The organism is Streptomyces sp. NPDC034037, from assembly GCF_055575715.1.
This window is the reverse complement of sequence record NZ_JBVISC010000003.1, coordinates 1-57,671: the sequence shown is the minus strand read 5'-3', so window position 1 is coordinate 57,671 and position 57,671 is coordinate 1. Positions and strand designations below refer to the sequence as shown.

44 protein-coding genes and 6 pseudogenes (1 of these 50 running past the window's edge) are annotated in these 57,671 nt (G+C 68.8%); 27 read left to right on the top strand and 23 right to left on the bottom strand.

The genetic code is table 11. From position 1 onward, the window contains the following. The 8 genes from ACZ516_RS10875 to ACZ516_RS10840 all read right to left on the bottom strand — a co-directional run. Positions 1-40 carry the 5' portion of an amino acid adenylation domain-containing protein gene (locus tag ACZ516_RS10875; RefSeq protein ID WP_469010444.1) on the bottom strand. The gene continues 3,086 nt to the left of window position 1, outside the view, so 40 of the gene's 3,126 nt are visible here — the first part of the coding sequence; it begins with the start codon at positions 38-40; its stop codon lies beyond the left edge, outside the window. Between the two features lie 239 nt (positions 41-279). Further along, positions 280-1,200, bottom strand: coding sequence for an SAM-dependent methyltransferase (locus tag ACZ516_RS10870; protein ID WP_469009700.1), 921 nt, complete (start codon positions 1,198-1,200; stop codon positions 280-282). Positions 1,201-1,283: 83 nt separating this feature from the next. Beyond that, positions 1,284-1,952, bottom strand: coding sequence for a hypothetical protein (locus ACZ516_RS10865; protein ID WP_358913411.1), 669 nt, complete (start codon positions 1,950-1,952; stop codon positions 1,284-1,286). 59 nt (positions 1,953-2,011) lie between these two features. Further along, entirely contained in the window at positions 2,012-5,128 is a 3,117-nt protein-coding gene (locus tag ACZ516_RS10860) for an amino acid adenylation domain-containing protein (RefSeq protein WP_469009698.1), read from the bottom strand. Between the two features lie 52 nt (positions 5,129-5,180). After that, positions 5,181-6,149: a zinc-dependent alcohol dehydrogenase family protein gene (locus tag ACZ516_RS10855; protein WP_469009697.1), complete on the bottom strand. Its 969-nt coding sequence runs from the start codon at positions 6,147-6,149 to the stop codon at positions 5,181-5,183. Between the two features lie 44 nt (positions 6,150-6,193). Beyond that, positions 6,194-6,970: a HisA/HisF-related TIM barrel protein gene (locus ACZ516_RS10850; RefSeq protein WP_469009696.1), complete on the bottom strand. Its 777-nt coding sequence runs from the start codon at positions 6,968-6,970 to the stop codon at positions 6,194-6,196. Positions 6,971-7,006: 36 nt separating this feature from the next. Beyond that, on the bottom strand, positions 7,007-8,269 hold the full coding sequence (locus ACZ516_RS10845; RefSeq protein ID WP_469009694.1) for an NAD(P)-binding protein: 1,263 nt from the start codon (positions 8,267-8,269) through the stop codon (positions 7,007-7,009). 2 nt (positions 8,270-8,271) lie between these two features. Continuing rightward, positions 8,272-8,964, bottom strand: coding sequence for a hypothetical protein (locus ACZ516_RS10840; RefSeq protein ID WP_469009693.1), 693 nt, complete (start codon positions 8,962-8,964; stop codon positions 8,272-8,274). Positions 8,965-9,367: 403 nt separating this feature from the next. On the opposite strand from ACZ516_RS10840, the gene ACZ516_RS10835 reads away from it, so the two are divergent. Together ACZ516_RS10835 and ACZ516_RS10830 are read left to right on the top strand one after the other, a co-directional pair. Beyond that, complete coding sequence (locus tag ACZ516_RS10835) at positions 9,368-9,742, top strand: helix-turn-helix domain-containing protein (RefSeq protein ID WP_469009692.1); 375 nt, start codon at positions 9,368-9,370, stop codon at positions 9,740-9,742. Between the two features lie 146 nt (positions 9,743-9,888). Next, positions 9,889-10,206: pseudogene (locus tag ACZ516_RS10830) on the top strand (IS5/IS1182 family transposase); the annotation flags it as partial. A 728-nt stretch (positions 10,207-10,934) separates the two neighbouring features. Here the strand turns inward: ACZ516_RS10830 and ACZ516_RS10825 are convergent. Both ACZ516_RS10825 and ACZ516_RS10820 read right to left on the bottom strand, forming a co-directional pair. Then, entirely contained in the window at positions 10,935-12,461 is a 1,527-nt protein-coding gene (locus ACZ516_RS10825) for a S8 family serine peptidase (protein WP_469010443.1), read from the bottom strand. Positions 12,462-13,111: 650 nt separating this feature from the next. Further along, positions 13,112-15,922 (bottom strand): helix-turn-helix transcriptional regulator, encoded by a 2,811-nt coding sequence (locus ACZ516_RS10820; RefSeq protein ID WP_469009690.1) that lies wholly within the window; start codon positions 15,920-15,922, stop codon positions 13,112-13,114. A gap of 1,275 nt (positions 15,923-17,197) precedes the next feature. Here ACZ516_RS10820 and ACZ516_RS10815 point away from each other — a divergent pair. Further along, the gene (locus ACZ516_RS10815) at positions 17,198-18,583 is read left to right on the top strand and encodes an L-serine ammonia-lyase (protein WP_469009689.1); all 1,386 of its coding nucleotides are present in this window, start codon (positions 17,198-17,200) and stop codon (positions 18,581-18,583) included. 179 nt (positions 18,584-18,762) lie between these two features. Here ACZ516_RS10815 and ACZ516_RS10810 read toward each other — a convergent pair. From ACZ516_RS10810 to ACZ516_RS10790, 5 genes and pseudogenes are all read right to left on the bottom strand, one after another. After that, a pseudogene (locus ACZ516_RS10810) lies at positions 18,763-19,181 on the bottom strand (IS5 family transposase); the annotation flags it as partial. A gap of 285 nt (positions 19,182-19,466) precedes the next feature. After that, positions 19,467-20,001 (bottom strand): annotated as a pseudogene (locus ACZ516_RS10805) (GNAT family N-acetyltransferase). A gap of 34 nt (positions 20,002-20,035) precedes the next feature. After that, positions 20,036-20,578, bottom strand: coding sequence for an ATP-binding protein (locus ACZ516_RS10800; protein ID WP_467466152.1), 543 nt, complete (start codon positions 20,576-20,578; stop codon positions 20,036-20,038). Then, positions 20,518-21,012 (bottom strand): hypothetical protein, encoded by a 495-nt coding sequence (locus ACZ516_RS10795; protein WP_361085579.1) that lies wholly within the window; start codon positions 21,010-21,012, stop codon positions 20,518-20,520. The genes ACZ516_RS10800 and ACZ516_RS10795 overlap by 61 nt, the downstream gene beginning before the upstream one ends. Before the next feature lie 164 nt (positions 21,013-21,176). Beyond that, positions 21,177-21,476 carry a hypothetical protein gene (locus ACZ516_RS10790; RefSeq protein WP_361085582.1) on the bottom strand — a complete coding sequence of 100 codons (300 nt, stop codon included), beginning with the start codon at positions 21,474-21,476 and terminating at the stop codon, positions 21,177-21,179. A 259-nt stretch (positions 21,477-21,735) separates the two neighbouring features. Between ACZ516_RS10790 and ACZ516_RS10785 the strand changes: the two are divergent. The 4 genes and pseudogenes from ACZ516_RS10785 to ACZ516_RS10770 all read left to right on the top strand — a co-directional run. After that, positions 21,736-21,888 (top strand): annotated as a pseudogene (locus tag ACZ516_RS10785) (IS256 family transposase); the annotation flags it as partial. Continuing rightward, complete coding sequence (locus ACZ516_RS10780) at positions 21,885-22,400, top strand: GNAT family N-acetyltransferase (RefSeq protein WP_361085584.1); 516 nt, start codon at positions 21,885-21,887, stop codon at positions 22,398-22,400. The pseudogene ACZ516_RS10785 and the gene ACZ516_RS10780, both read left to right, overlap by 4 nt. A 59-nt stretch (positions 22,401-22,459) precedes the next feature. Further along, positions 22,460-23,413: pseudogene (locus ACZ516_RS10775) on the top strand (MobF family relaxase); the annotation flags it as partial. Continuing rightward, positions 23,410-23,754: a hypothetical protein gene (locus tag ACZ516_RS10770; RefSeq protein ID WP_469009688.1), complete on the top strand. Its 345-nt coding sequence runs from the start codon at positions 23,410-23,412 to the stop codon at positions 23,752-23,754. The pseudogene ACZ516_RS10775 and the gene ACZ516_RS10770, both read left to right, overlap by 4 nt. Positions 23,755-23,926: 172 nt before the next feature. Here ACZ516_RS10770 and ACZ516_RS10765 read toward each other — a convergent pair whose 3' ends face one another. Then, complete coding sequence (locus tag ACZ516_RS10765; protein ID WP_469009686.1) at positions 23,927-26,542, bottom strand: SpoIIE family protein phosphatase; 2,616 nt, start codon at positions 26,540-26,542, stop codon at positions 23,927-23,929. A 205-nt stretch (positions 26,543-26,747) separates the two neighbouring features. Between ACZ516_RS10765 and ACZ516_RS10760 the strand changes: the two are divergent. Further along, positions 26,748-27,011, top strand: a pseudogene (locus ACZ516_RS10760) (hypothetical protein); the annotation flags it as partial. On the opposite strand, the gene ACZ516_RS10755 reads toward ACZ516_RS10760, so the two are convergent. Next, on the bottom strand, positions 26,963-27,640 hold the full coding sequence (locus ACZ516_RS10755; RefSeq protein WP_469009685.1) for a hypothetical protein: 678 nt from the start codon (positions 27,638-27,640) through the stop codon (positions 26,963-26,965). The pseudogene ACZ516_RS10760 and the gene ACZ516_RS10755 overlap by 49 nt on opposite strands. 422 nt (positions 27,641-28,062) lie before the next feature. Here ACZ516_RS10755 and ACZ516_RS10750 point away from each other — a divergent pair, with 422 nt between their 5' ends. Next, positions 28,063-28,644 carry a snapalysin family zinc-dependent metalloprotease gene (locus ACZ516_RS10750; RefSeq protein ID WP_469009684.1) on the top strand — a complete coding sequence of 194 codons (582 nt, stop codon included), beginning with the start codon at positions 28,063-28,065 and terminating at the stop codon, positions 28,642-28,644. Positions 28,645-28,965: 321 nt separating this feature from the next. Here the strand turns inward: ACZ516_RS10750 and ACZ516_RS10745 are convergent, their stop codons facing one another. Next, the gene (locus tag ACZ516_RS10745) at positions 28,966-29,148 is read right to left on the bottom strand and encodes a hypothetical protein (RefSeq protein WP_469009683.1); all 183 of its coding nucleotides are present in this window, start codon (positions 29,146-29,148) and stop codon (positions 28,966-28,968) included. Between the two features lie 338 nt (positions 29,149-29,486). Between ACZ516_RS10745 and mobF the strand changes: the two genes are divergently transcribed. The 3 genes from mobF to ACZ516_RS10730 all read left to right on the top strand — a co-directional run bounded on the left by mobF (position 29,487) and on the right by ACZ516_RS10730 (position 32,150). Further along, positions 29,487-30,263 carry a MobF family relaxase gene (mobF, locus tag ACZ516_RS10740; protein WP_469009681.1) on the top strand — a complete coding sequence of 259 codons (777 nt, stop codon included), beginning with the start codon at positions 29,487-29,489 and terminating at the stop codon, positions 30,261-30,263. Continuing rightward, positions 30,214-31,401: a relaxase domain-containing protein gene (locus ACZ516_RS10735; RefSeq protein WP_469009680.1), complete on the top strand. Its 1,188-nt coding sequence runs from the start codon at positions 30,214-30,216 to the stop codon at positions 31,399-31,401. Before mobF ends, ACZ516_RS10735 begins: the two co-directional genes overlap by 50 nt. Before the next feature lie 224 nt (positions 31,402-31,625). Continuing rightward, complete coding sequence (locus tag ACZ516_RS10730) at positions 31,626-32,150, top strand: hypothetical protein (protein WP_469009678.1); 525 nt, start codon at positions 31,626-31,628, stop codon at positions 32,148-32,150. 35 nt (positions 32,151-32,185) lie between these two features. Here the strand turns inward: ACZ516_RS10730 and ACZ516_RS10725 are convergent, their stop codons facing one another. Then, the gene (locus ACZ516_RS10725; protein ID WP_469009677.1) at positions 32,186-32,308 is read right to left on the bottom strand and encodes a hypothetical protein; all 123 of its coding nucleotides are present in this window, start codon (positions 32,306-32,308) and stop codon (positions 32,186-32,188) included. Positions 32,309-32,471: 163 nt separating this feature from the next. Here ACZ516_RS10725 and ACZ516_RS10720 point away from each other — a divergent pair, with 163 nt between their 5' ends. The 15 genes from ACZ516_RS10720 to ACZ516_RS10650 all read left to right on the top strand — a co-directional run bounded on the left by ACZ516_RS10720 (position 32,472) and on the right by ACZ516_RS10650 (position 44,339). Next, entirely contained in the window at positions 32,472-33,422 is a 951-nt protein-coding gene (locus ACZ516_RS10720) for a MerR family transcriptional regulator (RefSeq protein WP_469009675.1), read from the top strand. Further along, positions 33,419-34,636 carry an MFS transporter gene (locus tag ACZ516_RS10715; RefSeq protein WP_469009674.1) on the top strand — a complete coding sequence of 406 codons (1,218 nt, stop codon included), beginning with the start codon at positions 33,419-33,421 and terminating at the stop codon, positions 34,634-34,636. Before ACZ516_RS10720 ends, ACZ516_RS10715 begins: the two co-directional genes overlap by 4 nt. A gap of 368 nt (positions 34,637-35,004) precedes the next feature. Then, positions 35,005-35,592 (top strand): DUF2975 domain-containing protein, encoded by a 588-nt coding sequence (locus ACZ516_RS10710; RefSeq protein ID WP_469009673.1) that lies wholly within the window; start codon positions 35,005-35,007, stop codon positions 35,590-35,592. After that, positions 35,592-35,831 carry a helix-turn-helix domain-containing protein gene (locus ACZ516_RS10705; RefSeq protein ID WP_469009671.1) on the top strand — a complete coding sequence of 80 codons (240 nt, stop codon included), beginning with the start codon at positions 35,592-35,594 and terminating at the stop codon, positions 35,829-35,831. The genes ACZ516_RS10710 and ACZ516_RS10705 overlap by 1 nt, the downstream gene beginning before the upstream one ends. 777 nt (positions 35,832-36,608) lie before the next feature. Beyond that, entirely contained in the window at positions 36,609-37,673 is a 1,065-nt protein-coding gene (locus ACZ516_RS10700) for a DUF6461 domain-containing protein (protein ID WP_469009670.1), read from the top strand. A 555-nt stretch (positions 37,674-38,228) separates the two neighbouring features. Further along, positions 38,229-39,317 carry a replication-relaxation family protein gene (locus ACZ516_RS10695; protein WP_469009669.1) on the top strand — a complete coding sequence of 363 codons (1,089 nt, stop codon included), beginning with the start codon at positions 38,229-38,231 and terminating at the stop codon, positions 39,315-39,317. Between the two features lie 77 nt (positions 39,318-39,394). Continuing rightward, on the top strand, positions 39,395-39,721 hold the full coding sequence (locus ACZ516_RS10690) for a hypothetical protein (protein WP_469009667.1): 327 nt from the start codon (positions 39,395-39,397) through the stop codon (positions 39,719-39,721). A 64-nt stretch (positions 39,722-39,785) separates the two neighbouring features. After that, complete coding sequence (locus ACZ516_RS10685; protein WP_469009666.1) at positions 39,786-40,400, top strand: 2'-5' RNA ligase family protein; 615 nt, start codon at positions 39,786-39,788, stop codon at positions 40,398-40,400. 35 nt (positions 40,401-40,435) lie between these two features. Continuing rightward, positions 40,436-40,642 carry a hypothetical protein gene (locus tag ACZ516_RS10680; protein ID WP_469009665.1) on the top strand — a complete coding sequence of 69 codons (207 nt, stop codon included), beginning with the start codon at positions 40,436-40,438 and terminating at the stop codon, positions 40,640-40,642. Positions 40,643-41,088: 446 nt separating this feature from the next. Further along, positions 41,089-41,673, top strand: a complete 585-nt coding sequence (locus ACZ516_RS10675; protein WP_469009663.1) for an RNA polymerase sigma factor — start codon at positions 41,089-41,091, stop codon at positions 41,671-41,673. A gap of 230 nt (positions 41,674-41,903) precedes the next feature. Continuing rightward, complete coding sequence (locus ACZ516_RS10670) at positions 41,904-42,095, top strand: helix-turn-helix domain-containing protein (protein ID WP_469010441.1); 192 nt, start codon at positions 41,904-41,906, stop codon at positions 42,093-42,095. Between the two features lie 270 nt (positions 42,096-42,365). Then, complete coding sequence (locus ACZ516_RS10665) at positions 42,366-42,794, top strand: DUF6300 family protein (RefSeq protein WP_469009662.1); 429 nt, start codon at positions 42,366-42,368, stop codon at positions 42,792-42,794. Positions 42,795-42,839: 45 nt separating this feature from the next. After that, positions 42,840-43,700, top strand: coding sequence for a hypothetical protein (locus tag ACZ516_RS10660; RefSeq protein ID WP_469009661.1), 861 nt, complete (start codon positions 42,840-42,842; stop codon positions 43,698-43,700). A gap of 58 nt (positions 43,701-43,758) precedes the next feature. Then, positions 43,759-44,109 carry a hypothetical protein gene (locus ACZ516_RS10655; protein ID WP_469009659.1) on the top strand — a complete coding sequence of 117 codons (351 nt, stop codon included), beginning with the start codon at positions 43,759-43,761 and terminating at the stop codon, positions 44,107-44,109. Between the two features lie 2 nt (positions 44,110-44,111). Then, positions 44,112-44,339 (top strand): hypothetical protein, encoded by a 228-nt coding sequence (locus tag ACZ516_RS10650; protein ID WP_469009658.1) that lies wholly within the window; start codon positions 44,112-44,114, stop codon positions 44,337-44,339. A gap of 60 nt (positions 44,340-44,399) precedes the next feature. Here ACZ516_RS10650 and ACZ516_RS10645 read toward each other — a convergent pair whose 3' ends face one another. The 4 genes from ACZ516_RS10645 to ACZ516_RS10630 form a co-directional block, all read right to left on the bottom strand. Beyond that, a complete protein-coding gene (locus ACZ516_RS10645) occupies positions 44,400-44,756 on the bottom strand; it encodes a hypothetical protein (protein ID WP_469009657.1) in 357 nt (118 codons plus the stop codon). 303 nt (positions 44,757-45,059) lie between these two features. Then, a complete protein-coding gene (locus ACZ516_RS10640) occupies positions 45,060-52,331 on the bottom strand; it encodes a LamG domain-containing protein (protein ID WP_469009656.1) in 7,272 nt (2,423 codons plus the stop codon). Positions 52,332-52,673: 342 nt separating this feature from the next. Beyond that, positions 52,674-55,196, bottom strand: a complete 2,523-nt coding sequence (locus ACZ516_RS10635; RefSeq protein ID WP_469009654.1) for a helicase associated domain-containing protein — start codon at positions 55,194-55,196, stop codon at positions 52,674-52,676. Between the two features lie 40 nt (positions 55,197-55,236). Then, on the bottom strand, positions 55,237-55,794 hold the full coding sequence (locus tag ACZ516_RS10630) for a hypothetical protein (protein ID WP_469009652.1): 558 nt from the start codon (positions 55,792-55,794) through the stop codon (positions 55,237-55,239). Positions 55,795-57,671 lie beyond the last annotated feature (1,877 nt).

Sequence of the window (57,671 nt, the reverse complement as noted above, 5' to 3'; positions counted from 1 at the left end):
CATACTGGGGTAGGGGGGTGGGGGTGATGTCGTTCGGCATTGCCACGCCGACTCCTCTGGTTCGTTTGGGTGGTCAGGTCGTTGTCCTGGGGCGTCACCCCGACGGAGGCCGGCGTGGTGACGGGGATGGTGTGCGTGCCGGCCCGGCGGGGGCCCGCGCGGAAACGTCGGGAGCGAAACACCGGACCGCGCACGGCGTCGCCGTGCCGACGGGAGTCCCACTCCGCCGCCCGGGCGGGCCCCTGAGCGCGGTGCTAAGGGACACCGGTACCGGCTGTCCTACGCGGGGCTCCTCTCGGCGACGATGCTGTGGGCCGAGGCGTCCTGGCGCAGCAGGGCGACGGCCAGATCCGTGGCCATGCCCCGGATCGCCTCCAGAGGCGGGCTCGCCTTCTCGGGGAAGTGGACGTCGATGTTGCTCTTCAGCTCCAGCACCCACCGGGCGGCGTCCTCCGGGCAGGGCAGCACCCGGTCGTCCCGGATCCGGAATCCGCCGTCCCGCAGGACCTCGGTGACGTAGCGCAGCGACTTGCGGTGCCGCAGCGCCAGATGGTCCGCGTTCGCGGGCAGATCCGGCTCACGGTCCAGGAACTCCTCGGTGTAGAGCGTCTCGGAGACGACGAACAGGGACCCTGGCCGCATGCGGCGGGCCAGCGCCTCGACTGCGGTTTCGTACACCTGTGGGGGGAGGTGCGTGATGACTCCCCGGGCGATCACGAGGTCGTAGGGCTGCTCCCGGTCGGGCAGCTCGGCGATGTCGGCGGCGTCGCACAGATACAGGTGGACACGGTCCGGCCGGGGCACGTCGCGCACGAAGCCGGCACAGTGGGCGAGCTGCTGGGCGCTGATGTTCATGCCGTCCAGGCGCGGGCAGTCGGGATAGACCTGCGCGAGGTGTCTGAGCGTCGCCCCCCATCCGCACCCGATGTCCAGGATGCGTCGCGGGGTGGTGTGGCCGGAGCCGTCACCTGTGGCGAGGGCGAGTTGCCGTTCCAAGTGCCTGCGTCCCGCCTCGTCGAGGGACACGGGGCGAGGGGAGTCCGGGTGGCCGAAGACGCCCCACTGGAAGTGCAGTTGCTCGCCCAGGACTTTCTGCCAGTCGCCCGGGGAGTCCTCATAGGCCCGGACCACGTGAGCGCGGAACGGGTCGCTGCGGTGGCTCGGCAGTACCTCATACGCCGGTTCGTCGATGCCGTTCATCGGTTGCCTCCTTGTCGGACAGGCGGTGTTGGACAGGTGACGCGGTGCCGGGGCGGCGGCCCCGGCACCGGGGTGTCACGGGCTCAGACCGTGTCGGCCGCCGCGGCCTTCCAGACGTCCAGCAGTGCGTCTGCGATGCGGTGGGCGTGGAACAGCGCTTCCTGCGGATCGTCGCCCCGGTCGAGGCCGTCCTGGGCGACGGTCAGGGCGAGTTCTGCCAGGGCGGCGTCGCCGGGGTCGTCGTAGTAGTCGAGGAACTCTCGCGGCACCGGTGCACCCGTCTCCCGCAGGCGTCGTGCGACGGCGGTGGCGCCGGAGTAGTAGACGTGCATGTCGGTGTGGGCAGCCAGGGCTGCCGCGGTCTGGCTCCCGCATGCGGCGATCCAGGACATGGCGCCGTGGAAGGAGTAGGCGCCGCTCTTCGTCGGCCGGCCCACCAGATCGGTCTCGGTCATCTCCAGGGCCCGGGCCACTTCCCGCAACTTGGGAGTGGCCTCGTGGACGATGTGTGCCAGGGTCACCCAGAGTTCGGCGGCGGGCCGGTGCGGATACCGGGTCAGCAGGGTCCCGTACGCGACGAGTTCCACCGCGTGTGCCCGGTACTCGACCGCCACCAGACGACGCAGCGGTTCCAGGACGCCGGGCTCGGTGACGGGCGCCAGGGTGAGCGGACTGCCGGGGGCCTCGCTCGTGAGGCTCTGTCGGACGTCGTCGGCCAGGGCCTTGGCGTCCATGTGGCTTCGGGTGGTCATGTGATTCCCTTCGGTTGGTCGGCGACGGATGGCCGTCGCCGGTGCGGGTGGTGAGCGGTTCAGGCGGCGGGGCCATCGGTGGCCCGCGGTGGCGGGAGGTATCCGCTCTCCCGGAGGCGGCCGAGGTAGAGGTCGATCAGCCGGGCGTCGACCGGCGGGCAGTTCAGGCCGGCATCCGTCGAGACACGGTCGGTGTTGTCGCGGCCGAAACGGGGAAGCGTGCTCGTCAGATACGCCGGCTCGACGGCGGGGTCCGTGTCGGTCGCGGGCGCGGCGATCAGCGGGAGGTATGGCGTCATCGGGTGCCGGGGGTCCGCGTCGACCGCCCGGACGACTCCGGCCACCCATTGCCGGTATCCGACCGTGCGCACCCGGTAGTCCATGGCACGCAGACGGTCCACGAGGAGGGACAGCTGTGCCACGTCGGGGTTGGTGATGTGGTAGACGCGGCCGTCGGGCTTCTCGTGGGTGATCACCCTGGTGATCACGTCGGCCGTGTGGTCGACGGGGACGAAGTCGAGCGCCAGCGGCACGTCGGGGGCCGTGCCGGTCTGCGCGATCGTACGGAACAGCGCGCACATCAGGGTGTCGGTGTTCCACACGCCCCGGTCACCGGTACCCGTGACCTCGGAGGGACGGTGGATCGAGGTGGGAAGCCCTTGGCGCGCGGCCTGGGCCAGCAGTTTCTCGGCGACCCATTTCGTCTGGGTGTAACCGGTCGGGAGTCGGCCGGGACGGCCGAGCGGGGTGGACTCCGTCACGTGCCGGACCCCGGCGAGGCCGAGGCCGGTGAGGACTCCGACGGTGGAGATGTGATGCACGGGCTTGAGCCGGTGCATGCCCGCCAGTTCGATGACTGTGCGGGTACCGCCGACGTTGGTCGGAGCCAGTGTTTCGTAGGGGTAGGCGAAGTTGACCTGCGCGCCGCAGTGCACGATGACGTCGCTCTCCCGTGTCAAACGCCTCCAGGTTGCCCTGTCCACTCCCAACCGTTCGGCTGACAGGTCACCCGTGACCACCGTGACCCGGCCGTCCAGGCGTCGTGGATCCAGGCCGTAACGCCGCATCCGGGCGGCGACGCGCGCGGAGCCCTGCGTGTCGTCCCGTGCGCGGACGAGGCAGTAGAGATGTTCCGCACCGGCTGACAAGAACCGATCGATGAGGTGGACGCCGACGAAACCGGTACCGCCGGTGACGAATACCCTTCCCAAGCGGCCGAATTCGGACAGCGGTCCGGTGAACGGCAGCATCCGGTCCAGTCGCGCCTCGGCGTGTAAGTCCGGCTTCGTGGGTGCGGCCCGCGCCGTCCCTTGCCCGGCGAGTCGCCGTGCCCGCTCTGCGAAACCACCGAAGGTCGGACTGCCCAGCAGCTCGCGGACAAGGGCGCTGCCCCTCCCCGGGTCGATGCCGAAGTGGCGGCGGGTTGCCGCGGCGACGTGTGTAGCCGTCAACGACGTTCCGCCCAGGGCGAAGAAGTCGTCCCCCCGCCCCACGGCGTCCGTGCCCAGGACCTCGCACCAGATTCGCTCGAGTGCCCTCTCATCCGCGCCGTATGGCGGTGGGCCCTCGCGTCGACCGGCCTCCGGCTGGGCGAGCAGGGTCAGGAGGCGGGCGTGATCCGCCTTGCCGCTCGCCGTCAGGGGCAGGTCGGGGGCGCAGACGATCCTGCTGGGCACCATATGCGCCGACAACCGGTCCCGCGCGTGGTCGTACAGGTGGGTGGTCAGCGCGGTGGCATCAGCGCCCGGGATGGCGACCACGACGGCACCGAGGTGTTTCCCCAGTCCTTCGCCCAGTATGCCGACGGCGGCCTCCCGGACGTCTGGATGGGTGCACAGCACGGCCTCGACCTCGTCCAGTTCGATCCGGAAGCCCCGCAGCTTCACCTGCCTGTCCCTGCGCCCCAGAAACTCCAGCACGCCGTCCTCCCGGCGGCGCACGATGTCGCCCGTCCGGTAGAGGCGGCCCTGCGGATCTTCACCGAAGCAGTCGGGAACGAAGCGCTCCGCAGTCAGTTCAGGGTCGTTGAGGTAACCGATCGCCACACCGTCCCCGCCCGTCCACAGTTCCCCCTCCTCCCCGGCCGGGGCCAGGCTGCCGTCGCACCGGACCACGTGAACGGTGGTGGCGGGCACCGGTGTGCCGATGGGGACGAGTTCCGCGTCGTCGGATAGGTCGCGGACCGTGTACGACGTGGTGATGACGCCGTTCTCCGTCGGCCCGTAGCCGTTGATCAAGGTGGTGGGCGCGCCGTGGGCCAGTACGGCGCGGACGGCGCCGGGGCTGACCGAGTCACCGCCCACCATCAGACAGCGCAGTCCGGAGAACATGCGGGGTGCCGACTGGGCGTGTACGTGGAACAGTCCGGCGGCCAGCCACAGGGTGGTGATGCGGTGCTGGCGCAGGCACTGCTGCAAGGTCTCGGTGTCGAGCAGGACTTCGGGTTCCGGGAGGACCAGGCAGGCACCGTTGAGCAAGGTGCAGAAGATCTCGTAGTACGAGACGTCGAACGTCGGGTTGGTCGTGGCGAGCAAGCGGTCGCCGGGCCTAGGGACCGCCGGGTGGTCGGCGGTCACGAAGCGGACCAGGCCCCGGTGGTGGCACAGCACACCCTTGGGCGCGCCGGTCGAACCGGAGGTGTAGACGAGGTACGCGGCGTCCGTCGCCACCCGTCCTGCGGTCCGGCGCGGTTTGGGCCGTGCCGTCCTCTCCCGTTCCAGTTCGCGAGTGGTGACCCGGACGAGCGGGAGAGCCGGGGGGACAGTGGCGTCCGGCAGGGTCACCACATACCTGGCGGCCGCGTGCCGAATCATCGTGGCCAGCCGTTCGCCGGGAGTGTGGGGGTCGAGGGGGAGGTGGACGGCGCCTGCCTCCAGGACGGCGAGCGTGGTCACCACCGACTGCGGGGAGTGGTCAAGGAGTACGGCGACGACGTCGCCGTCGCTCACGCCGCGAGCCCGCAGGTGCGCGGCGGCGCCGTACACCCGGTCGCGCAGCTTCCGGAACGTCCAGCGGCCGCCGTTCCACACCAGCGCCTCGCTGTCGGGGGTCCGCCGTGCCTGCCGGGCGAACAGGTCCGGGAGCAGGGCGTCGCGGAGGTCGCCGGTAGGGGTGTCCTCGCACGCGCGGACGTGCCGACGGGTGCGGCCGTTCGGCGTGGGCGCCGTCGACGGCATGATCGACTCCTCTCCTGGGTCGACTGGCCGGGATGTGCGGGGCCGGTTGCGGTCAGCCGGTGAGCAGGACCTTTCCGGCGCGTCCGGGTCGCCCCGTGCGTTCGAGCGCGGTACGGAAGTCGGCGAGGTCGTAGCGTTCCGCGACCTCCAGGCCGGGCAGGCCTCTTGCGACGGCTTCCTGGACCTCCCCGGTGAGAACGCCCAGCTCCTTCTCGTCCAGGCGCTCCATACGGGCGGGAAGCCAGAAGCCGCACACGCTCACCTGCCGGAAGACCAGGTCGTCGGGGCGCACCGAGAGGGGGCGGCCGGACAGCATGCCGTAGGAGACGAACCGTCCGGCGGGACGGAGGGAGCGCAGAGCCGCGTCGCCGAGAGCGCCGCCCACCGCGTCCAGCACCGCGTCCACCTGGCCGCACTCCACGGCGTCGCGTACCGCCTCGGTGAGGGCGCCCGCGGAGCCGGCCGTCAGGGGCCGCGCGCCCAGGCGCGTCAGCGCGTGTGCTTGTTCGCGGTGTCTGACCACGGGCAGGCACCGGACACCGCGCCCGCTCGCCAGGTGGATCACCATGCGGCTCACGGCGGAGGCACCCGCGGTGAGGAGCAGCGTGGCGCCCGGATCGAGGGCGAGGTCACGCACGAGCAGGTGGGCGGTGAACGGGTTCACGGTGAGCTGGCAGACGGCCTCGGTGGAGACGCCGTGCTCGACCGGGATCACCGAAGTGCCGGGGACGCAGATGTGTTCCTGCCACGTTCCCGTGGCGGAGACCGCCACCCGGGTGCCTGGTGCGGGCCCCCTGGTGCCGGGGCCGAGGGTGTCCACGGTGCCCGCCCCCTCGAACCCGGCGACAGCCCAGCCGCTCTCCCGGATGCCCCCGTCCGGTCGCGGGGTGAAACGAGCCTCGCGACCGTAGGAGCCTTGGACGAACAGGAGGTCCGAGGGGTTGATCGGACGGGCGGTCAGCCGTACCCGTACCTGGCCCGGCCCCGGCTCGGGACGGGGGAGGTCTGTCAGGCGGAGCACACGGGCAGGATGTCCGTACCCCTGGAAGGCCACGGCCCGCACGATCAGCCCGCTTCCCCGCGCAGGTGCCGGTACAGGCTCTCGCTCAGCGAACCCACCGTCTCCCGGCCGCTGTGGACGACCTTGTTGACGAGTACGTGAGTGGCGTCGCCACCGTGCAGCGCGTCCGCCAGTTGTCCCGCCGAGCCCGCACCGCCGGAGGCGATGACCGGAAGCCCGGACACCCGGGCCGCGGCGCGGGTCAGTTCCAGGTCGTAACCGATGCCCGTGCCCTCACGGTCGACGTTGTTGGCGAGCAGCGAGCGCACGCGCAGTTCACCGAACCGCCGGGCTACGGTGAGGGCGTCCACCGAGGTGCGGGTGGCGCCGCCGTGAATAACGGTCCGCCATCCACGCTGCCGGTCGCCCGAGCAGTTGACGACGCCGATGAGCCGTCGGCCCCCCAACAGGCGGGCGGTGTCCCCCACGCGGTCGGGTTCATCGACCATGCTGGTGCTGACCGAGAGCGCGTCCGCGCCTGCGGACAGCAACTCCTCGCACTCCTCGGGCGTCGGCAGGACTCCGTGCTGCACCGAGACGAGCAGTTCCAGGCCCGTCCCGTGCAACTCGCGCAGCAGGTCGGGCAGATAGCCGACGGCGGTCCAGGGATCGATGACGTCCAGGAACAACTCGCCGGCACCGTCGTGCGCGTAGCCGGCAGCGATGCCGACGACGTCGAGGGGGTCGGCGAGACCCGGGATCCCGGACGGGTCGGTCGCCACGCCGTCACGCACGTCGATGCAGGGAATCACCTGCCGGGCCACCTGGGCCCATGAGTCCATGGTGCGGCTTCCTTGTCGCATTCCTTGTCCCATCGGTCATCCGCCTTCCAGGTAGTTGCGCAGCCGCCGTAGCCGCGGGCCGCGGGGTGCGAGGTGATGTGCCACTGCCAAAGCCGATGCCATGGCCGCTTCCTGTGTTTCCACCGGGGTCGTGCAGTGTCCGAGGAAGAGGAGGCGCTGTCCCTCTTCGATCGCGCCCAGCCGTTGCCTTGCCCGGCATGCCCGCGGGGTGGGGAGCGTCGCCCGGAACGAGGAGCGGGCGAGTTCCGCACGGGGCCGCCCGGCGCGGTGGTCGACCTGGCTGACGAACAGATCGACACCCAGCGAGGGGCCGTACCAGGTCGTGGTCTCGCTCCGGCCCGCCTCCACCGTCGTGTTGCCGGCGGACCACACGCGCCGGTCCTCGGGCATTCCGTACGGGTCGCGGTGCAGGACGTAGGTCACTTGCCGGTACGCGACGGCGTTCAGTGCCGCTTGCCAGGCTCCCGTGCCGGCCAGACCAGAGAGTGCTGCCAGGGCGTGGTCCGCCGGCAGAGCCAGGGCGACCGCGTCCACCGGGTGGACAGCTCCCGCTCCGTCCACGAGTTCGAAGCCCTCTGCGACCTGGCGCACCGCCCGCAAGCCGGTCCCCAGTCGCAGCCTGACCGAAGGCGAGCCGGCGGCGAGTGCATGGACGAGGGACGCGGACCCCGATCGCAGGTACGTGGTCCGGGGGACCGTGTCCGGCGGTGTGAAGGTCGCGCCGACCGCCCGGGCGGACAGGGTTCTCGCCTCGTCCAGCGTGCAGCCGTGGAGTGAAGCCGGCAGCGCGCACAACAGGTGCTCCACCGAGGGGGAGGGCAGCGACCACGCGTGCAGGAGGTCGTCGAGCGTGACGTCCCAGGACATCCCCTCCGTCTCCCACCGCGCGGATTCCTCGGCGAAACGGACCATGGCCCGGTACGCCGCTCCCCCCGTCGTGACCGGTCGTGCCACGTCGGCGGGTTCCGCGGCCGAGACCCACAGGGCCGGATGCTCGTGCTTGCGGAACACCACGCGAGAAGCCGTGGTCGCCACGAGATCCCCCGCCGGGACACCCGCCGACGCCGCGATGTGCCGCCAGACCGGAGACACCTCGACGGGTGTCTCCCTGACACCGAGGTCGATGACGTGAGTACCGCCGTCCGCCATAGTCTGTACGGACTCAGCGTTCCCGCCGAGCCTCGTCCGCTCCTCCAGCAGGAGCACCTCATGGCTTTCGTCGAGCAACCAGGCCAGCGTCAGACCGGCGATCCCGCCGCCCGCTATTCCCACGCGCACGGTCATAACCCTTGTCGGCTTCGCCGGCCGGCCTGGACGGCTTCTGGTGCTCGCTCCGCTCCGGCGGCGAACCGCCAAAAGCCGTCCAGACCGGCCAGCAGGGTTTTGGCGACCGCCGCGGCGTGGTCGGACGTGTCGCCTTCGCGGGCGCCGTCCTCCACGACGGTGGCGGCCAGGTCGAGCAGCTCCGAGGGTGCCGGCGCGCTGTAGTGGTCACGGAACGCCTCGGGCACCCTCGGGCCGGCGTCGGCCAGCGTCCGCACGAGTTCCCGGCACTCCCGCGCATAGGCCGCGAAGTCCGACCGCAGCGCCAGTGCCGCGGCAACGGGCCCGGCGTGCAGGCACATCCATGAAACCGCCATGGGGAAGGCGAACGCGTCGGCGGCTGTTACCGGGTCGAGAGCGGAGACGGAGGGTGAACCCACCGCCTTCGCGCACCGGTCGAGGCTCGGCCTGACGGAGCGTAGAACGGAAATCAGCCCGGTGAAGAGGTCGGCTGCCGGTCCACTCGGGAAACGGGTGAGAAGTACTGCGTAGGTCACGGTCTCGGTCTCCAGGCACAACTGGTCGGCCTGCACCATGCGACGGAGGTTCTCTCGGTTCACCCGGCCATCGCGAGCTATTCGCAGCAGTGCGTTATCGCGCTGCCTGATGAGCCGCTCCTGCTCGACGAGTAACTGGGCGGCAGCAGACACAGGACCAGCATTCATGAATTCTCCTCACCCGTATTGTTTAGTGGCTTCGTTCCGTGCAGTCCGAGTGCCCGAGCTTCGTGTCCGAAAACACTAGAAATTCGGTACCTTCGATACGGCACCCGGTCCTTTGGTCCCGCCTTGACGCCCGTAAGGGTCGGCACGCGGTGGAGTGCAGTCCGGTGAGTTCAGGTGCTGCAGGGGTAGAAAATAATTAGCGAGGGTGGATTGACGAGTAGGGACGCAGGTAGACAGCTCATGGATCGACCGGGCGCCACGGAATCGGAAGCTGAACGAATTCCTGGTTCACCGCCCCGCGAACCAGGGAACACTAACCCTGCCTGCTTCCGGCGCCAGAGCCGCTGTCCCGTCCGTGAGCGACAGACTCATCCCGGGGGACGATGCCATGCCCGACGAAGAAGAACCGTGTCATCTGGAGCTCATGTGCAGTCTTCGGGTGCTGCTACGGGAGCTCGATGAGATAACCCGAATGTTGAGGATCCTGATTGAGGAACGCCGGTCGGATCTCGAATTCACTGACCGGTTTACGGGGATATCCAGCAGCAAAATGCAATGCCTCACAGATCGCGAGAAGGCAGTCTTCCAGCTACTTGTGACCGGTCTTTCGAATCGCCAGATAGGGCGCAAACTCGGCATAGCCGAACGCACAGTGAAGAACAACCTGCACTCCATCTACCGCAAGATCGGGGTATCGGGTCGGGCCGAGGCGATCGCCCAACACTTTGGGATCCCTGTCCGGCGCCACAGGGCAAGCGACTAAAGGCTCGCAGAGACAAAACAGTAGGTTGCCTCTCTACGAGCCCTCACCTACAGGTTGTCCCGCTAACGCGCGTCGCGGGTGGTGCGTTTGCTGGGCTTGGGGTGGGGATGACCTCAGCGGATGATCTGAAGTGGATCGAGCCCACGGCCGACCGCATCGTCGATGGCCGCACCGCTACTGGCGATTTCGCCGACTCGCCGACTCGCCGACCGCGTAGCGACACCGGTTACATTGTCCCCGGCCCCCTGGTGCCCACATACGACGGCAGCATCGTTGACGACAACAGTCGCCTAGTGGTGGCGATTGGGCCCCCCTGCCCGGCAGTCGCAATAATCGCCGGACGTCTCACGGAGTCTGGCGTCGACTGGGCCTACTGCGGAGCCCCGGCCATAGCTGACGGTGGTTACCAGGGCACCGGTCTGCTCGTTCCGCACCGTAGACGACAGAGGCAGACGCACCTCAGTAAGCGTCTCGTTGACGGCTCGCGAGGGCAGCACGAATTCCAGTCTTTTGCTATGCACATGGGCAAGTCAGGCCATGGGTCGCACGCCGGGCCACGGCCCACGGATGTCCTCGGAGCACGGTGCCTTAGCGGCGTCGGTTGGAGTAGCTGATCGGCGTGTGGGGTGAGGGACGGTGACTGCCTCTGAGCAGCTCACGTGGTGGGACCGTTGTGGTCTCACAGCTGCGCCTACAAGGGTCTCGACGTCTCTTTGCCTGCCCTGGGCAGGGTTGAGGGCCTGAACTTGGGTGTGGGCTGGGCCCAGATGGACAGCCAGATGGCGGGCTGGCCAGGGGGCGGACAACACTCCTGTGCGCGGTCGTGCCGCGTTGGAGCGGCCTCTGTTTGGCTGCGCTACCTCGTGCATTCACTCGCTGCGAGTGCCGGTTCGGCCCCAGCGGTGCGCGAGGGCCTGTCGATCTGTCGCCGATGCCCGCCTGGCCGACGCACAGCGCACGGCGGCCTTGGCGGCGATCGCCCGACTGCAGGGCTGGCGCGGGACACCGAAGGCTGCTGTGCCCCGGCGGTGAACAGCTCAGCATGTCGGACGCTGACGTCAGCGACCCGCTCAGCCCACTCCAGGGCCCGGTCGGGAGGCCCGGCCGGGCTCTGGGACGCGCGTGAGCCGTGACGAGTGCTCTCGCCACGGCTCACGCTCCGCTCAACGATGGTTGTCGCGGCAGGGGATGCTCAGAACTGGAGCGACCAGGCGTTGATGTAACCGGTGTCGTTGCTCCAGTTGTCGGTGACGCGCAGCTTCCAGGTGCCGTTGGCTACCTCGCTGGAGGCATTGACGGCGTAGGTGGCCTGGACGTTGTCGGCGCCATCGTTGCTGTTGTAGTCCTTCAGCAGGTAGGCGGAGCCGTCGGGGGCAACCAGTTCGACCTTTGCGTCGCCGCGGTAGGTGTGGCGGACGTCCACTGTGACGGACAGGTTCGAGGGAGCGTTGCCGCTGACACCGGTCACCGCGATCGGGGAAGTGACGCTGGCGTTGTCCGAGACGGTGTAATCGTCGGTGTTCTCGAAGCGCGGGCCTGTGGGTGTCGAAGCGGTGCCTCCGTTGACGTACAGGAGCCTGTTGGGCGATCCCTGCGTGTCACCGACGATGCTGGGGGTGGCGCTGTCGAGGAGGGCGGTCTGCACCTGGGCTGCGGTGGCGGTGGGGTTCGCGGACAGGTAGAGAGCGGCGGCACCTGCCACGTGGGGGGAGGCCATGGAGGTACCGCTCATCGTGGCGGTGGCGGTGTCGTTCGCCGTCGCGGCGGAGACGATGTCGGTGCCGGGGGCGAACAGGTCCGTGCACGTCCCGTAGTTGGAGTCGGAACGCCGCTGGTCGCCCTTGGTGGCGTTGTTCACCACGATGGCTTCCCTGATGTTGCCCGGCGAGTTCTGGCACGCGTCGCTGTCGGCGTTGCCGGAAGAGACCACCCAGGTGACACCCTTGGCGATGGAGCTCTTGATCGCCTGGTCTTCGGCGGGCACGGTGATGCCGGTGCGGCTGTTGATGCTCATGTTGACCACGGCTCGTCGGCTGGGGTCCTTGGCGGCCTGTTCGGTGATCCAGTTGGCCGCTTTGACGAGGTCGGAGTCGTAGGCAATGTCGTTGCAGTTCAGGACTCGCACAGACACGATCTTGGTCTTCTTGGCGATGCCGTAGTCCTTGCCTGCCACGGTGCCGGCCACGTGGGTGCCGTGGTTCATGCAAGTCTGGTTGTAGGAGTCGCTGGCGAAGTTGGCGCCGATGGAAGCTCGACCTTCGAACTGCGCGTGGCTGACCCGGATGCCGGTGTCCACGATGTAGGTGGTGACGTTGGAGGCGGTGTTGGGGTAGGTGTAACTCCCGTCGAGGGTGTTGCTGCGCTGGTCGACACGGTCGAGGCCCCACGAGGGCGGGTTGGTCTGGGTGCCGGAGCTGTGGGAGATGCCGTCCTGCTGGACGTAGGCGACGCGGGGGTCGGCGGCCGTCTGACGGGCGTCTTCGGCGCTCATTGCCGCGGCGAAGCCCTTCAGGGCGGTTCCGTAGGTGAAGCGCACCTTGCCGCCGTGCTTGCTCACCAGTTCCTCGGAGCGCTTGTTGACGGCGGATTTCGTCAGCCCGTTGTCTTTGAGGACGACGATGTAGCGGTCCGCCACGGGCTCGGCGGCGGCTATGACACGGCCCTCGGAGGGGGTGGGATCGGGTGAGGGGGTGGCGACGGCGCTAGGTGCGGCCAGCATCGCACCGACAATCGTTGCTGTGGCACCGGCGGCTATGTACGGGATCTTCTTGCGCACGGGAGCTCCATGGTGAAGGGGGGGTGGCCTCTCCCGGAAGGGATGGCCAGCGCATTACGCCAAGGCGTCTGGCGCTTGGCCGAAACCATAAGTTCGGTACGGTGCCCGCCCTATAAGGGAATCCGATTTACCTATACGCAGAACAATGTGGCTTGGCAGGGTCCGGCTCTGGCGCGCCGGGCGGAGGCTCTCGCGGGCGGAGCACATGGGAGGGCCGCACCACTCGTTGGACGCCCCGGCATGGTGGGTGAGATGGCCCCGGTCCGATACCGAAAGCGCTGGCACAGAGGCAGTTTCACGATGCCGGGGATCCGGCCAGGGGTGCAGGAGGAGCGTGTGCAGGAGTAGCGGACAAGGGGCAGCATTGCGCGGCGATAGCCGGACAACTTGCTCGGGAATCAGTTGATTGTGCCGGGCGAGCCTGACGGCAAGACCGAGGTGGACCCGCAGATGCCTGAAACGCTGCCCGCCATCACATGTTGAGCGAGCGCTGGCCCCGCCTCGCGATCCTGACCTTTCGGAACAGCCCCAGGTGGGACAGTAAGGACCGCTGCCTGCGCCAGATCGTCGTCAGACCACGAAAGGCGTGCCTGTCATCGGGCCTTCCGGGGCTTGTCAGAGCCGTGCAGAGTTTGTGGCGGGTGGGGGCGGTAGAGGTCCTGTCGGGAGAGGGCACCTGTTTTGCGCATGGCACGGGCGATGTGTTGCTCTACCGTCCGGGGGGAAAGATGCAAGGTCGAAGCGATTTCCCGGTTCGTCAGGCCGCTTGCCGCGAGCTGGCTCACTTCCGCTTCCCTGGGGGTGAGCTGATCGGCGTGCGAGGCGCGGCCGGGTGGCCGGCCCTTCCTGGTCGGCTTCTGGGTGCGCAGCAGAGCCCGGCCACGAGCGGTGTCCCAGGTCGCGCCCAGTTCGCTGAACCGCTCGGTGCAGGTTTCTAGATCGGCGACCGCCTGGGCTACCGCAGTGGCCGCGCTGTCCGCTGGTGTACTGGTCTCGCTTTCAAGCTCGCCGGCCGATGTCCCGTGCGCTTGGCTGACGTCCGGCTCGTGTACTTCCAGCAGACAGCGGGCCCCAGCCTCCCAGAGCAGGGCCTGGGTATAGGGGCGGGGAAGCGAGCCGTAGGCCTCCGAGGCTTCGCGGTACAGCTTCGCGGCCTCGATCAGACCCTGGTGTCCTCCCTCGCCTCCGCCTGATTCCTCCACCTCGGTGAGTACGGCCCTGCTCCACGTGAGCGCGGCTCTGGCGACGGGGGCGTCGTGCTCTGAGATGCCGTCGGCGAAGTCCCGGACCATGCTCCGGGCCGCAGCGGTATCGCCTGCGCGTGCGGTCGCTTCCACAGCCCAGGGGACGAGCTCCGCCGCCCATGTCCACACGCCCTTGGCCGTCGCATCCGCCCACGCTGTGCGGGCTTGCTCCGCCGCGGCGGACACGTCCTCGCGGGCCAGAGCCAGACGGATCAGGGCACCGGAGACCGTCGCGGACAGTGGAGTGGGCATGCTCTGCAGGGAAATGATCCTGCTGTCGGACAACCAGGACAGTGTTGCTCCCCAGTCGCCCTTGGCGAAAGCGAGCAGGCTTCGCACCACACGGGCGTCGAAAGCGATGACCGGCATGTCAGCCGTCGCGTCGATGAACCGCTCGCACTGGTCAGCCAGGCCGGTCCACTGGCCCGTCCACCATTTCAGCAGTAGTTGTGTCCCTATAGCAGTGTGCTCGGTGTAGGGAGCACCGCTTTGGGAAGACAGATCACGGCCCCGGACCAGCAGGTCTTCTGCCCGGTCGTAGAATCCGAGCCAGACTGCAGCATCCGCCGCATTGCACAGACCGCGAGCTGCGTGCTGGACAACTGTGGGATCCGTGCTGTCGGCGGGCAGGGCCTCCACCAGCTCCCACGCATGGTGATCACCACAGCTTATGGCGAACCAGACACGGTTGGCCAGGACCGCCGCACGGAGCGTCTCATCCCTGCTCACATCCGCGGCCGAAATGGCCTTTTGCAGCCACTGCCGATGGGCATCAATACCGGGACCGGGCCAGTACGGCATCGCCAGAGCTGCCATCGCCCGCCCGGCGAGGTCGGGCCGGACCCCATCGAGTTCGGTCGCGGCGACCTCGAGTTCGTGCCACCCGTGGGTGAACCTGCCCAGCTGATTGCACAGCATCAACCCCAAGTCCAGGCGCAGCTCGCCGCGTACCTCCACCGGCAGGGTGTTGTCGCGCACGATCTGGGTCAACACCTCGACGGTCTGGTCCGAACGCAGACCGGTAACCGCGCTGCGAGCCAACAGCGGTGCCAGCCGCGCTCGGGCATGAGGCGGGACCACGGCGCAGGCCAGGGCCTGTTCCAGCAGATTGACCGCTTGGTGGTGCTGGCCCGCCTGCACTGCCATCCGGGCAGCCTTTTCCACGGCCCGCAGCCAACCACGTCCTCCGCCGGCGGCCCTGCGGTGCCCGGCCACGGCAAACCATGGAACAGGCTGTCTGCGGGTCAGCACGTCCGCAGCCCGCTCATGCAGTCCTCGACGGAGAGGGCCCAGGATGGAAGCACGCACAGCGGAAGCGGCAAGGGGAACCGGAAATCCGTAGCGGTTCGAGTCCAACTCAACCAGTACCGCACTCTTCAGCGCTGCCAACAATGCGTCGTTGCCCTGTCCCTCGGGAAGGCCTGAGACACAGACCAGTTCCTCCTGGCTGGCGGGCTCATCAAGGACGGCCGCCGCCCAGACAACAGGCCGGTGAGCGGAGGGCAGGGATGAGGTCCGGTCCAAGACCAGCTCAGCGAGCCGGACCGGCACTCCGGAGGCGTCCACATCCTGTGCCGTGCACGCCTGGTCGCCACGCCGGCTCATCACGGACAGCAGATCCACCACCACTTGGGGAACTCCGCCGGACCGCTCGTGCAGTCTGTCCACCACCTCCCACGTCTGACGGTCTCCCAAGACCTGTGCCGCAGCACGTCGGATGCGTTTCCTGTCCCACACCTCCATCCGGTGCCGCAGGACTGTCAGCCCGGGCGGATACACCACAGCCGGTGGCCCCAGAGGCAGCCCTGACACAGCCAGTTCATCAGGGCGGTAGGTGACCACAGCCGCCAGACCAGGACACGGCCTTGCCAGCACGCTGCGCAGCCACTCCTGCTCTTCCTCACCGGCACGGTGCGCATCGTCGACCAGCAGCAGCACTGATCCTTCCCACTGCTGGTCCGGTAGTGGCGTTCCGGCTTCTCCGCACCGCCACAGCACGCACCTCGCGTCTGCCGCCTCGGAAAGGGCGCTCAGCTTGTTGAGGAGGAAACTCTTTCCCGTGCCGGCGGCACCTTCCACCAGAACAAGAGTCGGTTCGGCGGCACCGGGAGCCAGAGCGCGCGCCACGGAATGTTCAACAGCCCCGTGTGTCGTCGCCACCCTGTCGTCCTCGCTCTCCGCTCCTACACGCCAACCGCAGCCAAGCAGCCGGTTTGATTCAGCCGCTCGCTGAGATTACACGCGGCTACCCGGGTGGGTCGCCGCCCGCGCGGCGGCATACAGGCTTCCGCTCTCAATGACAACGGGACAGGTTGTGTGCTGGGGGACTGCGGCCGCCTCGGAGCTGCCGGAGATGGGAGCCTCTGCGAACAAGCATGCATCGCGCCGTTGGCCGGGCTGCCGGACCAAGTCAGGTGCCACAGCTGGTGGGTATGGAGTGCACGGGTATGCGAAGGAGCTACCGGCTACATGCCGCGGAGCACATATGACCGGGTGCGGGGAATATGGCGCGGTACCTGTCGGGCGGGACCCCGAAAGGCAGCGCGCACAGCTTCTTCCACATACCCGTACACGGTGTCAGACAACCGAGGCTGGCAAGCACCCTGCCCCTCGTGCAAGGTCTGTGCGGGTCCGGTCATACTGACAACTGAAAAGTACACAACTGCCGTTTGCGCGGAATATCCGGATGAAGAAAGTTCGTATACGTACTTTCGGGCCAGCGGGTATGGGATTTTTGGGCTGCCTTCAATCTGGGATGGCGCACGATCGGCCTCTGGGAGCACAACGCCGACGCCACGACCCCTCGGTGAGGCCGGGAACCCGTACCGCCGAGCTGGTGATGAGAGCAGTCTCAACTCCGGTGCCGGAAGCACTCCTCCGACGCCCGGGCTCCCTGCCCGCTGCCGGCGCCGCGTCAGCGAAGCGCCCGGGGAGTGAGTCGAGTGGAGGGGAGTGGCTCAGCCGTCGCCTGCGCTCTCAGCCGCAACAACATCGTGTGTAGCGCCGGCACGGCGGGGCACTGCGGCTCCAGGTTGCGAGCAGCGCGATTGCTTCGGTGCGGCAGCTCCTCGGCGCGTTCCTCGCCATCCCGCGTTCGGCGTGCTTTTTCTGTCGTATCCGTAGTGCCCCGGCCCCCTATAGGCGCTGCAGGGCCAAGGCCGATAGGCTAGCCGTTGTTGGTCAGCCGGTTTGTTCGCCCCCAATGAACATGCCGGTCAGCGAGTGCGCGGACGTAATGAAGCGGATCGTGTACGGCTCGTTTCGTAACCCTCGAACCGGGATCTTCACGGCCAGCAATAGTCAGAACAAGCCGGGGGAACCCCTCGCCTAATTTTGGCAATGCCCGCGCACTCGCTATGACCCTCTGGTCGCCCACCCTCGTCTCCTTATCAGAATTCCAAAACTTCCCATCGCTTTCCACTCAGGGAGCTACGCGTGGCCATTTCGGTCTTCGACCTCTTCTCGGTCGGTATCGGCCCGTCCAGCTCCCACACGGTGGGCCCGATGCGCGCCGCCCGGATGTTCGCGCGCCGCCTGAAGAACGAGGGCCTGCTCGCGCACACCGCCTCGATACGCGCCGACCTGTACGGCTCCCTCGGCGCGACCGGCCACGGGCACGGGACGCCCAAGGCGGTCCTGCTCGGCCTGGAGGGCGAGTCGCCGCAGACCGTCGACGTGGAGGGCGCCGACACCCGCGTAGAGGAGATCCGCTCCACCAGCCGGATCAACCTGCTGGGCATGCACGAGATCCCTTTCGCCTTCGACGACGACCTGGTCCTGCACCGCCGCAAGGCACTCCCGTACCACGCCAACGGCATGACGATCCTCGCGTACGACACCGAGGGCGCCCCGGTCCTGGAGAAGACGTACTACTCGGTCGGCGGCGGCTTCGTCGTCGACGAGGACGCGGTGGCCGGGGAGAACCCAATCGTCCCCGACGACACGGTCCTCAAACACCCCTTCCGTACCGGCGACGAGCTGCTGCGGCTCTCCCGCGAGACCGGCCTGTCCATCTCCTCGATGATGCTGGAGAACGAGCTGGCCTGGCGCACCGAGGCGGAGATCCGCTCCGGCCTTCTGGACATTTGGCGCGTCATGCAGGCCTGCGTCTCGCGCGGCATGTCGCGCGAGGGCATCCTGCCGGGCGGCCTGAAGGTCCGCCGCCGCGCCGCGCACTCGGCCCGCCAACTGCGCGCCGAAGGCGACCCGCAGGCCCACGCGATGGAGTGGATCACCCTGTACGCGATGGCGGTGAACGAGGAGAACGCGGCGGGCGGCCGCGTCGTCACCGCCCCCACGAACGGCGCGGCGGGCATCATCCCCGCCGTCCTGCACTACTACATCAACTTCGCAGCCCACGGCTGCACCGAGGCGGAGAAGGAGGACAGCGTCGTGCGCTTCCTTCTCGCGGCGGGCGCGATCGGCATGCTGTTCAAGGAGAACGCCTCCATCTCCGGCGCCGAGGTGGGCTGCCAGGGCGAGGTCGGTTCGGCCTGCTCGATGGCGGGCGGCGCCCTGGCCGAGGTCCTCGGCGGCTCCTCCGAGCAGGTGGAGAACGCCGCCGAGATCGGCATGGAGCACAACCTGGGCCTGACCTGCGACCCGGTCGGCGGTCTCGTCCAGATCCCGTGCATCGAGCGCAACGGCATGGCGGCGGTGAAGGCGGTGACAGCCGCGAAGATGGCGCTGCGGGCTGACGGCAGCCACAAGGTCTCCTTGGACAAGGTCATCAAGACCATGAAGGAGACGGGCACCGACATGAGCGTGAAGTACAAGGAGACGGCCCGGGGCGGGCTCGCGGTGAACATCATCGAGTGCTGAGGCTGTGCCCTACGTGGAAAGTCGGAGGGGTCGTTTGCCGCAGCAGAGGGTGGCGGTGAGGCCGAGAAGGGCCAGGTAGTTACGGCTTTATTGATCACAGCATGGTTGAGTCGCCGGTAGCCGGTCAGCCCGGACATGGTGCGTGCGGTGATTCAGCGTCCGAGCCCTAACTGATCATTTCAGAATGAGGTTCGGAGTCTTCGCAAGCAGATGATGCTGCAGGCGAGTTGGAGCAGTCCGAGGTGGAGGTCGGCTCGTATCTCGTAGCGGATCCGCAGGCGCTTGATCTGGTGGAGCCAGGCGAAGGTCCGCTCGACGACCCAACTGGTCGTGCCCAGGCCGGATCCGTGGACGGTGCCCTTGCGGGCGAACTTCGGCGTGATGCCACGAGTACGGAGGAGTCGTCGGTGCTTGTCGGAGTCGTAGCCGGGGCGGCGAACAGACGCTGTGGTCGGTGGCGGGGGCGGCCCACCAGGCCGGGGATGCGGGGGATCGCGTCCAGCAGGGGCAAGAGCTGGGTCACGTCGTGACGGTTTCCGCTGGTCAATGACACCGCGAGAGGTGTTCCGTGCCGGTCGGTGATCAGGTGGTGCTTGCTGGTCCAGGGCGCCGTAGGACTCCCAGAACGCTTCGCGTTCGTCCGCCTTGGCCGTCATTTGGGAGCCACGACTCCGGTCTGAGTGGGAGCCAGGGTTGGGCTGTTCGTGGCGGTGATGTACTCGCCGTGCGGTGGATGGTCTCCGGCGAATTCGGGAGCCACTGATCGGGTGACCTTCCCAGCGGAGTGGAGTGTCCGGAGCCGCAGCCGTGGAGGTGCCGATAGCTTGTGGGGGTGGGTCCTGGGCTGCCTCCCTGACAAGACGCGGCCGGGGCCCGTCTTTGTTCAGGCCCTGGGCGGGAAGCTCTCGTCGTGAATCTCCGCCGGCGAGATGCTGTGGGCGGGGCGGCACTCCATCAGCAGGTGGCTGCCCTGTCGGCTGACCGCCCGGAAGCCCGCTTTTGCCCAGGCCCGGATCGCGCGGGTGTTGGACGCTTCGGGATCGACGGTCACCTGCGTCCAGCCCAGCATCGTATGAAGATGCCGGACGAGTGCGGGCGGCGTCGGGGCCGAGGCCTTTGCCTTGGGCCTGAGGCAGGAGGACCATGTCAATACCGCCCTGGCCGGGGCCAGCGGGTGCGTACTGGGCATAGCCAATCGGGATGGTCTGGGCGAGGATCAGGAAGGACTCCACGTCGGGGCGGCGTCCTCCCGTGTACTTCGCGGCGACTTCCTCGCGGGTGAGGGGCTGACCGCCCCAGTTGTGCACGAATGCGGGGTCGGCGAACCAGTCGGCGAGCAGTGGCAGATGTGCTTCGGTGGCCGGGATGAGGCAGGTCAGATCGCCTTCGATGCCGCTGTTCTCCGGCTTGCTGTGCATTGCTGTGCCTCTCCCGGCGGGCGTTCTTCCGGGTTCATTGTCCTGGGAAGAGGGCTTCCTGGGTGGCCTGGAAGCGGTAGGACTCGGTGCCGGTCTGGATCAGGGTGCAGCGGAAGGTGATCCGGGCGGCGATGGCCGCGCAGAGCCGGGCGTCGCCGAAGGTCTTGTCCCATTCGGTGAAGGGTGAGTTCGTGGCGACCGCGGTGGCTTTTCGTTCCTCACGCTCGGTGAACATCTGGAACAGCAGTTTGGCGCCCTTGCGGTCCAGGTTGAGGTAGCCGAACTCGTCCAGGCAGGGAAGGTCGATCTTGCTGTAGCGGGCGATCACGGAGGACAGGCGGCGGTTGGCGTCGGCCTCGGCGAGCTCGTGGACCAGCGCGCTCGTGGTCGTGGCGCGGACCGTCAGCCCGGTCTCGGCGATCGCGGTGCCGATCCCGATCAGCAGGTGGGACTTGCCGGTGCCGGAGTCCCCGATCAGGACCAGGGGGCGTCCCTCGCGGACCCAGGTCGGGGATTTCAGGTCCGCGACGACCTCGGGGGTGATGTTCGGGTTCTTCTCGAAGTCGAAGTCTTCCAGCCGCTTGGGGCGGGGGAAGCGGGCCAGCCGCGGTCGGCGAGTCTGACCAGCTTTCCGCGCAGCGGTTCGAGCTTGGATCGGATGTTGACGTCCACTCCCAGCATCTCGCCGACCTGCCGAGCCATGACCGGTCCAGCGTCCTGTCTCACGGCGGCGAGAATGCGCTGGTAGTCCGGCGGAAGCACGTTCTCCTCCACATCGGAGGTGCGGTGTGGGATCAGCATGACCGCCCGCCCACCCACCTGCGCGGGCACCGACGTGGCCGAGACGCGCTCATCAGCAATCTGTTCGCTCACCCGCTCCAAAACTCGCTCGGCGACAGCAAGTTCGTCTCGCTCGGCCCGCACCTCCGCCAGCTGCTTGGCCGGCTGTGCTTCGAGTTCATCCAGTTCCGCGCGACGCGCGGTAAGCCGTTCCAGCAGCTCGGGATCCATGCATCGGATCGTGAATGGCCGTCTGCCCCCAGCGATTAGAAACCAGCGAACCGTCCGGCTCTGTCAGACGGTCTACTCCGCAGACAGCCACCCACGACCAGCGCGAGTGCTTCGAGAGCTGGTCACACCATATCGCTGACCTGCTTTTTCAGGTTGGCGAAAGCTCACTGCATGACGCGGACGCTCAATCCTCTGGGGAAGAAGCCGTTGCTGACCGGCCCCATTATGCCGATCACGTTGCCTGCGCATGCCGGCTGGTCGAAGACCACCACGGGGGAGTTGGTGTAGTTGTGCACGATGAGGTTGAGTGCGCCGCCGGTATGGCACGACGACCGGGCGGGATCGGTGATGACATGTCCGTTCAGGTGCAGATTCCCGACCGCGGCATTGGCCGATTGAGTAAGACCGAGCGTGAGCAGAGCGCTCCCGCCGAGCACGCCGAGTGTGCGCGTGAGACGACGCAAGGCGACCTCCTTGATCCTGAGATTTTGGCCCGCTCACCCGTCAGCTCGATCTGAACCTTCGGGGCGGTGCCTTGACGACCCGAACGGTATGGACGCGAATGTCTCGACCGCCAGGGGCTTTTCCCGTTCCGGGACGGTGGAACGGCGAAACCGACTTCGACCAGTGACGATAGGCACCGCCCGGAACGCCGATACGGAACGGCCCGCCCCCGCACAGCCGATACCGCCTTGTCACCGGAGTCGGACTGAGCCGGGCCGGGCCGCCGCTTTGCCATGTGTGTTCAAGCTGGTCGAGTCCGCGCAGGCCCGCTGGCGCTCCGCGAACTCACCCCGCCTCGTCGCCCCGGTCCGGTCCGGTGCTCGTTTCGACCGGGGCATACTCGTCGGACGTTCCGACCAGGAGGCAGCGTGATCACTCGCAGGCCCGAAACCATCCGCACAGACCGATTGACCGTGCTGCCCCTCCAGGCCGAGGACGCCGACGAGATGGCCACTGTGCTCTCCGACCCCGGCCTGCATACCTTTATCGGGGGCGCTCCGGACACCGGCCAGGCCCTGCGCGCTCGATACGAACGCTGGGTGGCCGGCTCACCCGACCCCACCGAATCCTGGTGCAACTGGGTGATCCAGCTCCGCGACGCGGCCTGCCTGGTCGGCACGCTCCAGGCGACGATCACCGCCGATGACCGCGGTGCCACCGCGGAGATCGCCTGGGTGGTGGGAACCCCGTGGCAGCGGCGTGGCATAGCCACCGAGGCAGCCCAAGGACTCGTCGCCTGGCTCCGCAAGCATCCGGTGCGCACGGTCATCGCCCACATCCACCCCGACCACAAGGCGTCTGCCGCCGTCGCGACCGCAGCCGGACTCCTCCCCACCGATCAGTGGCACGACGGAGAGATCCGGTGGCAACTGGCGATCAGCTGATCGCGCACATCCACAGATCTTGACGATTGCTCGTCCTCGATGAGGAATCGACTTAAGCTCAGCAGATCGAGGAGGCGCTGTTCGTCCTCACTGCCGAGTACGTGGAGGAGCACGGGCACGCACCGGGGGAGAAGGCCGCCTACGGCCTGGCCTGCCGGGCCGCCGACCGGACGCGCCCGCCCAAGCGCAAGGACATGCGGCCACTGTCCGAGCTGCGCGAACGGTGGCGGGAGTCGGCCATCGCCTCGTTCGGCGCCGACGTCATCGACCGGCTGGCGCAGCGGGCGCGAGCGGCGGCCGCGGCGGTGTGGGCGCGGGTGCGGCCGGTGGTCGACGTCGCCCTTGCGGCAGTCGACGTCGTCGCCGTGGTGTACGTGATGCGCGGAGCGTTCAAGCGCCACCACCTGCTCGCCGAAGCGCGCCGCTACCTCTCCTACGCCCTGCGCGGCCGCCCGCACCAGCCCGGCCTGGACGAGACGATCGTGCAGACCGTGGTCGACGACTACACCCGCCCCGTCGGCCGGGGCTTCACCATGACCGCCGACCTGCACGCCCTGTACCCGCGCGACACCGACGACCAGGCCGTGCTGCGCCCGCTGACCCGCAACCGGATGCTTCCCCTCTACGCGCGGGCCCGGCTCGCCGCCAGAGCGCTCTCCGCCCGGGTTCACGCGGTGCGCCGCTCGGAGCGCCTGGGCTCCCGCCCCCGCCCGCACACCGTCGCCGTGCCCAGCGCCTCGAGGTCCGGCCCGCAGCTCTCGCGTACGGACCGGAAGGCCGGCCGCGCCCAGGAGCAGCAGCAGGGGACCGATGTTGCCGCGCTGGAGCAGACCCGCGCCACGATCGAGGCCGCGGCCAAGATGGCCGTCAGGCTCCAGAACGGCGTCCGGGAGCGCGCCGTCGCCCACCGCCTCAAGCCGCAGGCCGCCCCGGCGACACCCGCGCCGTCACACACTCCGCCACCCGGAGTGCAGCAGGCGCCGGGCCGGACACCCTCTGGAGGACTCGCATGACCACGCCGGAGATCCCGGGATTGAAGGAGGTCCTCGCCCGAGCCCGCACAGCCAGTGAGGAGATTGCCGCCACGCTCGATGAGGACCAGGAGCCCACTACCGAAGAGTCCCCGAGCTGGCAGCCGATCTGGAAGCGGTCCCGGACACCGAAGCCGAAGGCGGCCAAGAAGAAGGAGCTGGAGGACCAGCGGGAGCGGCTCCAGGACGCCGGGAAGCGCCGCCTGGCAGCCGGGGAGTCGCGCCGCCCTCGCCCCAGGCAGAGCCGGATCGGCAACGCGGCCGCGCGCCGCGATGCCCGCGCCCTGTCCCGGTTGCGGCACTCCAACGTCTGGCTGCGGTGACGATGCCCGGCATCGCCCGTTCGCCCGCCGCCACGTCTGGCCGAAGCCCGACGGTATCTGCTGGAGACCCTGCGTGGCGAGAAGTGCACCTGCGGCCTGGACGACTACATCGCCACTCGGGGCCCTGTCCGGCTACTCCCGCCAGTCCACCGTTTCCCAGTCCGGCCGCCGGTCATGGGCCCGGCGGAGCGGGACGCAAGGCGAGGAGGGCGATGTCGTCGGTGCTACCGGCGCCGAGACCGAGAATCAGTTCGTCGCAGAAGACGTCGAGGGGTGCCTGGGCGAGGGCAGCGGTGTGTCGACGCAGGCGGGTCATGGCGTCGCTAAGTGATTCGCCTGGGCGTTCGATCAGGCCATCGGTGAACATGAGCAGGGTGGAGTGGGCCGGAAGCGCGTCGCGGGCGATGGGTCTGGGCAGCGTGCTGTCCACGCCGATGAGGAGACCGGATGCGGTGTCCAGGTAGCGGGTGTCCCCGTTGGGACAGGTCAGCAACAGGGGCAGGTGGCCGGCGGAGGAATGGTGCACCTCCCACGGGCCGTTGTGGGCACCTGTGACGACGGCGTAGGCGCAGGTCGCGGTGGAATCCGGGTAGAGAGTGAGAGTCGCGAGGTCGAGGCGGCGCAGTACCTCTGAGGGCCGATCCTGACAGTCGACGGCGATGCCGCGGAGCATGTTGCGTAGCTGACTCATCGTCACGGCGGCATTCAGATCATGTCCGGACACGTCGCCGATGACCAGTGCTGTGTCGCCGTCGGGCAGGGTGAAGGCGTCGAACCAGTCGCCGCCGACCTGGGCAGTAGTACTGGACGCGGCATAGCGCGCGGTGATCTCCATGGACGGGATGTGCGGGAGGCGGGGCAGCAGGGAGCGCTGAAGGCGCTCGGCCGCAGTACGCGTGTGCTGGTGCAGACGGGCGTTGTCGACACTCAGCGAGATACCTTTCACGAGGTCGGCGACGAGGAGTGCGTCCTGTTCTGTGAAGGGATCGTCGTGGTCGGTGCGTACGACGATCAGGGCGCCCAGCACTTCGCTGCGGGCCCGTAGGGGGGCCATGAGCGTGCTGCTGGCGCCAAGCAGCTCGAACAGCTCCAGCTGCCGGGCGTCCAAGGCGCTTTCCGCCTGGTCAGGTGAGGGAATATCGGTGATCAGCAAGGGCCCCGCACCGTTCAGTACCCTGGCCAGCGGTCCTCGCGCGTTCTCGGACACCGGGGGCAGCCTGCCGAGGTCTACCCCGACGTCCAGCGCCCGGGGTTCACGGTGGACGACGCAGACCCGTTCGGCATCCCCGTGTTCGTCGAGCAGGTCGACCACGCACCAGTCGGCCATCTGCTGGGTAAGGACCTGGCACACTCGGCGCAGCCCCTCGCGCAAGTCGAGTGTGCTCGACAGCGCACTGGTGGTGTCAGCCAGCAGACCCAAACGCTTCCAAGCCCGTGTCGCCTGCTCACCGCCGGCCTGTGGCACCGCCGCCGCACCGATGTGCAGCCGCACCGAGGCTCCCGAATCGGGACGTGATACCGGCCGGTCCTCTCCCGGAGCCATCGCTCTGGGCATGAACTGACCGACCCGCACCGTGCGGCCGTCCACCGCCTCCTGACTCTGGACGTGCAGACGCACATGGACCAGGGTGCCGTCGTAGTGCAACGCGGGCAGTGGGATGGACCGGCCCATGATGCGGGACCGGCCGGTCAGTCGGAGCGCCGTGAACCCGGCCCGGTGACGCTCGCGCAGGTGCTCGGGAATCAACACGGTCAACGGCCGGCCGATCAGATCGTCGGTCTGCCATCCCAGCAGGTCGGCGAGGGCCGCGTTAGCTGCGATAATCCGGCCGTCGTCGTCGGCCACGACAGTGGGGACACGACTTGCCTCTACGTCACCGGCGTCCCACGGCGCCAGTTCGACGGAGGTCGCGTCCGGTACGCCGGGCAGCAGCGTCCACGCGGTGGGTGGACCCCCGGAGAGCTGGATGACCAGTTGGTCGAGCACCCACTGGTAGTGGCTGCGGGCGTGCGGCGGAGCCGGAAGGGTCAGCAGGGACCCCAGCTGCGCCGCCTCGTCGCCGTGTTCGAGTACGCGCCGCAATGTGTCCACGGCCGGCGCGGCGTCCAAGGGGAAGGCGATGTCCAAGGTCACCGTGGCGCCACCGGTGACCGTCCCCTCCAGCGCGGCCGTCATGCACGCGTTGATCACGTTGGCGACATCGTCGGCGACCAGCAGCTCTGGACTCGACACCCCGGCGCACTCCTCGACGCGGGTGGTCAGGGTCAGCTCGCGCAACATCTCGTCACCGTGCTGTTGCGCCGCGCGGAACACGATGGAGGGCATGTCGATCAGTCTCACGGTCGCAGTGCGCCCCCACACGGGCACGGACTCCCACCCGGACGTCGGCGGCACCGGGGCCTTGGGCCACAGCTCGAACCAGACCGTCTTGCGACCCTCCCCAATGTGGGCTCCATGACTGGAAGAGAGCTCCGCCACCACAGCAAGGCCTCGTCCCGTACCGGCATACGGCCTGGGCTCCCGCGGCACGAGCGGGCGGTCCGGCCGGCTATCGCCTACTCGTACTCGCACCTGCCCCCCGTGCGACCAGACCCGCACCTCCACATCCGTACGGGCGTGCAGCACCGCGTTGGTCACCAGCTCGCTGACCAGCAGCTCGGCTGTGTCCACCACATCCGGCGCGACACCATGCAACGCCGACCGCACGAACCGCCGAGCCATCGGCACAGCGCGCGTCTCCGGCGGAAAGCGCTGAAAGAGAACTCCGGGAGGATTAGAGGTACCCATAACGCTATCAATCCCTGCCAAAGGGAAACATCTAACCCGCCGATGTAGCGTGATCCACCGGCGTGTGGCCGCATCAACGCCGCCAGGCGCGCCCTGAAGGTCCGGGCCTTTGTCTTGGGCCGTGACGGCGTCTTGCTCGACCAAGCACACCCACTGCGGGCAATCCGCTGGGCCGAGCCGACGACGCCGAAGGCGCGGTCCGGCGGATCAACGCGGCTACCGGCTGCGGCGCGGCAGCCAAGGCGGCAGGCCACCCGCCTTCGACCGCGAGGCGTACAAGCAGCGCAAGACCGTCGAACGCTGCATCAATCGCCTGAAGCAGTGGCGGGGCATCGCCACCCGCTACGAGAAGACCGCAACCATCTACCTGGCCGGACTCTACGTCGCCGGCAGCTTTCTTTGGTCTGCCAGGCCAACGGCTCAGGAGCAGGAGCGAAGCGCATCGTCCCAGGCACCAGGGCTGCGGTAGTGGTTCTTGTGCCCGGCGGCAAGTACGTGGCGCAGTTCGGCCAGGTGCTCGGTGTCCGTGGGGAGATCCAGCCGGCCGAGGAAGGTCAGCGCGGCAGCCGGCTCCAGGTCGCCGTAGACGTCGTGGAAACTCGCCAGGAGGCCCCGGAAGACGGCCGAGTGCAGGGCAGGAAGCCGCATGGCGGTGCGGTACGTCAGCTCCTTCACCGTCCAGCGCACCGGGCCCGAACACTCCAGAACCCGACGGGCTCGGCGGAGCAGGGCCTCCGATCGCTCGGCCACCACCCGGTCGATGTCGTTACCGAGAACCTCGGCGAAGGCCGTCGCGGAAGTGGCGTGGTCCTCGAACCAGTCCACCCACAGCGAGTAGGTGACGGCCTCAGCGTCCCGGTCCGCCTCCAGTCGCTGACGGTAGCCGTCCCACAGCACGTCGGCCGGCAGGGGACCCTCGGCGCCCTCGTTCGCGAAACGGATCTCGCATGTGACCCAGTACTCGTCTAGGAGGTCCAGCAGTCCGAAAGCCAACCTCACCTGGTCGGCTGCATCCAGGTCTTCGGCGAACACATCGCCGGCCCAGGAGTGCGCTACCTCGTTGGCGGTGAGCAACGCGTCCGGCTTCTCGTTGCTCACCCACCCGTCACGCACCTGGCTGACACCCTGATCAGCCAGCCAACGCCGCGCTGCCTCCTCGGCTTGCATCTCCACTCGGGAAGTGTGACAAGCCTGGAAAGATCTAAACGAAACAGCCCAGCTGGCATCGGCCTCGCCGCGAGAGGTGCCGTCGTCGTGGCCGGAGTCGCCTCCACCAGCGATCGGCAGTTCAAGTCGAACTGCATGGCCACCGCCGGGTAAAGCAACTGGATACGGTCCGCCGTCTCCAACGGCTGACTGCGGCCCCGCAGGGAGGCAGGCGTCGGTGGCCCGGCACTGCGTCGTCGTCACGGGCCCGGCAGGCAAGTAGTTGACAGGATTGGCATGTCCGCGACACTCGTCTTGGTTCCCCCTCTCGATTCCCACAGGGTCCGAGAACCCCTACGTGTGAAAGGACAGTGATGGTGCACTTTCTACGGTTGGGTATAGCCGGCGCCGCGGCAGGGATGCTGCTGACCGCGGTCCCGGCGGCGCACGCCGTGTCCACGACGGAGCCCACCACGCCGAAGCGCGTGGCCGCACAGGTCACGCTCCGCTATGACGCCAGCCGAGCGGCAGGCTGGGAGCAGGCGATCTCTGCCGGGGTCGCCTCGTGGAACGGCAACGTCGGCAACGTCAAGCTGGTCAAAGCCGCCCCTGGCAGCCGAGCGGAAATCCAGATCGTGGCCACCACCGGCTGGCCGCAGGCCACGCTCGGACCGGTCCGGCCGGGCGGCCGGGGCAGGGTCGAACTGGGAAGTCAGGCGGTCTCCCAGGGTTACGACAAGACCCGCATCGTCGCCCACGAACTCGGCCACAACCTGGGCCTGCCGGACACCAAGCCCGGCCCCTGCTCACAGCTGATGTCGGGCTCCAGCGCCGGTACGGGCTGCCGTAGCGCGGTGCCCGACGCGGCCGAACGCGCGCGGGTCGAGAACGCGTACGCGGGCGGCGCCGCGGCGTACAGCCCGACTGGTGGCCGCGTGCTGGTGGACACACCCTAGTCGGCAAGGGCCACCCCGAGGTGACGGTGCCTGACCCCAGCCATACCGCGGCCAGGCATCGCCACCCGCGCGTGTGCAGCGGTGAGCGAGCATGTCCCCGCCGACAGCTTGGAGCAGCAGCAAGGTGGCCGGCCTGAGGCTTCACGCCGACATTCCAGGCCAAGCGGCGGTACGTCCCGCACGACGTCAACAGGGCTCTGCTCAGGGGCCGCTGAGGACGTCGTGGGTGCCGATGCGACGCCAGATGACGTGCGGGGTGCCGGGACGGTGCTCGGGTCCGTACTCCCAGGTGGCGCGTCCTGCGGGGCCGGTGCCCATGGATCAGGTGAGCTCGTAAATGCCCCGCGCTCGTTGGACGCGCTTGACGCGGAGGCCGGCGCGGAAGCGGCCGGTGCGCAGGTCCTCGACGAAGGCCGCCACGGTCTGGCGGAAGCGGTGGTGCTGTTCTGGGGTGAGGCGGTCCAGGTCGGCGGTGAAGCGCGGCAGGGTCTCGTAGGTCGGCACGTCGGTCCTCCAGGCAGCAAGAAGCCCCCGGCGTTGCCGGGGGCGGAGAGTGGGTGACGTGGTGCAAGGGGCGGTGTCTTTGGCCGGTCGGTGGGGGAGCGGTACGTAGATGTGCACTCGTTGGCGTTGAAGTCGTCTGCTAACGGGTTTTGGCGTTGGTGAGGCGTGTGGGGCGGGGGTGCCGCGCAGCATTTACATGGCCACGGTGGTGTCCGCCGGGCGGGCGCGGTGGTGCCGCGAGCGCCCGCCGGGCGGGACCGGCCGTGAAGTTCCGGTGAACCATCCCGCCGCACGGGATCGCGCTTTTTCGCAGGTCAGAGCCGGTATGTGCTGTGGCGATGCTGAGTGTCGCGAAGATCCAGAGACGTAACGCGTGGCGGTACTACATACGCGGAGTCGCGTTCGGGGACGGCCGCCGCCCGGTCGGACAGTCGTTGCAGGACGCCCAGGAGCTGGCCGGGCTCCCACCGGGACGGTGGCTAGGGCGCGGTCTGCGCGCGCTGGGGCTCACCGAGGGCGGTCAGGTGTCCGAGCGTCAGCTGGAGCTGTTGTTCGGCGAGGGCCGGCACCCGGACGCCGACCGCATCGAGCGCGGCCTCCGGGACGACGGCGTCGACGCGGCCCCGGCCCGCCGTCTCACGGTGCTGGGGCAGCCGATCGAGGAGATCGAGGCGCGCAAGCAGACGCCGCTGCTGGGCATGGACTTCACCTTCCGCCCGCAGGCGTCACTGGTCGTGCTGTGGGCGCTGGGCGACGCCACCGTGCGCCGGGTCATCGAGCGGGCTCACGAGCGGGCCGTCGCCACGGCGCTGCGCTGGCTGGAGGATGAGGTTGCCGAGACCCGGTGGGCCTCCGGCCGCGGCCGCGCGAAGACACCCGCGCTCGTGGTCGCCGCCTTCCGACACATCGACAACCGCGACGGACTGCCGCTCCCGCACGAACACTGTTTGATTTTCAACCGCGTTCAGCGCCTGGGCGCCGACGGTGAACCGGTCTGGGGCGCTCTGGACACCTACCGCCTCTACCAGACACGTGGTGGCCGCCGGAACGCTCTACACCCTGGCGATGACGACCGAGGTGTGCGAGACCCTGGGGCTGGCGACCGTGCCGCGTGAGGTTACGCCGGGTCTGCGTCCGGCCATGGAGATAGCCGGGGTGCCCGAGGACCTCATCAACTGGTCGGCGTCGCGCCGACAGCGCATCGAGGACGCCCTGGAGGTGCTCACCGACCAGTACGTGAAGGACCACGGGCACCTGCCCGGCGAGCGCGGCCGTCACCAACTGGGCTGGTGGGCGGCGCAGGAGACCCGGCCCGCGAAGAAGAAGCCCAAGCCGCTCGCGCAGCTGCTCGCGTGGTGGCGCGCCTCCGCGATCCTGCGCTTCGGCCAGCAGCTCATCGACGGCCTCCTGGACAGGTGCCGGGCAGGCGGAGCGGCGATCCGGGCGCGGGTGGATCCCACCGTGGACGTGGCGCTGGCCGCCGTCGACGTCGCCGCGGTCGTCTTCACCGTGCGCGAGAAGTTCTCCTGGCGCCACATCCTGGCCGAAGCGCGCCGACACCTGCTGGAGACGCTGCGCGGCCGCGAGTTCCCCCGCGGCCTGGACGACTACATCGCCCACCGGGCCCTGCTGCGGTACTCCCGCCGCCACACCGTCGCGAAGCCCGGCCGGAAGCCTCCGACGCCGGACCGGATCAGCTACACCGCCGACTTCCCGGTGCCGCACCGGTGGTGGATCGCCCCCGCCGAAGGCACGCCGCCGCGGGAGTCCAGCCGCTACGAGCGCGCCCGGGTCGCCAGCCTCGCCGTGCAGAACGCGATCCGTGACGCCCGCATCCGGGCCGACACCGCCACCGCCAACGAGGAGACGACCTCGGCCGTCTCCGCGCGCGCCGATCACCGCGACCTCGAGGGCGAGACGGCGTCCGCTCCCCATGCCGTCGACCACCCCGGCCGCGACGGTGCCCTGACTTCGGCGCAGCGGGCCGCCGCCGTCCAGGCCCACCAGCAGGCCGCGATGCCCGAGGAGTACCTGGAGGGCCGCACGACCGACCCGGCGACATGGCTGCGCACACCCCAGAACCTGGACCGGCTCGCCGCCTTCACCCGCACCGCCGACACCCGCCGCCGCGAAATAGAGGACCGAAAAGCCCCGGCTGCCGATCCGGCCAGTCCGGTCGACCAGCACCGCCAGGAGCACGAGCAGCAGCGCCAGCAGCCCGACCCCGGCCAAGGCCAGGGCCTCCGGCCGTGAATACCCGTGCGGCCCGCACGGCGGGACGGACGACGAAGCACGGAGGCCCCATGGTTGCCCCGCCCCCGTACCTTTCGCCGGTGCAGCGCGAGCGCCTGGAGCAGCTCGCCGACGCCGCCCGGCCTGTACCCGTCACCGAAACCGCCACCCGCCCGGCACCGCTCCCGGCAGTACCCCGGGGGCCGGCCGAACCAGTGGCGCACCGTGTGGGGCCGCCGCCGGGGATGAGTAGACGCGATGGGACTCCACCGCGCGCCCGCCGAGCTACGACGACCACGCCGCGGCGGTCGGTCACCTCGACGGCCGCCGAACTCCGCCGTGCCGGGATTGGCCACCGGCTCGGCTTCCAGACCGAGATCGGGCACCGGCTCGCGGACGGCTACGTGCAGCGGGCGGACCTGGTGGTGCGGGCGTCGGCGGCCGGGGTGCCGGTGCTGCTGCTGGAGATCGACCACCGCTCTGAGGACGCGCACGACCTGGTCGTCAAGCTGCGCCGGTACTGGGAGTGGGGCCGGCTGCTGCCGAAAGGCGCGACCAAGCACGCCGTGGATCTGGTCCGCTCCCGGCCGGAGGGGATCGAGCACGTCGGCCACGAGCAGCGGCTGTGGCGCCGGGTCTACCCGCCGACCGGCCGGGAGGGCCTGGTCCCGGTGGCGTTCGTGTCCGCGGACACCACCGAGGCGAAGGTCGACAACACGGTCGCCGTACTGGAGGAGGCCGACCGCCGCTACTGGGCGCCGCGCCGGTAGGACACCCTCTACCCGAAGGCGGTCACCGCGAGGGACTACTGCCAGGCGGTGCCCGTCGTCGTCACCACACACCCGGCGAGATCGCCGAGCAGTTCCCCACTCTCGGCTTCTCCCTCGGTGACGAACTGCCCGCCCAGCGAGGCAAGCTGCGCGAGCACCTCGCGCTGTAGGAGCCCGCCTTTTGAACCCCGTCCCGAGGGGCTGCCGCACAGGACGACTGCTCGACCCGCATCCGATCGCCTCCGCAAGCTTTGCCGAATAGGCCAGCCTGGTGGCAGTGAGGCTTGAGTCTCCCGTAGGGGGAGACGTGAGGGTAGGGGCATGAACGGCGAGACGCTCCATTCGATCGGTGACCTGGCTCGACGGACGGGTCTGACGGTGAAGGCCATCCGGTTCTACGCAGACGCCGGGATCGTGCCACCGACCGACCGTACCCCTGCGGGATACCGTCGGTACGGGGCCGATGCCATCGCGCGCATCGAACTCGTGCGCACCCTGCGTGAGTTGGGAATCGATCTGACCACGATCCGCAAGGTCATGGACCGGGAGGTCTCACTGACAGACGTCGCGGCCACGCACACCGAGGCGCTGGACGTGCAGATGCGCGCCCTGCGGCAGCGCCGCGCCGTGCTCATGGTGGTGGCCCGGCGCGGCTCGACTCCTCAGGAGCTGGACCTCATGCACAAGTTGGCACGTCTGTCGGAAGCCGAACGGCAGTGTCTGGTCGACGACTTCCTCGGTGCCGTGTTCGACGGCCTGCAAGATCACCCCGTGTTCGCGGCGGTCACCCGCTCGCTGACCCCCGAGCTGCCCGACGACCCCGAACCCGAGCAGATCGAGGCGTGGGTGGAGCTGGCAGAGCTGTTCCAGGACCGCGAATTTCGCTGCACGTTGCACGGCATGGCCCAGGACCTGGCAGCCGATCGGGCCCCGGACGACGCCACGGGCTTGCCCCGGATCCTCGCCGAAGCCGTCCGGGCCCAGGTGACACCGGCCCTGGGGGACGGTGTCGAACCGGACTCGACCGAAGCGGAGCCCATCGTCACCGCACTCGCAGCCCACTATGCACGCATCCTTGGCAGCCCGGCCTCACACGATCCCCGTGCCCTTTACCGGCGCCTTGCTGCCCGGCTGGAGCAGATGAACGACCCGCGCCGGGACCAGTACCTGTCCTTGCTGGCCGTCATCAACGGCTGGCCGGCCCCCAGGAGCCTGGCGCCCGCGCTCACCTGGTCCGCCGCGGCACTCCGTACCCGGATACCGCAGCGGTGAGCCGAGCACACAGCGCCAGATCCCACCCGGCTCCGTATCGGTTCTTTGCCGACTACCGGGCCTTGATACGCGTGCCCGGCTTCTGGCGGCTGGCCACCATCGGCATGACGTCGAAACTGGCCGCGAGCATGACCAGCCTGAGTCTGCTGCTCCTGGTCAGCAGCGCCTACTCGTACGGGACCGCCGGACTGGCGGTGAGTTGCTCCACCCTCGGCCAGGGCCTGACCACGCCGTTACGCGGACGGCTCATCGACCGATATCCGGTCCGTCCGGTCCTGCTCAGCTGCCTTGCCACCCATCTCACCGCCACCATCGCCGTGATCTTGACAGTGCGGAGCGGCGGTAACGCCACGCTGATCTGCTCACTGGCCGCAGCCGTCGGCGCGACTGCTCCACCCGTCCCCGTCATGATGCGTTCCGTCTGGTACAGCGTCACCACCCGCACAACCCTGAACACGGCCATGGCGCTCGACGCTTCCATGATGGGCGCCGCGCTGATCGTCGGTCCAGTGCTCGCCAGCTGGCTCAGCCTGTCGCTCTCGCCTCTCCTGCCGTATGCGGCCATCACGGCGATGACGGTCGCCACCGTCACACTCGTGGTGGTCAATTCCTCTGCTACCCCCGCGCCTTCGACCGTAGCTGGGCGGCACTGGCTGGGGCCTTTAGCGTCGGCGCCGCTGCGACGGCTGCTGGCAACCGATGCGCTCTTCGTCATGGCGGTGACGGCCGTGGACGTAGTGCTTCCGGTCTACGCCCGCCAGGAGCACGCGGCCGAACTGACCGGCTTGTATATGGGCAGCCTTGCAGTGGGCAGCGTTGTGGGGAGCTTTGCTCTGGGCACGGCCACGAAGCGGCTGCCGCGCGGGCTCGCACCTCCCGTTCTGCTCGGCCTCTTCGCCCTCGGATGTGCCGCTCTGGCTGTGGCCGCACGGCTCTCTCCGATGGCGGTCCTCACGGTGTGCCCGGTCGCCGGCCTCGTCATCGGGTCTCTCTTTGCCCTCCTGCGCGCCACAGGAGGCGATCTGGCCCCGGCTGGGCAGGTCACCGAGACCATGTCCTGGCTCAGTACCACCGACATGATCGGCGGTACAGCAGGGGCAGCTGTGTTCGCCCACCTCGCCGATGCGAAAGGAAGCCCGACGGCGCTCGTGCTCGTCCCCGTACTGATCGTGACGGCTGCCCTCGCTGGGGCCACTTGCGCCAGATACCGCTGAAGCTCCGGCGCTGTGAAGCCCTGAAGGTCACAGCCGGATCTCGCAGAACCTACAACCGGGAGATTCTGCGGGGCAGTTCTGAGGGTCGACGGCAGAAGCTCCTGACCTGCGGAGGCAGCGCTTAGTGCCATTCGCCGCGCGATTGGTCCCCAACACCGGCTACCAGCACCCCGGTGGCCGAAGCCGACCACTGATCCGTTGCCCGGGATCGCTGGAATGACGGCGGAGGGCAGGGCCCGCCGGGACAAGCGAGGGAGGTATTCAACGCCCAGGTCTGCCCTTTCGGGCACTCCCGCAGCCGCCATGCGCTTGTCGATTATCGATATGCCCCGCTAGCATGCGCATATCGATAATCGATAAGGAGAGACATGAGGAACACGCGACTCACGAGGGCCCTGGCCTCGCTCACCCTTGCGCTGGCGGTGCTCTGCGCCCTCGCGTTCGTCGGTACGGCGGTCACGCACATACTCGACGACGGGGCGGTCTGCGCGAAGACAGACTTCTGGCACAACGCCACGCTGGAGGGCGGCGTCCCCGTGGGTGCGGGCGTGAAGGCGTCCAGCAGCACCACCCGCCTGTGCCAGGACAGCCCCTCCGCGGGTCAGCGTGCCGCCGACCTCGGGAACCTGCTGCCCTGGTGGCTCTTCGGATCCGTGGCACTGCTTCTCTTCTCCCAGCTGCTCGCGACCGTTGTGCGGGAGGGACCGTTCACCGCCCCCGTGGCATCCCGGATCTCCTCTCTGGGGTGGTTCCTCACCGTCGGAACGCCGGTGGCCGGCCTCCTCGTCGGCTGGTCACAGTCCTGGCTCGTGGGCAGCATGGCGCCGATGATCGGTTCCGGACCGGCAATCTCCGGATCCATGGTTCTGGTCCTCGTTGGCCTCGCCACGGTGATCATGGGGAAGATCATGCGCGAGGGCGTGCACATGCGAGAGGACCTCGAAGGGACCATTTGATGCCCGACGATGAGGAACCTCACTCGATCCGGATTCACCTCGACCGCTTTCTCACTGAGCGCGGCATGACGCTCACTGAGCTGTCCTCGCAGGTCGGCATCACTGTCGTCAACCTGTCCGTGCTGAAAAACGGCCGGGCCAAGGCCGTCCGCTTTTCAACCCTGTCGAGGATCTGCGAGGTCTTGCGGTGCCAGCCGGGAGACCTGATCACCTACGAACCCACCAAGCCCGGTCCATAGCCAACCGATCCGTCAGACGATCTACTCCACAAACTCCCGCCGACGACCAGCGCGACTACGTTGCCAGGTCAGCACGCCAGCCCTTTGACCAGCGATTTCAGGTTGGCGAAGGCTCACTCGGTGCGCTCCATCCGGTGGGGGAAGTACAGGACACCCCCGGTACCCGGCGCGCGGTGCGGTGCATCGAGCGCCGGGTGCGCCGGCCGACGATGCACCGCACTCCCGCCCACCGCACCGGCGCACCGGCGCACCGCAGGAGAGTGGTCGCCACTCCCGCACGCTCCACCCGATGCGTTCACAGAGGGTGACGGCGCATCGGTTGCGGTGTACTCGATGCACCCCCCTTGACCAGGTGTGCCGCCGGATTCCACCCAGCCCATCGGAGGGAATGCAACCCTTGTCCACCTACGAGTTTCAGCGCGATCTTCGATGTTTCCCCTTGACACGCTCCGCTACCGCCACGGAGACGACCCGCACCGGACCCTTGATGCCCGGTGCGGGAAGGGAGATCTCTCCCCTCCCGGCGCACCGCGCACCGTCACCGTCCGTAGGGGCGGTGCGCGGCGCGGAGGATGCCGTGCACTCCCGCATCGCGGTGCGCCCCGCCGGGTGGGAAAGTGCGTTACATCGTCCGCAATTCAGACGCCGTCTCCAACCTCCGGATCGAAGGTTAGAGACGGTGTCTGAGGAGCGCCCCCTGCAGTCCTGTCGAGGTCGCGTTCGCACGCTCAAGGGGACCGGACCTCGTATGTCAGTGGCGCAGACGACAATCCCCGCATGACCTCACCCCAGCACCTTCAGGGCCTCCTCGCCGATTTAGGACTTGAGCAGGCAGCCACGTTCACGGCCGTGCACGGCGGTGACGAGGACGCTGTCATCCGGCTCTTCGGCGGCAACCCCGAGCAGTGCCGCCCCCTGCGACTGGAGGAACTGCGCGACCACTACGACAGGGATCTCATCCTGGTCTCCCGGTCCGGACCTGCCGTCATCGTCGTGGAGAACAACAACCACCAAGGGTCTCACGAGGAGGTACTGCGCCCGCTCTCCCGGCACGGCCGCACCGCCAGCGCCTACTGGAACGTCAACGCGGTCTCCCAACTGAGCCTGGCCGAAGGCGGGCTGATCTCCTGCGCCTTCGAAATGATCGCGCCCGAGCACACCACGTTCGGCGCGCGCCCCGACGCCTGGCAGCCCCTGCTGGAAGGCCTGGATCTGGACGACTACGAAACCCGTTGGGGAACCGGCCTGGTGGCTGTCGAGCGCGCGACCGGTGCGCGATTCGACAACTCCTGGGTACATGGCCCGCACCGCGCTGTGGAGATCACGCGGGTGCCGGAGCACCTGCTGGGGCAGGGACTCATCGACTCGCCCCTGCTCAAACGGGAGCCCTTCATCAGCTATCTGGCCGACTTGAGACCCACACTGCTGAAACCGACGCGGCGCCACGCACTGAACCTGGCCCTCGCACATGCCGGCCTACGCGAACACCCACTGGCCGTGGCAACACTGACAGCCGCCACTATCCCGGCCGGCGCGAGAGTGCGGCTGCGCGAGGACCTCACCGCCGCCCACGACCAAGCGCACACCAGGGCTCGCGCCATGCGGATAGGCGAGCCGGAAGACTTCGAACCCGAATGGGAACGCCCCTCCCACCTCGTCTTCCGCCAGGCCATCGTCTTCGGTGTCCTCGCCCAGTGCGTCGCCGCCCATCTGCCCACCCCAACAGACGGGCTCCCGGACATCCTCAGCTCCTTAGGTACGGCGATGACCGGGGACGGCGCACGCGCCCATGAATTCTGGATGGTGAAGTACCTGCACGACGCGGCACGAAGAGCAGCCTGACCCGCGCCGCCAGACGCCGGCGAACTCGCCGGGAAGATATCGGCCGTCAACCACAGGAGAACCTCCATTCCGAGGTCGCGAGAGGGGTTGTCAAGGCACCGTGCGGCGTGCGGTCCGCACCCGCGTGCCACCGCACCGGGCATCCGGTGCGGTGGCACGCGTCGCCCACTGGCCGCCGGTCTCCCGCTCGGCTCAGGCCGCGGCCGCCCCGTACCGGGCGCCGACGTCGCTGCGGATGTCGCCGAGGAACTGGTGGATCTGGTCGACCTCCCGCCCCGGAGCAGATCCTGTGGGCCACCGACTACGTGGAGGTGGTCTGACAGGAGCAAAGCAGCGACCGCGCTCCCATGGCGGGGCGATCTGTGTGACGTCAGCCACGGACAAACCGGCTGGACAAGGGGCTCAACCCGGCGAAAGCGGACGCCGATCGGCGGTGGGCGTCAGACCGCGGACAAGGGGTGGCTTCGCACGGTGGCCCCGGCCTGCACGCCCGGCGCGTGCGGGCCGGACCTGTCACCGATCCGGCCGCGCCGGCCGGAGAATCGCGAGGACGCGATGACCACCGCCCCCACCCCGCACACCCCGCTGGCCCCGGCGGGCACCGCTACGACGGCGAGCCCTACGGCAAGCCACGCGGCAAGCCCCGCTCCCGGCCCCGCAGCTTCCAGCCGCCGACTGACGGTTGTTGCTGATCAGACCCCCGATTCGCCTGCTCCGGCCGGTTGCAACTCCTCTTCTCTAGTTACTGATGTACCTAGAGAAGCGTCCCGGCCCCGGAAAGCCGCGGCGACGAAGGCCGGCGCGGACCTCCGCGGCGAGGTCCTGCTCACCCTCGCCCAACTGCGCCTGGCCACACCCCGCCAGCTCAAGGCGCTGCTGCTGCCACACCAGCAGGACACCGACCACGTGCGCCGCGCGCTGCGCAACCTGCTCGACGAATCCCCGGCCCTGGTCGGCCGGACGAACCGCGCGCAGCAGAGCTACTGGTACTGCACGCCGGCGGGTCTCGCCGAAGCCGCTGCCTCCGGTGAGCTCGCGCCGACGGCCGGCCGGACGACGGGCAAGCGCATCGCGGCCAGCAAGACGGGCCTGCGCGAGCACGGCCTCGCCCTGGTCGACACCGTCATCGCCTTCCACCAGGCAAAGGTGGCCCACCATGCCGACTGGCAGGTGGAAGTCGCCCACCCCACCCCGGCCGGGAACCTCGTGCCCGACGCCGTGGCGCTCCTGGCCGATGGCTCCAGCGCGTTCGTGGAGATCGACCGCACCATGTCTTACGCCCGCCTTCTCGCCAAGCTGGAGCGCTACGAGGCATACCGCGGCGCCCCCGCGACCGGGCGCGGCAACGCCGCCCGCCCTCCGCGCAGCCACTGGCAGGAGACCTACGCCGGGCCGTACCTGGACCGGCCCTTCCCGCCGCTGCTGTTCGTCTTCGCCCCGGCCCCGCGCCGCGCGGCCCCGGACACCAGGGAGGCCGCCTTCCACGACCGCGTCCGCCGCCTCTCGCGCGTGAACCACCGGATCACCGTGGCGACGACGACCCTGCACCAGCTCACCCAACGCGGGGCCGACCGGCCGGTGTGGCGAGTCGTCGGCCACGGCGAGGACCGACGGACCCTGACCGCGCTGCCCAAGCCGTGGTGAGCACGGCGGGCCCGGCCTCCACCAGCCGGGCCCGCCAGCTCCGTCCGGCTGTCGGTGGCGGCTGGAAAACTGATCGGATGAACGGAGACGAGCAGCTAGGAAACGGCCGCGTCTACGGCGCGGACCACGACGACCCGAACTCCGGCCCGCTCCCGCACCGGACCTACGCCGAACTGGTCGGCGGTCCGCTGGACGGCCTGCTGCTGGACATCCACGGATGGCTGCCCGAGGACATCGACGGCGGCGTCGCCCTGATCACCGAGCTGTCCCGGTGGCCCGGCGGCCGCGCCCTGTACGACCCGCGTCCCGGCGAGCCCCGCGCACCCGGCCCGGGAATGAGCTGCCGCTTCTACTACTCCGGCAGATACGCCCTGAGAGCCCATCCTCCTCATGTTCCTTGGTGAATCCGGTACATGGGGTGCGTGGGAGGTGGCAGGCTCTGGCGAAAGATCCGGGGAGAGGGTGAGGGTGGAAAGCTTCTTCGAGCGGGTGGCGACGGTATGGCCGGCGGGGCGGCGTGACCTGCACTGGCACATCCTCCCGGCAGCGAGCGAGGCACAGGCGCTGCTCGCGTCCTACCCCGAGGCTGTGTTCTCACGGCCGGGGCTGAACCGGGTGCCGGGGCAGTGGCTCCATTGCACTCTTCTGCACGCGGTCGGCCTCAGCGCCGCCGACGTCGACATCGACGCGCTCGTGAGGGACGTGCGCGCACACGTGCAGCCGGTGGAGCCGTTCACGCTCACGTTCGACAGACCGGCCATTACCCCTGTCGCCATCGAGATCAGCGGCTGGCCCGGAACGCCGTTCACACGCCTGGTGGACAGCCTCACCCGGCTCACGCAGGAACAGCGCACCGCCTTTCACCCGGCGGCCAGCCGCTACCCCCACATGTCCATCGCCTACACAGGCCAGGGCTCGCAGACGATCAACCCCGTCGACCTGCGGGCGGCGTTGGCGAGTATCGAGGAGCCGCTGTCGCATACGGTGCGTGCGACCCACGTCCACCTCGTGGAGCAGTGGCACGACGGCGCGACGATCACGTGGGAGCCGATCGCGTCGATTCCCCTGAAGGGTTCCGTATGAGCTTTCCTGGCACTCGCCCGATCCATGGTGACCGTGTGGAACTGCTCGCGGAAGGAACCTCGTTCACCGCGGTGGGCGCGATCACCGTCCAGGGGGTGCTGCAGGACGGGCAGGGCTTCGTCGAGCTGGTGCTGCCCGATGCCGACCCCAGCAGCGCCGCGACCTCGAGAAGACGACGCGGTTCCAGTACTGGCTGTACCGGGATGACGCACTCCTCTACGCCTCGCCACCACTGCAGATGAGGGACATACGCCGAGCCGGCGACGACGGAGCCCTCATCCTCACCGGCTCGCCCTGACCAACAGTGCGGACAGCCGCGACGACATCGGCCAGGCGGTGTCCATCGTTCGGGCACGAGGCCACACCCCACTCCAGAAAATTTGGTGATCGGAGGCAGCACTTTGGGCTGTCCGTTCGACTCTGTGATGTGAACACTCTCGTAGAGCACGGGACCAGCTTGCTGGGGCCTGTCCTTGCGCAGTCCAAGTTGTGGGTGGCGTTGTGTCTGCTCCCCCCTCTTGCGGGTGCCGCCGCGTTCCTGGCGGAATGGCAGCGCAGAGCCACCCTGATCGCGTTGGTACGCCACGCTCCCGGCGGCACGGTGGTGGTTCAGGAGCGGGGGCGCGGGGGGCCTGCCATGCAGGTGCATGTCGGAGCGCCATCAGAGACGGATCAGGGGGAAACCGGTGTGACGCAACAAGGTCAGGAAAAGAGGCAACTGGTCGCCGCTCTATGGGAGCGGGAGGCGAAGGGCTTGGCCAGCTACGCCATGGTGCGGACCGGCGGGGACAAGGCCGCGGCTGAGGACCTTGTGCAGCAGACGTTCATGGCCGCCTTCCTGCAGTGGGACGAGTCACTCGCCGGCCTGGACGCGGAGGAGCACCGCAACTGGCTGCGCAGTGTGTGCCGACGGAGGTGGATCGACGGCATTCGACGGGAGACCCTCGGGGGCCGGCTGCAGGCTGATGTGGAACGGCTATATGACCGGGTCAGCCCCGACCCGGCCCACGCGGTCATTGCCCGGGACGATCTGGACCGCTGCTGGCAGGTGTTGCGCCAACTATCGCCCCGGCGCAGGGAGGTCGCCCTGCTGTACTTCATCGAGCAGCAGTCCGTGCTGCGCATCGCGGAGATCCTGGGCATCCAGGCGTCGGGAGTGCGCAAACACGTGGCCAAGGCCCGGCAAGCGCTGCGCGAGGCTGTCGGCGGGCTCCTGGACGTGGAACCAGTCGAGACGAGCACCTTGCGAGAGGGAGAGGGGGAGCAGGAATGACGGACAACGAGCAGAGCCGCGCCATCGACACCGACCTCATGATCGGGAACATGCTGCACCAGACCGAAGCCGTGGTGGACATTGATGAGGAGAGCCTGGCGCAGCGCAAGAACCAGCTGCTCGACTGGATGGCAGAGTCAACGCCGCCTGTCCCACAACCTGGCAAGAGCCGGGAGGGGGAAGCTCGGCGGCCCCGAAGCGAGGGTGCTCGGGAGCGTCCGCTCAATGACGTGGTCTTCCTGACCGTCGCCGAAGTGGCCTCCGTCATGCGGGTCTCCAAGATGACGGTCTACCGTCTGGTCCACTCCGGTCACCTCCCTGCGATCCGTGTCGGGCGGTCGTTCCGGGTTCCCGAGCAGGCACTCCACCAGTACCTGTACGGGAGCTACACGGGGAGCATCGAGTCCATCGACCGCCCGTGACCTGCGCTTCCCGGGCGGATCCTCGCCCGGGAAGCCGGTCTTTACAGCAGCGACGGGGAGAAAAGATTCCGGGGCACGACGAAGGCCCGGACATCTGGTCCGGGCCTTGGCTGTCGAAGTCTTCGAGTGAGTTGGTGAAGAGCACGGCGTCGGCAGGGGCTGGTGCATGGCCTTCGGGTCAAGTCCGTGCGTGCAGACCTCTTGACGCTGGTCAGCGGGCGGGCGGATCGTGACGGTTCGCTTCACGTTCACCCCGAAAGGGGGACTTGTATGTCGTTCACCTGGCGCTACGTCGTACGCCCCGACGGCTCCTTCTGCCGCATCGGCAACATCGACGGCAGCCTCGACAACATCAGCGACGAAGAACTCGCCCGCTTCCACCCCGTCCGGAAGGAAGACGAACAGCCGGCCTGGTCTTGCTCCCGCTGCCATGGCGAACTGCTGCTGCACTGGCACGGTCCGCTGATGACCGGCGTCTGGATGGAACTCTGCCCGGCCTGCGACGCCCACCGCCCCGCCGCCCGCGCGTTCATCCACTGGTACCGCGATGCCGACCGTGATCCCAGGGCATTGCCCCAGCTCTTCGAGGACTGGGAGGCGCAGACCATGCACGATCACGGCTGGGTCCGCGCCCCGCAGCCCGAAGCCCCACCCAGTCCGCCGGCTCACCTGAGCCTCGTACCGCGTGGACAAGGCTGAGTGCAGGGACGAAGCCTCCGGGGGGAGAGGGGTACAAGTACCGGTATGGCGCGGGAGCGGATCCGGTGGCCGGCGGTCGTCGACCGGGCCCGTCAGATAGTGGAGAGCTACGAGGTCGGCGTCACGCTGCGCCAGGTGATGTACCGCCTGGTCTCCCAGGGCGCGCTGCCGCACACCGCGCCGATGTACCGGCGGCTGTCCGCGCAACTGGCCAAGGCGCGCCGGGAGGGCCGCTTCCCCGACCTGATCGACACCGTCCGGGAAATCCACGTCCCGCCCTCCTGGACGCGTGTGGACGCGTTCGTCGCGCAGATGCCCGGCTGGTTCCGGCTGGACCGCACCGAGGGCCAGGAGCACGCCCTGTACGTCGCAGCGGAGAAGGACACCCTGCGCCAACAATTGACCGGATGGCTCGCTCCTGCGGGCATCCCGGTCCTGGTGGTCCGCGGCTTCGGCTCCCAGTCGTACGCCGACGTCGTCCACGACCGGGTCACCGCCGATCCGCGCGACGCCGTGCTCCTGGTCGTCGGCGACTTCGACTGCTCGGGCGAGGACATCGAACGGGACTGGGTGGCGCGCACCGACTGCTGGAGCCGGACGGAACGGGTGCTGCTCACCTACGACCAGGTCCGCACCTACGAGCTGCCCGCGACCGAGGGGAAGCACGGCGACCCGCGCTGGCCGGCCTTCGCCAGCCGCTACGGTTTCAACCCCCGCCGCCCAGTGCAGTGGGAGGTGGAGGCGCTGGAGCCGGACGAACTTCAGCGCCTGGTCCTCGCTGCCGTCACCCCGTATGTCAACCGCGACGTCCTCGCCCGGCAGGTCTCCCGCGAAGAAGAGCAACGCCGCGCCCTCGCCACCTTCCTGGAGGGCTGGGGCCCAGCGAGCGGGGGAGAACCGTCGTAGTCGCCGTCCTCGCTCTGGGAGACTGAGGGCCACCATTCCAGCGGCGAGGAGCGAGCGCATGGCGGCGAAGAAGGATCCGGCGACGTTGGTCCGTCAGGCCCGGGACCTGATCGAAGAGTTCAACCGCGCGGTGCTGGATGACGCGAAGGAGCTGTCGGCGCCCGCGCTGTCGGAGGCTACGCAGGCGCTGAAGTCGTTGGTCGAGCGGCTCCCGCAGGCGTTCGAGCAGACCGCCGACGTCCTGGAGCTGCTGGCTAAGAACAACAAGGTCACGGTGGAGCAGGGCGACCCGAAAGAGGAGGTGGCCACGACCGCTGCGGAGCTGCGGACCGTCGCGGCCGACAGCGAGCAGCTGGGCATCAGCCTCGCCAACCCGGCGTCGGCCCTGTTCCTCATGGGCGGCCGCTAGACATGCCCGTCCTGCCGTCACCTGAAGAGATCGAAGCCGCCAAGACGCCCAAGGGAGCGTGGACGCGGGCCCAGCTCGCGGAGTGGGGCGTGGCGTGGCCCCCGGAGAAGGGCTGGAAGGACGAGCTGATCGAGCGCTGGGAGACCGCGCGCCAGGACGGCGCACTGCCGCCGCCCCTACCCAGCCCGGCCCCGGCCGACTTCGCACAGGACACGCTCGACTTCGGCTGACCGACGACAGCGGGGCCGGACAGGAACACCCTGCCCGGCCCCGCTGTCGTTCCCGGCTGCTCACCGGCTGAGGCGGATACGCGGCCCCCACACGAACTCGAGGTCGTCCAGGAAGACCGTCTCCAGCTCCTTCTCCCACCGGCCGCGACGCAGGAGGAACGGCGCGGCCTCCATCCGCTCCAGGATGACCAGGGTCTCGGGCTGACCGACCAGCGCGTACCGGCCGTGCGAGGCGGGCCTGCTGCCCGGCCCGTACGCGCACAGCAGCTCCTCCAGGCGGTCGCGGTGCTCCTCCATGAACGCCTCCAGGCGCTCGATGTACCCCTCGCGTTCCTCGGGGCGCACCGCGCTCAGAGCGACGTCCAGGAAGTCACCGCCGTCCGGCCAGTGCCGCTCGCCGGGTGCGCCACGGCCCACGGGAAACGTTCCGCGGCCGCCAGAACGTCCTTCGCGTCCAGCTTGCGATGTGCCGGTTTGGTGTCAGCAGTTGCTGTCAGTGGCGATATATCAAGCCGGGGTGTTTCCGCTGGTCAGGTGCTGAGCGCTGACGGGCTCACTGCCGTAGAGCGGTATCTGCCGTGAGCGTGGCTGTCATAGGGGCGGTACACCCCGCCCTGTGCCGCTGTCTGGGGAACGGTACGTTCCAGATCTGGTGCTTGCCGCACGTTTTCTTCCCGCCGGCCCGGCCCCCCGGGTGGGTCGGGGGGCCGGGCGGGGGGTTCAGTTCTCCATTCCGAAATAGTGGCCGAGGTATTCGGTGATCTCAGCCGCGTGGGGCAGGAGTTCGGGTAGGTGGGCGGCGAGGGCGTTGCGGGTGGCGGCGGCGAGGTCGGCCGAGCTGGTGGCTGCGGGGCGCACGTACGGTTCGAGGCGTTTGATCAGCTCGTAGTTGCTGGCGATGTTCTCGGAGCGCATGGCCTTCTCCAGCGGCGGCGCTCCGGGCGGCGGGACGGGGGCGAGGACCCGGCTGATGTAGGTGACGCGGTGCAGGATGCGCCAGCACGGGGGCTTGGCGGAGCTCTGGCGGGTCTGGCGCAGCGCGGCCGCGTCGGGGGCGTTGCTGCCCGACAGCCAGGTCGGGTCGACCACCTTGTGGTAGAAGTCGTCGAAGTTGGCGCTGGTCTCGCCGAGGTAGAAGGTGAGGAAGCGGTAGGCGTCGACCTTGCCCGGCACGAGGACCGGCTTGCCTGCGGCGTCGTACATGGGTTTGCCGTTGCGGTCCCGGCGTTGCAGGTCGTTCGAGGGTGCGCACTGAACGTCGAGGCCGAAGCTGCGGGAGGACTCTTTGCTCTTGGCCCGGGTGGTGCTGAAGCCGCCACCGCGGGAGGCGTCGAGGTGGAAGGCCCAGCCGAGGCCGAGGGCGCCAAAGCTCAGGTCGAAGTTGCCGCCGTAGGAGTAGGTGAAGTTGTACGAGCCGGAGGTGGTCTCGCTGACGGCGTCGGTGGCTTCGGTGGTTTCGGCGAAGAAGCCGCCCTGGGCGGTCCAGACGTAGGTGTTGACCAGGTCCCGGTGGGAGAATCCGGTGGCGGCGGCGCTGCCGGTGGTGGAGCGGGCGCTGTCCTGCTGCTCGGCGGACATGCCCATCGAGCGCAGGACCGCCTTGGCCTGGATCTCGGCCGGCTCGGTGCCCGAGTTGTGGCCGACGTCGGTCGAGATCGACTGGTAGAAGGCCTGCAGCCGCTGCTGGTCGCGGGTGATGCGGCGCTTGAGCGCGTACGCGTCGCGGGGCTTGAAGTAGCTGTACTCGCCGTAGGCCGTGGCGGTGGGGTAGTCGGGGTCGGTGACCTTGCCGAAGCCGTCGAAGCCGACCCCGCCGTCCAGGGTGCCCTGCTTGGTGTAGCGGGGGTTGATCGGGAAGTGGACGATGTTCCAGTCCAGCGGGATGTCCGGGTTGGGCAGCATCCGGTAGGCGACGAGGGCGCCGGTGTGCGCCAGGCGCAGCGCGAAGACGTCGGCGGTCTGCGACTGCACGAGCGCCATGCCGGTGTTGGCGGGTACGTACCGTGGGCCGAGGTCGGAGTTCAGTACGTTGGCGGTGTCCTCGGTGTACCCGGTCAGCTCCAGCTTGGTCTTGCGGGCGGTGTTCTTGCCCTGGCTGACGGTGGTGTCCTCGCTCCAGGTGTTGGAGAACTCCAGGCCGGCCGTCACGGCCATCTTGAGTTGGCCTTCGGCCAGCGGGCTGGCGGTGCCGAAGCCGAGGGGCGCGGCGACCGTCATGACGTCGGCGACGGTCTCGAGGCCGAAGGAGACGTTAAAGGCGGTGTTGGTGCTGCGGGTCTTGCTGGCGGACAGGCTGTGCACCACCTGGTCGGCCTCGGTGAACTCCACCGAGGAGGCGGAGGGGAAGCCGTCGGGCTTGCCGGTGAGGTTCTCCGACGGCACCGGCGGGGCGCCCTCGATGTAGCCCATCAGCTGCGGGTCGAACTGGGCCTGGCCGACCCACTCGGTCGCCAGGTCGCCCACCTTGTAGCCGGTGACCAGGTGCCAGCGGCCGTCGCGGACGAAGCCGTAGCAGCGCTTGAGCACGCCCAGCGTCTCGCCCTTGGCGCCGAACTGAAGGTCGGCGTACTCGGAGGCGGCGGGAGCGCCGGAGACGGTGTCGTGGAACGGGGTGCGGACGTCGGCGAGCGCCGAGCGGACCTGGGCGGTGTCGGTGGACACCGGCGCGGTAGAGAGCAGGATACGCGGCCGCTTCGTGGAGAAGGCCAGGTTGTTCCCGCGCAGGCCCTCGTCGCGCACCGAGGTGGTGGTGGCGGCGGTGGAGTCCCGGTCGAACGTCCAGTAGCCGAGCAGGTCCTGCTTGTCGCCGCGCAGGCGGGTGAACAGGTTGTCCAGGATCTGCTCCCGGGTACGCACGGTGCGCCAGATCCGCACCTCCTCCAGCGTGCCGGTCAGCAGCTCGGTGGGCTTGCCCCCCTCCAGCCGCGCACCGAGGGTGAGTTGCGGGTCGCCGTAGGGGAGGAGGTCCGCCGGGGTCGGGGCGGTGGTGGCGAGCAGCGGCTCGCCGTTGCGGTACAGCCGCAGCGGGCTGGCCGCCGGGTCGACGTCGCGGGTCCAGCGGGCGCCCCGCAGCTTGGCCGGGAAGGAGCCGGAGGCGTCCAGGGTGGCGTTGCCGGCGTTCTCCTCGAAGGCCCAGCGCGCCAGCAGCCCCTTCTCTCGCACGGCGACCGCCTGCCCGAGCTGTTGAAACGTCCGTGCGGAGCTCCACAACCGCACCTCGCACAGGATGCCGCGCAGGCCCCGGCCGATCTCCAGGTCGCTGCTGTTGGACTGCGCGCCCGGGCCGTCGTAGACGTAGGTGCCGGCGAGCGCGCCGTCGAGGTAGAAGCGGATGTCCTGCTCGGGCTGGCCGACGGTGGCCGCTTGGGTGCTGGTGGCGGCGGACACCTCGGCCTTGCGGCGCTGGCGCACCACGCTGATCCGCTGGAAGGATCCGGGCTTGACGGCCCGGTCGGAGACGTACCGGACGGGCTTTCCGTCGGCTTCGGCGAAGGCGAACTCCACCCGGCCGTCGGCCAGGATGCCCAGCTGGTACGGTACGCCCTCCCGGCCGCCGGTGACGGCCGAACCCTTGGTGGCCAACGCCATCGGCGCGCCCACCTTGTCGACCTGGACGAACACCTCGATGGTGAGGTCCTCCAGGACGTTCAGCGAGTCCTGCGAGGCCACCGAGAGTCCCTCGCCGCCGTCCAGGCGCAACGCCCAGGCCTGGGTGAAGCTGGCGGCGAGGTGTGCCCACTCGTTGCACGGGAAGCGGTCGGCCGACCGCAGCACGCGGTCGCCGACCCGGGCGACCACCTGGTAGCCCTTGATCGGCGAGGCCGGGCTGTTCGGCTCGTTGAAGGTCCAGTGGCCGAGCAGTCCGGGCTCCCGGCCGGACAGCCGCTGGTTGCGCTCGGCGGAGATCTCCTGGGCTGTGCGGGCCCGCCCGAAGACCCGGACCTCGTCGATCTGCCCGTCCAGGTAGTCGCCGGTGAACGGGAAGTGGCCCAGGATCAGTGGGCCGTTGCCGGTGTAGGCCCCGGTGGCGGTGCGGCGGGCGACCTCGACGCCGTCCCGGTAGAGGATCTGCTCGCGGGTGGCGTTCTTGTACACCGCGGCCCAGTGGTGCCACTCCAGGTCCGGGTAGGCCTGGGTGGTCTTCATGTCGTCGCCGTACAGCGAGAAGTAGAAGGTCTCGTCGGGGTGGAACCACAGGTGCAGGGACTGGTCGACCCGGCCGTCCGTCGCACCGTGGAACAGCAGCGGCTCGACGCGGCCCCGGGACTGGTTGCGCTTGGCCCACAGCTCGATGGTGAAGTCCCGGTTCGCCAGGTCGAGCGAGGGAGTCAGCTGGGCCTTGGTGCCGTTAACGAACTGCCAGGCTGGCAGGGCGGCCGGGGTGAGCGCCAGGGAGTAGCCCGATCCGTCCGTCCTGGCGTGGACGATCCGGCCCCCTCCGACCTCGGGGTTGACCCATGCCTCCAGGGTCAGGTCGCCGACGGGGACGGCGTTCTTCTGCTGGGCGGCCGGCAGCGTCAGGTACTGGTCCTTGCCGTCGAACAGGAAGGCGCGGCCGGGCATCTCGGCCCGCCAGCGACAGCCGCGGCCGCCGGTGACCGGTATGGCCGTGCCGTTGGGCACGGAGGCGGCGCCGCCGCTGTTCAGGGTGATCAGCCGGGAGCCGGCGGAGAGCAGAACCCCCACCCGGGTGGACTCGGCGCGGGCCCAGTCGTAGCCGACCACGGTGACGGTGTCGCCCGGCTTGATCGCCGTGCCCGACCCGGTGAGGCTCAGCGTCTTGGCGCCGACCGGGGCTTCAGCGGACGCGGCGTACCCGTTGGCGCCGATCTGCAGGTGGGCCTTGGCCGCGACCGTGGTGGTGATGGCCGCGGTGAACTCCACTGTGGTGCCGGTCACCTGAGCGACGGTGCCGACCGTGACCGCCTGCCCGGACTGCCCGGCCAGTGCGGCGGCCATCTGCTCGGCCTTGCGCGGCAGCGAGCGCCAGGTCTCGGTATCGCCGCCGACGGTGATCGTCAGATCGCAGCGGCCGAGAGCGTCACCGTCGGACACCTTGATGACGGCGTTGTCCAGCAGGACGCCCGGGTCGCGGGCGAGGAAGCCGAGTGTGCCGCCGTTGCCGGTCAGCCGCTGGGTCCCGCGGGTGACGGCGGTGTCGTAGTAGACGGCGAAGAACTGCTCGTTGGCGCCGCGGAAGTACAGCACGACGGCGCCGGTACCGCTGTCGAGCAGCGCGGGCCGGTCGGTGCCGCGGGCGAATTCGAGCAGGCCGCCGGAGAGGCTGAGCCCGGTGGTGTCCACGGAGATCAGCGGCATGGCCACGGTCAGGTCGTCGTCGCCCTGCAGGGCGGTCGACAGGCGGGCCAGCTTCTCCTGGGCGTCCTTGAGTTCCGCCTGTTTGCCGGTCAGCCTGAGCTGGAGCTCGTTGACTCGCTGCGCGGCCGTCTTAGCCTCCTGGAGGCGCTCGCGCACGGTGTCCATCTCCTGCTTGGCCTGCAGGTAGGCCGTGTCCACTCCCGAGCGCAGCGAGACGCGTACCATCCGGATCAGGCCGGAGTCGCCGGTGAGGCACTCACTCGACTGGACCGGGATGGGCACCGGGACCGAGGCGGGCAGGCCCAGCGCGAGCCTGCTGCCCCGGTTGACGATGCGGGTGTACTCGCCCTCGGCGGTCAGCTGGAACTGGGCGAAGGGGTTGCCCGGCTCGCGGACGATCGTGTCCAGCATGGTGTTCTGCGCCGAGGAGTTTTTGAGGACATGCAGGTCGAGGTTGTTCGGGTTGTTGCCGACCAGCCAGTAGTAGGGCCTGCCGTTCTGGCTCTCGCCGGTGTCCTCCAGCCGCCAGCCCACCGAGCGGAAGGAGGCGAGGACGACGAGGACCGACGTGTGGATGGGAGCGTTGAAGTACCGCAGCACCTGGCCGTCGACCTCGCGCGGGGTCTTGACCTCCAGGGCATAGTTCCAGGCGGTCGGCACGTCCTTCTCGGCAAGGTACTGCCGCTCCAGCCGCTCCAACCCCGGCAGCAGCCGGTCGTGCTCCCCCTGCCAGTAGGCGACCTGACCGGCCGTGGCAGTGAGCCGGGTAATCTCCACCGGCAGGGCGGCCACCTCCGGCTCCAACTGCCGGATCAACTGCTGCAGGGCACTGACCTGTTCGGAGTCCTGGCCCTTCACCGGCCGCCGGAGCACCGCCGGGTCCAGCACGTCGGGCACCTGGGCGAGCCGGCCGTCGCGGCCGACGGCGAAGTCCAGGCTCACCAGAGCCGGCTCCTGGCCGTACTTGGCGGCGAACGCCAGCATCACCCGGGCCTGCCGCTTGGCGGGCTTGGGATCGGGCCGGTAGCCGGCCGAGACGTTCTCCTGCTGGTGGTAGATCACGGCGGACATGCCGGACTCGACCGTGCGCCCCTTGAGGACGAAGCTGTCGCGGCGCACCCCGGGGTGGTCGCCCACCGGCGCGTCCGAGCCGGTCCACTTCGCGTCGCCCTTGAGCGTGCCGTGCAGGGCCCGGTCACTCTGGTCGTAGGCGGTGGCACCCGAGCCCTCGTCGAAACGGTAGTAGGCGGCCAGGCCCGCCTCGTTGCCGACCAGCCGGTGGTTCATGTCGTCCGCGAGCTCGGCGGCGGACCGGACCCGGCTCCACATCCGCACCTCGTCGAGGTCACCCGCGAAGAGATCGGCGGTGGTGCCGGAGACCTGCTTGCCGATCAGGGTGTTCACGCCCGTGGCCGGCGTGAACGGTAACGCCCCGCTGCCGGACAGCTTGCCGTTGACGTACAGCCTCGCGGTCGTCCCGTCGAACGTGGCCGCGACATGCGTGTAGACATCCTTGGGGACGGTCTCGGCGGAGACGACCGCCGTCGCGGCCCCCTCGTGAGCGAGGCGCAGCGCCCCGCCCGCGTTTAGGCCGAGCCGGTACTCCCCGCCCCGGGACAGCACCGGCCGGTCGTACGCGGTGGGCTTGACCCAGGCCTCGATCGAGTACGCCTTGCCGCCGAAGCGCAGCGCCGCCGGGTCGCCCAGGTCGACGTGCGCATCATTGGCACCGGTGAAGCCCAGCGCGGTCTCCGCGTGGCCATCGGTACTGGTCACCGGCACCAGGTCCTGGTTGGTGAACGGGCAGGTGCCTGGGCTGCGCTCGAACACCGCGTCCCGGTAGACCGGGTCGGGGCTGGTGTAGAAACGCGTGCCCTGGGTGTTGAACAGACCCTGGACGCCCTGCTCGACGCTGAAGCTGTCGATCCTTCCGGTGACGTCGTTGTGGGCGAACAGCTGCCAGCGCCGCGCACTGCTGACCGCGGTGGGCACCAGCACCGCGGCGAACCGGCCGCGGGTCAGGTTGCGGACGAACGACAGCTCCTGGGTCGGTTCGTAGAACGGCCGGCCCTCCATGTCCTCGGTACCCAGGGTGTCCTTGGCCGAGGCGGGACGGGTGGCGTGCCGGCTGCGCTTGTAGCGCACCTCCAGCACCGGTTTGAGCTTTCCGTCCACCAACAGGAAGCGGTCGCACAGCAGGGTGTCACGCACCAGCGGCACCTTCTTGTTGCCACTCAGCACGTAGTCGGTGCGGGAGGCGTTGGCGGAGCAGCCGCCGTCGGTCAGCTTGTACACCGCGTCGGGGTGCGTCTCGCCGATCGACTGCCGCAGCACCACCACGTACGTGCCGTCCGACACCACGTGGAACGGCGCGTCCGCGGTCAGTCGCGCGGTGGTGGACAAGTACGGGTCGATCTCGCTGTCCAGCGGCCGCTCGTCGACCGTCGCCTCGGCCCCGCCCCGCTTGACCGTCGGCATCGCCGTCGCCCCGACCACGGCGAACCCCACCTCGGCCAGCTCCCGGGGCAGGACCAGCTCGGCCGGGTTCTCGCTCCAGTACGCGGCGTCCGCGTCCCCCTTGGACGGCTGACCGGCCAGGTCTAACACGGAGTAGACGATCCGCCGGGCCGAATCCATCGCGAACGCGATGGTCGTGCCCTGGTGTCGGGCCATCGTCACATGCCGGTACGACCGGTCTCCGTACACCTTCAACAAGGATTCCTGAGGTGCCACTGTTCCCCTCCCACACGTCCCACACGCGGAACGCCGCTCCTGTTTTCTCCCGCCCGGAGCGGCGATGGACGTACCCCTGGCGGGCCGTCGGTCAGTCTGACATCTGCGGATATCCCGTGAAGAGAATGCGAAAGAAGCCTCTCGGCTTATGACTTGATCAGCCATCAGATGGCCGGACTTCGATGGCAGGACCGCTCGAAGATCTATGCACTGTTCACAGCAGCTGCCCGAGCAGGTAGCCGGCGGCGAGCGCGGCGGCCGCGGTGACGGCGACGCCCATCATCAGGACCAGCGCATGCCGATGGCGGACAGCTGCTCTACCCGTTCCGGCGTCAGCGTCGCCGCCCGGCTGCGCTGATTTCCGATCCAGGCTCCCAGCTTCAGCTCTCTGACCTGCTGTTCCTTACTGCGATCGCCGTGAACGATGATCTGCTCGACCCACTTCCTGGGGACCTGGAGGTGGCCCTCGCGTTCGTAGAACTGGCGGGCGGCCTGGTAGTTCATCGCCCATTTGTCGGCCTGCGTGCGGCGCGGCAGCGGCTTTTCGTCCTCGGTGGCGGGCTCGATGCCGAGGACGTGCTCGCACATCCACTGCTGCACGGTCGTGAGCTGCTCCCAGCCGTACCGCACGGACTGCACCCACCGTCCGAGATCCTCGCCCTGGCGCACGACGTCGCCCGTCTCGGTGGGCAGCGCCTCGCCCGCGTCCAGGTGCATCCGGACCAGGTGGAAGGACCGCTGCCATGTCACCGGCCAGCTCGGGCACCAGGACGCGTCGATTTCCTCCAGCTGTTCGCGCCGTTCGTCCGACAGCGTCCCGGCTGACGACTGGACCGGCAGCCCCTCGGCACGCCGCTGCTCGATCTCGGCGGCCTTGCGGGCGGCGGCTCGCGCGTTCTTCAGGAAGATGCCCACCCGGTACCCCTGGAACGTGGCGTCGAGCGGGGCCAGGAGCTGCCCGTGTTCGGCCGCCCACCCGCGTGCGGCGGACAGGCCCTCCTCCCACGCGACGTCGAAGTGCGACCAGATCATGCCGAGCTTCTCCAGCTGCGCGACGCGGTCCTCGTCCATGTCGCCGCGGGCGTAGAACCGGCGCGCGTCGGCGGTCCACTGCCCGAGCGGGAACCCAGCGAGCGAGGCCGGCCACCCCGCGCCTTCCTCCTCCTGCTCCTGGTCCTCGACGGCGGGCACCCGGAACGTGAACGGCACGCGCAGGTCGCCGTGCTCGCGGGCGTAGATGACGGCGGCCTCCACACCACGCCGCCAGTGCTCGTGCTCGGGGTTGAGGACCCGCAGGTTGATGAACGCGGCGAGCGCGGCCGGGTCGCGGGGCGTGGAGAACTTCAGCAGGGCCTTGGCGGGGGCACTGACGCCTCCGGAGCCCTCGCCGCTCCCGCCCGTGCTCTTCCCGTTGTCGTCCTTGGCTACGGGCTTGTAGCGGCTCGGGGCCTGCTGCTCCGCGAGGCTCTCCACGATCCGCGCGTCGTGCGCCCGCAGCGCCTCCAGCAGCTTCGCCAGCCCACCGAACGCCCGGCTCGTGAGCATGTTGTCCGCCGTCTCCCCGGGCCCGAGCAGCACCGGCACCACGAGCGAGGCGACCTTGCCCTCGCCCGGCTGCATCCGCAGCGCCCGCCCCACGGCCTGGACCAGGTCCGGCATCGAGCCGCGCACATCCGCCCAGTACACGGAGTCGCAGTTCTTGGTGTCGACGCCCTCTCCCAGCACCTTCACCGAGCACAGGAAGCACTTCTCCACCACGGTGCCGTCCGTGGCGGTCCCGGCCGCGAACTCGCCCAGCAGCCGGCGCCGGTGGAGCGGCTTGTGGTCACCGCACAGCCAGTCCGCCCAGATCGTCTTCGGGTACAGCTCGGGGTCGGATGCGTGCAGCTGCGCGGCGACGTCGGGAAGGCCGGCGGCGAACGCTTCGGCCTCGCGGATCTGGTGGTGGAAGACGAGCGTGCGCCGGAAGTTCTCCTCCGCCGACGCCTTCACCAGGGCGGTCTGGAGCGCGGCGAGCCGCGCCCCGCGGACCTCTGCTGAGCGGCTTTCGGCGCCCAGGAGCTGCGCGGCCTGGAGCGCAGTGTCGGTGACGTCCACGCATACGACCTGGTAGGGGGCACAAATTCCCCGGTCGATCGCCTCCGAGAGCGTCAAAGTGAACGCCCGGCTGCCGAAGGGGCCCTCCGGGTCGTCTTCCATGCTCGCGACCAGCTCGCCGGGTGCGCCGGCCTCGTCGTCGTCTCCGAGCTGCCACAGGCGGGGCGTGGCCGTCATGTAGAGGCGGCGCAGGGACGGGATCTTCTGGTTGTCGTGGACGACCGCCCACGGCTTCCCGATCCGGCCCGAAACGCGGTGGGCCTCGTCCACAACGATCAGGTCCCAGGCCGCGAGGCCCCCGGCGTGCGCACGCTCCAGCGTGCCCAGCCCGAGGCTGGCGTACGTGGCGTACACGGTCACCTTGTCCAGGCCGCGCGTCCACTCCACCAGCTCGTCCACGTCCGTGGTGTTGGGGAAGGACACCTCCTCGCCCCGCAGCGAGGACACCCCGATCATCGGCCCCGGGCGGCCCCCCTCGCGCCAAGCGGCCTCCGTCTGGGCGAGCAGGTCCAGCGAGGGCACGAGCACCAGCACACGGCCTGTGTGGAGCTCTTCGGCGCTGCGGGCGGCGACGAGGGTCTTGCCGGATCCGGTCGCCATGACCACTTGGGTGCGCAGCCCTCGCTCGGGCGTGAGCGCTCGGGCGGGCAGTTCGAGGGCTCGGAGGATCGCGTCGACGGCTTCTCGCTGGTGAGGTCGTAGGTCCACGCCAGGCTCTCCTGTTGGTTGGGGCTATGGACTGTCTGCGTTAGGTGGCGTTGTAGGCGAGCTCGGCCAGCTGAAGGGCGTCGGCCAGGCTTGTCTCGTCGGTGAGGTCGACGCTGACGCGGTACTCCCGGTGCCCGGTGGTGAGGGTCCGGGCAGACTTGATGCCGAGCTCGTCGAGTTGCTGCTGGCTGTAGTTGAGCCGGAGGTTGATGGTGCTGTACTCCGCGTAGACGTAGGCGAAGCCGCCGAACTGGGATCCCTGCCGGCGCAGGCGCAGGTAGCGGCTGTAGTCCAGGGGAGCGTCGGGCAGTGCGTTCTTGCGCTTGATGCCGTAGACACCGACGTTGTCCCACCGGGTCGTCTCATCGAGGAACCGGACGAACAGGCCGGGAGCCGGGCTGCGGAGCAGCAGCTGACGCACCGTTTCCTGTCCCTCATCAGCCACTCCCGGAATCCGGGCCGGCAGAGTCCCGCTGTCGCGGCCGCCGTCGGGGACTACCGAAACGGCACCACGGTGGTGGTTGGTCAACTCCTTCAGTACCTGCGAGGCATCCAGCTCCTCAGGAGTGCCCTCGAACTGGAACACGGTCACCTTCATGAGATCCCCTCCAGGCTGACTTCCGCGCACTCTACCATTAACTATGTGTAGCCAGTCCAGCTATGTATAGTTGCTCTGGATGCTCGCCGGGCGGACATTCAGGGGGAGACGTGAACGGGCCCGTTTCAGCACCGTGTTGGGGCTGTGATGGCAGAAGGCTCCGGCGGACGGGGCTGTGCTCGGACGGCGCCGCGTCCTCCAGGCGAGTCGAGCCACCTTCTCTCGCATGAGGCAAGCATGACACCTGGGCCACCTACGGTTTTCGTAGGCACCATGAGGACCCGGCTCTCAGGCTGGATAACGGGCCTGCCCAAGTGCGGGCGCCTTTTACCAGCACCCTTTTAGACACAGAGAGGCCTGGCCCGTTATCCAGAACACGTCACCTGCATCAGGGTGAACAGCAGCCCGAAAGAGCGTTATGAAAACGTTATAGACGAGTTTTTGTAGTCGGACGCTCTGAGCCTTTAAGCGGGTTTTCGCAGCTCACAGAAGGGGGCTACGGGAAGAGAAGGGCGAAAGCCGGTAAGCCTCTTCTTGTCGAAGAGGGGGCGGGGACCTGCTGGACGAAGATATTCCGTTCAGCGCCGCTGTAGGCTGTCTGCCAGCATGAATGAGAGGGAGCTCCCCGCCACCCCCGAGCCGCCAAGCATCCAGGGGTGAACAGTGTGCTCCCTCTCTCGACTCCGAACAGTTAGGACGAAATCGTTGTGTTGAATTATACCCTGCCGTTCCCTCCGAAATGCATAGAGCATCATTTGGGGAACAGTCGCCTAGCTCAGAAATGTGGGCGGTAAAAGAGATGAGAAAGTTTGAAGAGAATACGGATCCCTTCTTTGAGGTAAGGCTTGGAGAATGGCACCTAGTCATCAACAAGACTCCGAAATGGCCAGTCGAAATCGGCAAGCGAATCGCACTCGGAATCGGCATCGGCATCGGGTTTAGTATCGGAGGTATGGGTATCCTGTCGCTGGTCTCAGATGTCAGCATCCGGTAATGACGAGACCTTAGCTTAGCGACGAAAAGGCCCCGTCCTTCTGGAGTGTTCCCCAGGGGAACACTCCAGAAGGACATCTGCCGTCACTTCACATACGAGAGCAGAACACGCGGCTAGAAGCCTTCATCTCTAGTCGCGCTAAGCCGGCTAAGCGGCGGGTGGGGCATGTTCCCCGTGGGAACACCTGCGGCCCGTACCGCGGTACGGGCCCTCCATGACTTCCTCTTCCGACTGGTACGTCGTCAACTGTGCTTCTTGGTCTTCAAGATCACCTGAGCGTGGTAGCTCGCCTTCGGCCTCTGCAAAAGATCTTGCAGGGCTATTTATTGGTTCCAGGGCCAAACAGACTGATTCTTGATAGTGACCACTGCTGTGCTGCCATCTACTTCTCCCGGATCGCCAGAAGTCTCTTCAACGCCTTGGAACCTTGAAACATGCAGGTAAGCCGGTGGATCGGGCTACGGATCACATCCGTCAGGATCCCCTCTTTCCCTCCATGACCCCACGCAGAGGGGGAGCGACACGACTGAGCACCGGTGTGTCATGATTCCAGATTCTATCTAAGTAACAAAATGAAGCAAGGATTAGTCAAACTGGTGGCACCGCGCAGACCCCCTTCCTCCTCTCTCGGTTGACCCGCCACCCCCTCTCCTTGTTGCTCGGGCCGCAGGCCCGTTGGCCGTCCCGCGCAGCGGGGCCGGCCGTTGTGGTGCAGAGCGCCACGGGGGTGGCTGAAGCGCAGCGTAGGCCACCCTGGCGGGGCCGCAGGCCCCGCAGCTCCGGGAGCGCAGCGGACGGAGCGTCACCCGGCTTGCGCAGCAAGCCGGGTGGGCGGGACGCGCAGCGTCCCGCTGGCGCTCACGCGGAGCGGGAGCGCCACACC

Excerpts from the sequence above, each read along its gene's own strand:
- ACZ516_RS10665 (WP_469009662.1), top strand. The coding sequence starts at position 42,366 with ATGTCGTTCACCTGGCGCTACGTCGTACGCCCCGACGGCTCCTTCTGC.
- ACZ516_RS10770 (WP_469009688.1), top strand. The coding sequence starts at position 23,410 with ATGACCACGCCGGAGATCCCGGGATTGAAGGAGGTCCTCGCCCGAGCC.
- ACZ516_RS10825 (WP_469010443.1), bottom strand. The coding sequence starts at position 12,461 with ATGCTGGCCGCACCTAGCGCCGTCGCCACCCCCTCACCCGATCCCACC.
- ACZ516_RS10690 (WP_469009667.1), top strand. The coding sequence starts at position 39,395 with ATGAACGGAGACGAGCAGCTAGGAAACGGCCGCGTCTACGGCGCGGAC.
- ACZ516_RS10720 (WP_469009675.1), top strand. The coding sequence starts at position 32,472 with ATGAACGGCGAGACGCTCCATTCGATCGGTGACCTGGCTCGACGGACG.
- ACZ516_RS10860 (WP_469009698.1), bottom strand. The coding sequence starts at position 5,128 with ATGCCGTCGACGGCGCCCACGCCGAACGGCCGCACCCGTCGGCACGTC.
- ACZ516_RS10835 (WP_469009692.1), top strand. The coding sequence starts at position 9,368 with ATGCCCGACGAAGAAGAACCGTGTCATCTGGAGCTCATGTGCAGTCTT.
- ACZ516_RS10630 (WP_469009652.1), bottom strand. The coding sequence starts at position 55,794 with ATGAAGGTGACCGTGTTCCAGTTCGAGGGCACTCCTGAGGAGCTGGAT.
- ACZ516_RS10765 (WP_469009686.1), bottom strand. The coding sequence starts at position 26,542 with ATGGGTACCTCTAATCCTCCCGGAGTTCTCTTTCAGCGCTTTCCGCCG.
- ACZ516_RS10660 (WP_469009661.1), top strand. The coding sequence starts at position 42,840 with ATGGCGCGGGAGCGGATCCGGTGGCCGGCGGTCGTCGACCGGGCCCGT.
- ACZ516_RS10705 (WP_469009671.1), top strand. The coding sequence starts at position 35,592 with ATGCCCGACGATGAGGAACCTCACTCGATCCGGATTCACCTCGACCGC.
- mobF (WP_469009681.1), top strand. The coding sequence starts at position 29,487 with ATGCTGAGTGTCGCGAAGATCCAGAGACGTAACGCGTGGCGGTACTAC.
- ACZ516_RS10865 (WP_358913411.1), bottom strand. The coding sequence starts at position 1,952 with ATGACCACCCGAAGCCACATGGACGCCAAGGCCCTGGCCGACGACGTC.
- ACZ516_RS10735 (WP_469009680.1), top strand. The coding sequence starts at position 30,214 with ATGACGACCGAGGTGTGCGAGACCCTGGGGCTGGCGACCGTGCCGCGT.
- ACZ516_RS10700 (WP_469009670.1), top strand. The coding sequence starts at position 36,609 with ATGACCTCACCCCAGCACCTTCAGGGCCTCCTCGCCGATTTAGGACTT.
- ACZ516_RS10850 (WP_469009696.1), bottom strand. The coding sequence starts at position 6,970 with ATGGACTCATGGGCCCAGGTGGCCCGGCAGGTGATTCCCTGCATCGAC.
- ACZ516_RS10750 (WP_469009684.1), top strand. The coding sequence starts at position 28,063 with ATGGTGCACTTTCTACGGTTGGGTATAGCCGGCGCCGCGGCAGGGATG.
- ACZ516_RS10795 (WP_361085579.1), bottom strand. The coding sequence starts at position 21,012 with ATGGATCCCGAGCTGCTGGAACGGCTTACCGCGCGTCGCGCGGAACTG.
- ACZ516_RS10710 (WP_469009673.1), top strand. The coding sequence starts at position 35,005 with ATGAGGAACACGCGACTCACGAGGGCCCTGGCCTCGCTCACCCTTGCG.
- ACZ516_RS10870 (WP_469009700.1), bottom strand. The coding sequence starts at position 1,200 with ATGAACGGCATCGACGAACCGGCGTATGAGGTACTGCCGAGCCACCGC.
- ACZ516_RS10730 (WP_469009678.1), top strand. The coding sequence starts at position 31,626 with ATGAGTAGACGCGATGGGACTCCACCGCGCGCCCGCCGAGCTACGACG.
- ACZ516_RS10655 (WP_469009659.1), top strand. The coding sequence starts at position 43,759 with ATGGCGGCGAAGAAGGATCCGGCGACGTTGGTCCGTCAGGCCCGGGAC.
- ACZ516_RS10640 (WP_469009656.1), bottom strand. The coding sequence starts at position 52,331 with ATGGCCCGACACCAGGGCACGACCATCGCGTTCGCGATGGATTCGGCC.
- ACZ516_RS10695 (WP_469009669.1), top strand. The coding sequence starts at position 38,229 with ATGACCACCGCCCCCACCCCGCACACCCCGCTGGCCCCGGCGGGCACC.
- ACZ516_RS10650 (WP_469009658.1), top strand. The coding sequence starts at position 44,112 with ATGCCCGTCCTGCCGTCACCTGAAGAGATCGAAGCCGCCAAGACGCCC.